40 protein-coding genes are annotated in these 51,510 nt (G+C 64.3%); 24 read left to right on the top strand and 16 right to left on the bottom strand.

The window, feature by feature from the left end; genetic code table 11:
- Positions 1-53 precede the first annotated feature (53 nt).
- Positions 54-1,241, bottom strand: coding sequence for a 4-hydroxybenzoate 3-monooxygenase (gene pobA / locus HU738_RS24400; protein ID WP_186604631.1), 1,188 nt, complete (start codon positions 1,239-1,241; stop codon positions 54-56).
- Positions 1,242-1,369: 128 nt separating this feature from the next.
- Between pobA and HU738_RS24395 the strand changes: the two genes are divergently transcribed.
- The 3 genes from HU738_RS24395 to HU738_RS24385 all read left to right on the top strand — a co-directional run bounded on the left by HU738_RS24395 (position 1,370) and on the right by HU738_RS24385 (position 3,623).
- A complete protein-coding gene (locus HU738_RS24395; RefSeq protein WP_186604629.1) occupies positions 1,370-2,248 on the top strand; it encodes a helix-turn-helix domain-containing protein in 879 nt (292 codons plus the stop codon).
- Positions 2,249-2,311: 63 nt separating this feature from the next.
- On the top strand, positions 2,312-2,710 hold the full coding sequence (locus HU738_RS24390; protein ID WP_060513138.1) for a MerR family transcriptional regulator: 399 nt from the start codon (positions 2,312-2,314) through the stop codon (positions 2,708-2,710).
- 13 nt (positions 2,711-2,723) lie between these two features.
- The gene (locus HU738_RS24385) at positions 2,724-3,623 is read left to right on the top strand and encodes a hydroxymethylglutaryl-CoA lyase (protein ID WP_186604627.1); all 900 of its coding nucleotides are present in this window, start codon (positions 2,724-2,726) and stop codon (positions 3,621-3,623) included.
- A gap of 532 nt (positions 3,624-4,155) precedes the next feature.
- Here the strand turns inward: HU738_RS24385 and HU738_RS24380 are convergent.
- Complete coding sequence (locus HU738_RS24380; protein WP_176509936.1) at positions 4,156-4,671, bottom strand: MgtC/SapB family protein; 516 nt, start codon at positions 4,669-4,671, stop codon at positions 4,156-4,158.
- A 193-nt stretch (positions 4,672-4,864) separates the two neighbouring features.
- On the opposite strand from HU738_RS24380, the gene HU738_RS24375 reads away from it, so the two are divergent.
- From HU738_RS24375 to HU738_RS24355, 5 genes are all read left to right on the top strand, one after another.
- Positions 4,865-5,104, top strand: coding sequence for a DUF3203 family protein (locus HU738_RS24375; protein WP_054887438.1), 240 nt, complete (start codon positions 4,865-4,867; stop codon positions 5,102-5,104).
- Between the two features lie 122 nt (positions 5,105-5,226).
- Positions 5,227-6,597 (top strand): cytochrome c oxidase accessory protein CcoG, encoded by a 1,371-nt coding sequence (ccoG, locus tag HU738_RS24370; RefSeq protein WP_186604626.1) that lies wholly within the window; start codon positions 5,227-5,229, stop codon positions 6,595-6,597.
- A 39-nt stretch (positions 6,598-6,636) separates the two neighbouring features.
- Positions 6,637-8,046: a GntR family transcriptional regulator MpaR gene (mapR, locus tag HU738_RS24365; protein ID WP_186604624.1), complete on the top strand. Its 1,410-nt coding sequence runs from the start codon at positions 6,637-6,639 to the stop codon at positions 8,044-8,046.
- Positions 8,047-8,106: 60 nt separating this feature from the next.
- Positions 8,107-9,723 carry a PAS domain-containing hybrid sensor histidine kinase/response regulator family protein gene (locus HU738_RS24360; RefSeq protein WP_186604635.1) on the top strand — a complete coding sequence of 539 codons (1,617 nt, stop codon included), beginning with the start codon at positions 8,107-8,109 and terminating at the stop codon, positions 9,721-9,723.
- A 63-nt stretch (positions 9,724-9,786) separates the two neighbouring features.
- A complete protein-coding gene (locus HU738_RS24355; RefSeq protein WP_186604622.1) occupies positions 9,787-11,853 on the top strand; it encodes a hybrid sensor histidine kinase/response regulator in 2,067 nt (688 codons plus the stop codon).
- 11 nt (positions 11,854-11,864) lie between these two features.
- Here HU738_RS24355 and HU738_RS24350 read toward each other — a convergent pair whose 3' ends face one another.
- Positions 11,865-12,611 carry an SDR family oxidoreductase gene (locus HU738_RS24350; protein ID WP_176509931.1) on the bottom strand — a complete coding sequence of 249 codons (747 nt, stop codon included), beginning with the start codon at positions 12,609-12,611 and terminating at the stop codon, positions 11,865-11,867.
- 166 nt (positions 12,612-12,777) lie between these two features.
- Between HU738_RS24350 and HU738_RS24345 the strand changes: the two genes are divergently transcribed.
- Genes HU738_RS24345 through HU738_RS24320 form a run of 6 tightly spaced genes read left to right on the top strand, consistent with a single transcriptional unit; the run spans position 12,778 to position 21,235 of the window.
- Positions 12,778-15,333 carry a type VI secretion system Vgr family protein gene (locus HU738_RS24345; protein ID WP_186604620.1) on the top strand — a complete coding sequence of 852 codons (2,556 nt, stop codon included), beginning with the start codon at positions 12,778-12,780 and terminating at the stop codon, positions 15,331-15,333.
- On the top strand, positions 15,330-17,330 hold the full coding sequence (locus HU738_RS24340; RefSeq protein WP_186604618.1) for a T6SS effector phospholipase Tle3 domain-containing protein: 2,001 nt from the start codon (positions 15,330-15,332) through the stop codon (positions 17,328-17,330). Before HU738_RS24345 ends, HU738_RS24340 begins: the two co-directional genes overlap by 4 nt.
- Before the next feature lie 11 nt (positions 17,331-17,341).
- Entirely contained in the window at positions 17,342-19,024 is a 1,683-nt protein-coding gene (locus tag HU738_RS24335; RefSeq protein WP_186604616.1) for a type VI lipase adapter Tla3 domain-containing protein, read from the top strand.
- A gap of 2 nt (positions 19,025-19,026) precedes the next feature.
- A complete protein-coding gene (locus HU738_RS24330) occupies positions 19,027-19,296 on the top strand; it encodes a PAAR domain-containing protein (protein WP_186604614.1) in 270 nt (89 codons plus the stop codon).
- Positions 19,297-19,346: 50 nt separating this feature from the next.
- Positions 19,347-20,969, top strand: a complete 1,623-nt coding sequence (locus HU738_RS24325) for a type VI lipase adapter Tla3 domain-containing protein (protein WP_437182040.1) — start codon at positions 19,347-19,349, stop codon at positions 20,967-20,969.
- Entirely contained in the window at positions 20,966-21,235 is a 270-nt protein-coding gene (locus tag HU738_RS24320; RefSeq protein WP_186604611.1) for a PAAR domain-containing protein, read from the top strand. Before HU738_RS24325 ends, HU738_RS24320 begins: the two co-directional genes overlap by 4 nt.
- Before the next feature lie 417 nt (positions 21,236-21,652).
- On the opposite strand, the gene HU738_RS24315 is transcribed toward HU738_RS24320, so the two are convergent.
- From HU738_RS24315 to HU738_RS24295, 5 genes are all read right to left on the bottom strand, one after another.
- Entirely contained in the window at positions 21,653-23,188 is a 1,536-nt protein-coding gene (locus HU738_RS24315; RefSeq protein ID WP_186604609.1) for a DHA2 family efflux MFS transporter permease subunit, read from the bottom strand.
- Positions 23,185-24,378: an HlyD family secretion protein gene (locus tag HU738_RS24310; RefSeq protein WP_186604607.1), complete on the bottom strand. Its 1,194-nt coding sequence runs from the start codon at positions 24,376-24,378 to the stop codon at positions 23,185-23,187. The genes HU738_RS24315 and HU738_RS24310 overlap by 4 nt, the downstream gene beginning before the upstream one ends.
- Positions 24,379-24,408: 30 nt before the next feature.
- Complete coding sequence (locus HU738_RS24305; protein ID WP_085679303.1) at positions 24,409-24,882, bottom strand: MarR family winged helix-turn-helix transcriptional regulator; 474 nt, start codon at positions 24,880-24,882, stop codon at positions 24,409-24,411.
- 113 nt (positions 24,883-24,995) lie between these two features.
- Positions 24,996-25,625, bottom strand: coding sequence for a response regulator transcription factor (locus tag HU738_RS24300; RefSeq protein WP_186604605.1), 630 nt, complete (start codon positions 25,623-25,625; stop codon positions 24,996-24,998).
- A gap of 12 nt (positions 25,626-25,637) precedes the next feature.
- A complete protein-coding gene (locus tag HU738_RS24295) occupies positions 25,638-27,044 on the bottom strand; it encodes a sensor histidine kinase (RefSeq protein WP_186604603.1) in 1,407 nt (468 codons plus the stop codon).
- 194 nt (positions 27,045-27,238) lie between these two features.
- Between HU738_RS24295 and HU738_RS24290 the strand changes: the two genes are divergently transcribed.
- The 3 genes from HU738_RS24290 (at position 27,239) to HU738_RS24280 (ending at position 31,818) form a co-directional block, all read left to right on the top strand.
- Positions 27,239-28,861 carry an acyl-CoA synthetase gene (locus HU738_RS24290; protein ID WP_186604601.1) on the top strand — a complete coding sequence of 541 codons (1,623 nt, stop codon included), beginning with the start codon at positions 27,239-27,241 and terminating at the stop codon, positions 28,859-28,861.
- Positions 28,862-28,879: 18 nt separating this feature from the next.
- The gene (locus tag HU738_RS24285; RefSeq protein WP_186604599.1) at positions 28,880-30,649 is read left to right on the top strand and encodes an acyl-CoA dehydrogenase C-terminal domain-containing protein; all 1,770 of its coding nucleotides are present in this window, start codon (positions 28,880-28,882) and stop codon (positions 30,647-30,649) included.
- 161 nt (positions 30,650-30,810) lie between these two features.
- Positions 30,811-31,818, top strand: coding sequence for a FecR family protein (locus HU738_RS24280; RefSeq protein ID WP_186604597.1), 1,008 nt, complete (start codon positions 30,811-30,813; stop codon positions 31,816-31,818).
- A gap of 4 nt (positions 31,819-31,822) precedes the next feature.
- Here the strand turns inward: HU738_RS24280 and HU738_RS24275 are convergent, their stop codons facing one another.
- Complete coding sequence (locus HU738_RS24275; RefSeq protein ID WP_176510142.1) at positions 31,823-33,142, bottom strand: Na+/H+ antiporter family protein; 1,320 nt, start codon at positions 33,140-33,142, stop codon at positions 31,823-31,825.
- 235 nt (positions 33,143-33,377) lie between these two features.
- Between HU738_RS24275 and HU738_RS24270 the strand changes: the two genes are divergently transcribed.
- Positions 33,378-35,522, top strand: coding sequence for a methyl-accepting chemotaxis protein (locus tag HU738_RS24270; RefSeq protein WP_186604595.1), 2,145 nt, complete (start codon positions 33,378-33,380; stop codon positions 35,520-35,522).
- A gap of 54 nt (positions 35,523-35,576) precedes the next feature.
- Here the strand turns inward: HU738_RS24270 and HU738_RS24265 are convergent, their stop codons facing one another.
- Positions 35,577-37,505 (bottom strand): S8 family serine peptidase, encoded by a 1,929-nt coding sequence (locus HU738_RS24265; protein ID WP_186604593.1) that lies wholly within the window; start codon positions 37,503-37,505, stop codon positions 35,577-35,579.
- Between the two features lie 155 nt (positions 37,506-37,660).
- Between HU738_RS24265 and HU738_RS24260 the strand changes: the two genes are divergently transcribed.
- From HU738_RS24260 to sfnR, 5 genes are all read left to right on the top strand, one after another.
- The gene (locus HU738_RS24260) at positions 37,661-38,677 is read left to right on the top strand and encodes an ABC transporter substrate-binding protein (RefSeq protein ID WP_186604591.1); all 1,017 of its coding nucleotides are present in this window, start codon (positions 37,661-37,663) and stop codon (positions 38,675-38,677) included.
- The gene (locus tag HU738_RS24255) at positions 38,674-39,522 is read left to right on the top strand and encodes an ABC transporter permease (protein WP_186604589.1); all 849 of its coding nucleotides are present in this window, start codon (positions 38,674-38,676) and stop codon (positions 39,520-39,522) included. The genes HU738_RS24260 and HU738_RS24255 overlap by 4 nt, the downstream gene beginning before the upstream one ends.
- Positions 39,523-39,808: 286 nt before the next feature.
- Positions 39,809-40,369 (top strand): FMN reductase, encoded by a 561-nt coding sequence (gene msuE / locus HU738_RS24250; RefSeq protein ID WP_054887001.1) that lies wholly within the window; start codon positions 39,809-39,811, stop codon positions 40,367-40,369.
- Positions 40,370-40,378: 9 nt separating this feature from the next.
- Entirely contained in the window at positions 40,379-41,563 is a 1,185-nt protein-coding gene (locus HU738_RS24245; RefSeq protein ID WP_186604587.1) for an acyl-CoA dehydrogenase family protein, read from the top strand.
- A gap of 9 nt (positions 41,564-41,572) precedes the next feature.
- Positions 41,573-42,673: a sigma54-dependent transcriptional activator SfnR gene (sfnR, locus tag HU738_RS24240; RefSeq protein ID WP_176509921.1), complete on the top strand. Its 1,101-nt coding sequence runs from the start codon at positions 41,573-41,575 to the stop codon at positions 42,671-42,673.
- Between the two features lie 70 nt (positions 42,674-42,743).
- On the opposite strand, the gene HU738_RS24235 is transcribed toward sfnR, so the two are convergent.
- Genes HU738_RS24235 through HU738_RS24210 form a run of 6 tightly spaced genes read right to left on the bottom strand, consistent with a single transcriptional unit; the run spans position 42,744 to position 50,532 of the window.
- Positions 42,744-44,126 (bottom strand): MFS transporter, encoded by a 1,383-nt coding sequence (locus HU738_RS24235; RefSeq protein ID WP_186604585.1) that lies wholly within the window; start codon positions 44,124-44,126, stop codon positions 42,744-42,746.
- Positions 44,123-45,334, bottom strand: coding sequence for an acyl-CoA dehydrogenase family protein (locus tag HU738_RS24230; protein ID WP_186604583.1), 1,212 nt, complete (start codon positions 45,332-45,334; stop codon positions 44,123-44,125). Before HU738_RS24230 ends, HU738_RS24235 begins: the two co-directional genes overlap by 4 nt.
- An 11-nt stretch (positions 45,335-45,345) precedes the next feature.
- On the bottom strand, positions 45,346-47,058 hold the full coding sequence (locus HU738_RS24225; protein ID WP_186604580.1) for a dipeptide ABC transporter ATP-binding protein: 1,713 nt from the start codon (positions 47,056-47,058) through the stop codon (positions 45,346-45,348).
- Positions 47,055-47,918 carry an ABC transporter permease gene (locus HU738_RS24220; RefSeq protein WP_186604578.1) on the bottom strand — a complete coding sequence of 288 codons (864 nt, stop codon included), beginning with the start codon at positions 47,916-47,918 and terminating at the stop codon, positions 47,055-47,057. Before HU738_RS24220 ends, HU738_RS24225 begins: the two co-directional genes overlap by 4 nt.
- The gene (locus tag HU738_RS24215) at positions 47,915-48,901 is read right to left on the bottom strand and encodes an ABC transporter permease (RefSeq protein ID WP_186604576.1); all 987 of its coding nucleotides are present in this window, start codon (positions 48,899-48,901) and stop codon (positions 47,915-47,917) included. The genes HU738_RS24220 and HU738_RS24215 overlap by 4 nt, the downstream gene beginning before the upstream one ends.
- A complete protein-coding gene (locus HU738_RS24210; RefSeq protein WP_186604574.1) occupies positions 48,898-50,532 on the bottom strand; it encodes an ABC transporter substrate-binding protein in 1,635 nt (544 codons plus the stop codon). The genes HU738_RS24215 and HU738_RS24210 overlap by 4 nt, the downstream gene beginning before the upstream one ends.
- Positions 50,533-50,905: 373 nt before the next feature.
- On the opposite strand from HU738_RS24210, the gene HU738_RS24205 reads away from it, so the two are divergent.
- Positions 50,906-51,361, top strand: a complete 456-nt coding sequence (locus HU738_RS24205) for an REP-associated tyrosine transposase (RefSeq protein ID WP_186604572.1) — start codon at positions 50,906-50,908, stop codon at positions 51,359-51,361.
- Positions 51,362-51,510: the final 149 nt, after the last annotated feature.

Here is a 51,510-nt window from a genome sequence, read left to right as displayed (position 1 = left end):
GCGGCGCTCGGTCTGACGGGCGACAAACCTCTTTCGCCCTACCCTCAAAGCCGCTAGGCCACCTCTTCGTACGGCAACCCCACATAGTTCTCGGCGATGTTCACCAGCCCGGCTGGCGATGTGAGGAAATACTCGCGGTCGGCCTCCTGCATCTTCTGGTCCCAGGCATCCTTGTGCTCGCCAAAGTCATGCAGCAACTGGGTCATGAACCAGCTGAAACGCTCGCCCTTCCAGACCCGGCGCAGGGCCAGCGGCGAGTATTGCTGCAACAGGTCGATACGCCCTTCGCGGTACACCTTGACCAGGATCCGGTACAGGTAATTGACGTCCGACGCCGCCAGGTTCAAGCCCTTGGCGCCAGTCGGCGGGACGATGTGCGCGGCATCGCCGACCAGGAACAGATGGCCGTACTGCATCGGTTCGACCACCAGGCTACGCAGTGGCGCAATACTCTTTTCCAGCGCAGGCCCGGTGACCAGCTGCTGTGCAACATCCTCGGGCAGGCGCGCCTTGAGCTCGTTCCAGAAGCGCTCGTCAGACCAGTCTTCCACCCGCTCGTCCAGCGGCACCTGCAGGTAGTAGCGGCTGCGCGTCTGCGAGCGCTGGCTGCACAGCGAAAAACCTCGTGGGTGGTGGGCGTAGATCAGTTCATGGTTGACCGGTGGAGTATCGGACAGCATACCCAACCAGCCGAACGGATAGACCCGCTCGTACTCCTTGAGTACGCCTGCGGGGATGCTCTTGCGCGAGACGCCGTGAAAACCATCGCAACCGGCGATGTAGTCGCACTCCAGGCGGTGGGCCTTGCCATCCTTTTCAAAGGTCACGTAGGGCCGTTCGCCCTTGAGTTCGTGCAGCTGCACGTTGCTGGCCGAATAGATGATCGGCGCGCCGCTGGCGTCGCGAGCCTGCATCAGGTCGCGGGTGACTTCGGTCTGGCCATAGACCATCACCGTCTTGCCGCCGGTCAGGCCCTTGAGGTCCAGGCGCTGGCGACGGCCCGCGACCAGCAACTCGACGCCCTCGTGCACGAGGCCTTCACGGTCCATGCGGTCAGCCACGCCGGCTTCGCGCAGCAGGTCGACGGTGCCTTGTTCAAGCACCCCCGCGCGAATGCGGCCGAGGACGTATTCAGGGGGCTGGCGTTCGAGGATGACGGTGTGGATACCCGCCTTGTGCAGCAACTGGCCGAGCAGCAGGCCGGACGGACCGGCGCCGATGATTGCAACCTGAGTGTTCATTGTTTTTATCTCGTGAGAGGGGGTGCCCTTGCATTTTTAATGGCAATAACTGCCAAATAGCTGTGATATCCGATGCAAAAAATGCACTTTTGATAAAACCGTTCGATTAACGGACAGGTGTTCAACCCATGAGATCCACCCTTCCTGGCGTGCCGCTGTTTCAGCTATATGGCGAAAACCAGCATTGGCCCGGTACCGACCTGCTGCACTGCGAGTCGATTCCGGCTCGCAGCCGCTTGCATCACTGGGAAATCAAGCCGCACCAGCACGCCGAGCTGTTCCAGTTGTTGTACGTGCAGCGCGGCGAGGCGCAGGTGGAAATCGAGGGCGTGCGCAGCACCATCCTCGAAGCGGCGATCCAGGTGGTACCGCCGCTGACCGTGCATGGCTTTCGCTTCAGCGCCGATATCCAGGGCCATGTGCTGACCTTCGGCACCGCGCTGGTGGCCGACCTCGAACAGCGCCTGGGCGCACCGCTGGGGGTACTGGCGCAAGCGGCGTGCTACCCGTTGGGCAAGGACCGCATCCAGCTGCGCCGCCTGATCGAAACCCTGCAGCAGGAATACCAAGGCAACGCGCCCGCACGGGCGACCATGCTCGACGCGCTGGTGACCGCGCTGATGGTGTGGATCAGCCGCCGCCAGCAACTGGGCCAGGCCCCACGCAACCGGGACGAGCGTGACCGGCAGTTGTTGGGGCAGTACCTGCGCCTGGTAGAAGCGCATTACCGCGAACACCTGTCGGTCGAGGAATTCGCCGCACGCTTGAACATCTCCAGCCTGCAGCTCAACCAACTGTGCCGGGCGCTGAGCGGGCAGACCGCGTTGCAGGTCATCCATCAACGCCTGTTGCTCGAGGCACGGCGCAACCTCATCTATACACGCATGAGCATCGGCCAGCTGTCAGACAGCCTGGGTTTCAGCGACCCGACCTACTTCGCCCGCTTCTTCAAGCGCCTGAGCGGGCAAACGCCCAATGGTTACCGGCGTGCGGTACAGCCCGACTGATCTGCTTGACGTATACGTCAACCTGCCTTCAGGATACTGCCATACCCCACGCCGAGCCCAAGCATGAGCAGCCAGACCTACAGCATCTCCGACCTCTCCCGCGAACTGGACATCACCACCCGCGCCATCCGCTTCTACGAGGAACAGGGCCTGCTGAGCCCCGAGCGGCGTGGTCTGGAACGCATCTATTCGGCCCGTGACAAGGTCAGCCTGAAGCTTATCCTGCGTGGCAAGCGCATCGGTTTCTCGCTGGCCGAATGCCGCGAGCTGATCGAGCTGTACGACCCCAGCAGCGGCAACCTCAAGCAGCTCCACAGCATGCTGGCGAAGATCGCCGAGCGTCGCGCCCAGCTCGAACAGCAGATGCTCGACATCCACCAGATGCAGCTGGAACTGGACACCGCCCAGGAGCGCTGCGAACAGGCCCTGGCCGCCACCCTGAACAACAACGACAAACGCTGACAGGAACCCCACCATGCCCATGCCCGCAACAGTCCGCCTGGTCGAAGTCGGCCCGCGCGACGGCCTGCAGAACGAAGCCCAGCCCATCAGCGTCGCCGACAAGGTGCGCCTGGTCGACGACCTGACCGACGCCGGGCTGAGCTATATCGAGGTCGGCAGCTTCGTTTCGCCCAGATGGGTGCCGCAGATGGCCGGTTCCGCCGAAGTGTTCGCCGGCATTCACCCGCGTGCAGGTGTTACCTATGCCGCACTTGCCCCAAACCTGCGCGGCTTCGAAGACGCCCTGGCTGCCGGGGTGAAGGAAGTGGCGGTGTTCGCCGCTGCCTCCGAAGCCTTCTCCCAGCGCAACATCAACTGCTCGATCAGCGAAAGCCTGCAGCGCTTCGAACCGATCATGGAGGCCGCGCGCAGCCACGGCGTGCGGGTACGCGGTTACGTGTCCTGTGTGCTGGGCTGCCCTTATGAAGGCAAGGTCAGTCCCGAGCAAGTGGCCCCGGTCGCCAGAGCGCTGCACGACATGGGCTGCTACGAGGTATCGCTGGGTGACACCATCGGCACCGGCACGGCCGGTGACACCCGTCGGCTGTTCGAGGTGGTGTCGGCCGTGGTGCCCCGCGCGCAACTGGCTGGCCACTTCCATGACACCTATGGCCAGGCCCTGGCCAACGTGTACGCCAGCCTGCTCGAAGGCATCAGCGTGTTCGACAGCTCGGTGGCCGGGCTGGGGGGCTGCCCTTATGCCAAGGGCGCCACCGGCAACATCGCCACCGAGGATGTGGTGTACCTGCTGCAGGGGCTGGGCATCGAGACCGGTATCGACCTCGACCGGTTGATCGCCGCCGGGCAGCGCATCAGCGCGGTGCTGGGCAGGGCAAATGGTTCGCGGGTGGCCCGTGCGCGCAGCGCAGCATGAGTTTCATGCAGGTGTCACATGAGTGTGGGTGAGTGTTACCTCCCCCACAGGTTTCAGCAAAAAATCGGGTAACAGGGAAACAAATCGATGGATTGTCAGGCCGCGCGATTTCGCCACACCTGGTCAACTCATTGATTTTTAAGGCTTTTCAAAAGTTGGCACGGCGCCTGCTATAGGTTTGGTACAACAACAAGAAAAACGCGATAACCAATAAAAACAACATGTAACGGCTCTGACATAACAAGAACAACACGGCAGAGGCGCAGCAAGCAGATTTTTTTGGAGTCGACAGGCTTTTCAGGGGTTCGCCCCGCGGACTGACACAGAACAATAAAACTACCTCAAGGTAGCGGCAGTCAGCTTCGGATCCAGCGGATGAAAGCAGGTCAGCGCTCAAAAAAATACGTTTGCTCTTGACCCCGGATGGGGGTCGCACGCAACACCAAGGCTGGCCTACAAAAACAACAAAAGGCCGGCCTCAATAATAAGAAAAGAGCAAGCAACAACGCTTTGAGGGGAGCTTCGGCTCCCCTCAGTGCTTCCTGCCCTCTTCTTTCTGCTTCTCTTCGTCCTGCCTCTCGACCTTCTCGACCAGCAGCGGCATCGTGCCCAGTACCAACAGCGCCAGCACCGTGCTGATCAGTGCCGTGGCCTCTCGCCCCATGCCTGCGGCAGTACCGATTGCCGCCGTCATCCAGAGCCCTGCAGCGGTAGTCAGGCCTTTCACGTGGCTGGTGTCCTGGCCGTTACCCTTGAGGATGGTGCCCGCACCGAGAAAGCCGATGCCGGCGACGATACCCTGGATCACCCGGCTCAGCGCCTGCTCATCAGCACCCGCCATGCTCGGCGCGAGCACGAACAGCGCCGCGCCCAGGGAGACCAGCATGTGCGTGCGCACCCCGGCGGATTTGCCTTTGTGTTCGCGCTCGAAGCCCAGCACGGCGCCAAGCAGTGCCGCCATCAGTAACCGCACAAGGATCTGAATCACTTCGCGAATGTCGGTGATGTCGGCGAACTCAGCTTGAATGGCTTGCCAGATCAGCTCCATGGATGCCCTACCGGGTTGAAAATATGCTCCGCCTGCCCCGGCCGTTTCGCGGGTAAACCCGCGAAGAGGCCGGCAAAGGCGCCTGATAAAGTTGACCCTTGCACGCCCCGCAAAGTGCCCATCCGGCACGCCGATGCAGCATCCAGCCGCTGCCTGCGGTCACAGCCTGTAACCGCCACCGGAGGACCACACCATGCCCATCGAAGTCGAAGAAAGCACGCAACGCTGCACCCTGATTGGCGACAAGCTGCGCATCGAAGGCAAAGGGCCCGAAATCGAGATCGTCACCGACGAGCAGCTGCGCATGTCCGTGGCCATTCTCGCCGGCGAGCGGTTCCCGATCACCGAAGCCGAAGCCGACGCGCTGACCGTGGCAGGTGCGGTAGATAGCCGCAGGCATCTCAAGGCCAGCACCCCAGGTTCCGTGATCTGAGGCTTCGGACACACTTCGCAGCAATCTGATATGGTTTTTATTGCCTGACCTGAGCCTGTGCTGAAAACAGTGGGGGGGCCATAGTGCTCGTGCCTGATCGAGGCCGTAAGAGCACCGACGCCATGACCCGACGTATCCCTGCCATCGAGATTGCCGCCACGGGCATCCATACCCGCAGTTTCACCGGGCTGTACCGCACGCTGCGCATTGCCTTCGCTGGCGCGCTGTTCGTGCTGTTCTTCGGCACCGCCTGGCTCGACTGGAACGGCCGCCAGGCCGTGTTATGGGACGTGGCCAAGAGCAAGTTCCACATCTTCGGCGCCACCTTCTGGCCGCAGGATTTCATCCTCCTCTCGGCGCTGTTGATCATCTGTGCCTTCGGCCTGTTCGCCATCACGGTCTACGCCGGCCGGGTGTGGTGCGGTTACAGCTGCCCACAAAGCATCTGGACCTGGCTGTTCATGTGGTGCGAAAAGGTCACCGAAGGCGACCGCAACCAGCGCATCAAGCTGGCCGCCGCACCCTGGAGCCTGAACAAACTGGCCCGGCGCACGCTCAAGCACAGCCTGTGGCTGGCCATCGGCGTGCTCACCGGGCTGACCTTCGTCGGTTACTTCACCCCGATCCGCCCCCTGGCCCATGAACTGCTCACCCTGCAACTGGGCGGCGTGGCGCTGTTCTGGGTGCTGTTCTTCACGGCGGCCACCTATATCAATGCCGGCTGGCTGCGCGAAGCGGTGTGCCTGCACATGTGCCCTTATGCACGCTTCCAGAGCGTGATGTTCGACAAGGACACCCTGGCCGTGGCCTACGACCCGCGTCGCGGCGAATCCCGTGGGCCACGCAGGAAAGGCAGTGATCCGCGCGCCCAGGGCCTGGGTGATTGCATCGATTGCACCCTGTGCGTGCAGGTATGCCCCACGGGCATCGACATCCGCGATGGCCTGCAGATGGCCTGCATCGGTTGCGCCGCCTGTATCGATGCCTGCGACAAGGTGATGGACAAGATGGGTTACCCCCGCGGCCTGATCGGTTACAAGTCCGAACATAGCCTGCAAGGCGGCACCCCCCATTGGCTGCGCCCGCGTTTGTTGGGCTACGCCGCCGCCTTGCTGCTGATGATCGGCGCCCTGGTTGCGGCGCTGCAGATGCGCCCCATGGTGTCGCTGGACGTGATCAAGGACCGCGGCCTGTTCCGCGAAAACGCCCAGGGCCAGATCGAGAACATCTACCTGCTCAAGATCATCAACAAGACCGCGCAGCCGCAGCGCTACCACCTGCGCCTGCTCGATGCCGAGGGCTTCGAACTGCATGGCGCTACCGAATTCAGTATCCCGGCCGGGGAAATGAGCGAGATGCCAGTGTCGGTGGCCCTGCTGGCCGAGCGGCCGGCCAGCAGTTCGCAGGCACTGGCTTTCGAAATCCGCGACAGCGACCAGCCCGCCGTGCGCAGCGTGGCTCACAGCCGCTTCGTGGCACCACTGAACCGCTGATCCCTTACACTGACACTTCACCTTGCCTGCCGAGCCCCCATGAAACGCTACGAACGCTTCGCCGACGACATTGCCGAACTGATCCGCTCCGGGGTGCTCGGCCCAGGCCAGCGCGTACCTTCGGTACGCTACGCCAGCCAGACCCACGGCGTCAGCCCGTCCACCGTGTTCCAGGCCTACTACCTGCTCGAGCGCCGTGGGCTGATCCGCGCACGGCCGCGCTCGGGCTACTTCGTCAACGCCCACGCCCCGCGCCAGTTCAGTGAACCCCAGGCGCTGGAGCCTATCAGCGAATCGACCGAGGTCGATGTCAGCGGCCTGGTGTTCTCAATCCTCGACTCGATCAAGGACCCCGGCACCGTACCGTTCGGCTCGGCCTTCCCCAGCCCCGAGCTGTTCCCGCTGCAGCGCCTGTCACGCTCGCTGGCCAGTGCCAGCCGGGCCATGGACCCACGCATGGTGGTCACCGACCTGTCGCCGGGCAACCCGCAACTGCGCCGCCAGATTGCCTTGCGCTACATGGTCGGTGGGCTGATGCTGCCGATGGAAGAACTGCTGATCACCAATGGCGCGCTCGAAGCCTTGAACCTGTGCCTGCAGGCGGTCACCGAGCCCGGCGACCTGGTGGCGATCGAGGCGCCGGCCTTCTATGCCTGCCTGCAAGTGCTGGAGCGGCTCAAGCTCAAGGCCGTGGAGATCCCGGTGCACCCGCGCGAAGGCATGGACCTGGCGGTGCTGGCCCAGACCCTCGACAAGCACCCGGTCAAAGCGGTGTGGTGCATGACCAATTTCCAGAACCCGGTCGGTGCCAGCATGCCCGAAGCGAAGAAGCAGGCGCTGGTCGAGTTGCTGAGCCGCCACCAGGTGCCGCTGATCGAGGATGATGTCTACGCCGAGCTGTATTATGCGCAGCAAGCTCCCAAACCGGCCAAGGCCTTCGACACCCAAGGCCTGGTGATGCATTGCGGCTCGTTCAGCAAAAGCCTGGCGCCGGGTTATCGCATCGGCTGGGTCGCGGCCGGGCGCTTCGCACAGAAGATCGAGCGGCTGAAGCTGATGACCTCATTGTGCGCCTCGATGCCGGCCCAGGCGGCCATCGCCGATTACCTGCAACACGGCGGCTACGACCGTCACCTGCGCAAGTTGCGCTACGCCCTGGAGGGTCAGCAGGCCAACATGCTGGCGGCCATCGCCCGTCATTTCCCCGCGCAGACCCGCGTCAGCCAGCCCGCCGGCGGCTATTTCCTATGGCTGGAGCTGCCCGAGCAGATGGATGCCCTGAAACTGTTCCACATGGCCCTGGCCCAAGGCATCAGCATCGCACCGGGGCCGATCTTTTCGCCAACCCGGCGCTTTGGCAACTGCATTCGCCTGAACTACGGTTCCCCCTGGAACGAGGCCGCCGAACGGGCCATGGAAACCCTGGGGCGCATCATCCGCTCGTTCTGAAGGAAGGCCTGAAAAACTGCAGCTATAGTTGGGCGACCCACACGCTGGATCGCCACGATGATGCCTGACGACTCGACGCCTTCCACACTGCAACTGCAGGCACGTATCGACCAGGCCCAGGCCAACAGCAGGCTGCTGGGCGAGCTGGTCGACCACAGTCAGGCCAACGTGTTCGCGGCTGATCGCAACTTCCGTCTGCTGGCGATCAACCGCACCGCGCAGGAGACGTTCAAGCGCCTGCGCGGCTTCGTACCAAAGGTGGGCGACTACATCCCGCAGTTCATTGCCAACCAGCCCGACATCGTCAAGTGGCTGGAGCCGGTATGGCCGCGCGTGCTGGCCGGCGAGGCGTTCACCGACATCATCGCCCTGGGTCCGCCCGACGCCCCGCGCCACTACGAAATCAGCTACAACACCCTGCGCGACGCCCAGCAGCAGATCCAGGGTGGCTACCTGTTCGCCTACGACATCAGCGCGCGCGTCGCTGAACAGGAGCGCGTGCGCAAGATCGAGGAAGCCCTGCGCCAATCGCAGAAAATGGAAGCCGTGGGCCAGCTGACTGGCGGCATTGCCCATGACTTTAACAACCTCCTCGGTGGCATCCTGGGTGCCCTGGAAATGGCCGAGCAACGCCAGGCTGAACAACGCTACCAGGACTCCACCCGGCTGCTGGGCCTCGCCCGGCAAAACGCTCAACGGGCAGCCTCGCTGGTTCAGCGTCTGCTGGCGTTCTCGCGCCAACAGACACTGATGCCGCAGGCGGTAGATGTGCAGCAGCTGGTGGCAGGCATGCATGAGCTGATCGCCAGCTCGCTCGATGCGCGCATCACCTTCATTGACCAGCCCCTGAGCAACCAGTGGCTGGTGCGCATCGACCCGCACCAGCTGGAGAACGCATTGCTCAATCTGTGCATCAATGCCCGTGATGCCATGCCTCAGGGGGGCACGCTGCGCATTGCCAGCGAAAACACCTGGCTCGATGAGCTGCAGGCACGCGCATTGGACCTGCCCAGCGGCGCCTACCTGCATCTGAGTGTCTGCGACACCGGCATGGGCATGTCCGCCGAGGTCCTGCAAAGAGCGTTCGAGCCTTTCTTCACCACCAAACCCCTGGGCCACGGTTCCGGCCTTGGCTTGTCGATCGTGTATGGTTTCGTGCGCCAGTCCGGCGGCCAGTTGCGCATTGTCAGCGAACCGGAGCAAGGCGCCTGCATCCACCTCTACCTGCCCCGGGCCGGCGGCGACGATGCCGGGCAACCCAGCGCGCAGCCACAGGCGCCGGAGCAGCAGGTTCACACAGCGCCCCGTGTAGTACTGCTGGTAGAGGACCAGGACATTCTGCGCCTGCTGATCAGCGAAATGCTCGAAGAACAGGGGCATGACGTACACGCCTGCAGCGACGGCCGCCGCGCACTGGAAACCCTGGAAAAAGGCTTGCGCCCTGACCTGCTGATCACCGATATCGGCTTGCCGGGCGGCATCGATGGCTACCAGGTCGCGGCGGCCTGCCAGCAACTGCCTGGCGCCGTCGACGTCCTGTACATCACCGGCTATGCCAGCAATCGGGTCGATGTCAGCCCGGGCAAGCATTGCGCGGTCATGTACAAACCGTTCGCGCTGGCCACCCTCAACCAGCAAGTCGAGCAGTTGCTGAAAAACCGGGGGTTGCCCCCTTAGGCCGCTATGCGGCGGCCTTGCGGGCAGGTAAAGTCTGGCCACTCATTTGTGCCGGACGTCGCCATGCCCCAACGCGAGCTGCTCGCACTGCGTCAGGAAGTCGAAACCCTGCGCCAACGTAACGCACAGCTGGAATCACAGCTGCTGCAGCACCACGAACATCAGGACCCAAGCATCTATCGCTTCCTGTTCGACACCATGGATGAAGGCTTCTGCGTCATCGAATTCTTCGACGGCCCCCATGGCCCACTCAGCGACTATGTGCATGTCCTGGCCAACGCCGCCTACACCAAGCATGCCGGCATCCCCAACGTCGTCGGGCAGAAACTGCGCGAGATGGTGCCCGACGAGGCGGACGACTGGGTCGCCCGCTACGGTGCGGTATTACGCACGGGCGAACCGCTGCAGTTCGAGCAGGAGCTGGTCGCCACCGGCCGTGTGCTGTCGGTGATCACCTTCCGTGTGGAGCCTGCAGAGCGCCGCCAGGTCGCGGTGCTGTTCACCGATGTCACCGAGCGGCGCAAGGCCGAGGTGGCCCTGCAGCGGCTGAATGCCGAACTCGAACAGCGGGTCAGCGCAGCCTTGGCCGAACGCCGCCGGTTTGCCGAACTGGTCGAGGACAGCCTGCTCAACGTGCATGTGGTCGATACCCAGCTGCGCTGGCTGGCAGTCAACCGCCAGGCCAAACATGACTTCCACGCCTTGTATGGCCACACACCCGAAGTCGGCGAACACCTGCCAGCGGTGCTGGCCAGCCACCCGGCGGACCATGACCTGATCATGCCGATGTGGCGCCGGGCGCTGGCGGGGGAGCGGTTCACCGAGATCGGCAGGTTCGGGCCACGCCACTATGAACTGCGCTTCAACGCCCTGCGAGAGCATGACGGCAGCGTGCAAGGCGCTTATCTGTTTGCCTACGACATCACCGACCGGGTTGAGGAGCAGCGGCGCCTGGCCGAGGCCGAGCAGGCGCTGCGCCAGGCGCAGAAAATGGAGGCCGTGGGCCAGCTCAGTGGCGGCATCGCCCATGACTTCAACAACCTGCTGGGCGGCATCATCAACGCCCAGGAGCTGATGCAGCAGCGCCTGGGCCAGCAGCGTTACGCAGAGCTTGAGCCATTGCTGGCGCTGTCCAGCGGCTCGGCGCAAAAAGCCTCGGCCCTGGTCCACCGGTTGCTGGCCTTCTCCCGCCAGCAGACCCTGCAACCGCGGTCGACCGACGTCGCGGCGCTGGTTCTTGGCATGGAAGAACTGGTTCGCCGCACCATCGGCCCATCCATCAGCTTGCACAGCCGCTTCCTGGCACGGCCATGGCCAACCTTCATCGACCCGCCACAGCTGGAAAGCGCCCTGCTCAACCTGTGCATCAACGCACGTGACGCCATGCCGGGCGGCGGTACCATCGACATCCAGGGCGACAATCTCACGCTCGACGACGAGCAGGCCCGGGCACTGGAACTGGCCGCCGGGGACTACGTAAGGCTCAGTGTTGCCGACACCGGCTGCGGCATGACCGCAACCGTAGCGGCGCGCGCAATCGACCCGTTCTTCTCGACCAAACCCATGGGCCATGGGACGGGCCTGGGGCTGTCGATGACCTATGGCTTCGTGCGCCAGTCGGGCGGCCAGCTACGCCTGATTTCCTCGCCTGGCCAGGGCACACGGGTCGACCTGTACCTGCCACGTCACACTGAACAGCCTGTTGCTGCGGCCCGGCCGGCACAGCGCAAGACGCTGACAGGCAGCGATTCGGTTGGGCAACGCATCGTCCTGGTGGAAGACCAGGCGGCGCTGCGGCTGGTGGTCGGCGAAGTGCTGGAAGAACTGGGCTACCAGGTCGAAGCCTTCGCCAATGGCACGGCCGCGCTGGCGCATATGCAGCAGTGCGCGCAACCCGACCTGCTGCTGAGCGATATCGGCCTGCCCGACGGCCCCAATGGCCGCCAGGTGGCGGAGCGTTGCCGGCAACTGTATCCGGACCTCAAGGTGCTGTTCATCACCGGCTACGACGCGAGCGCGGCCCTCAGCGATGGCCAGCTGCTGCAGGGCACCAGCGTGCTGACCAAACCCTTCGAGCTCGAAGCGCTGGCCGAACGGGTCCGCCAGTTGCTGGCGGGTGAGCTGCCCTGACGGGGCAGCGTTCAGCGCCCGCCGCCGAGGTCAATGAAGCTTCCGGTGGAATACGAGGCCTTTTCCGACAGCAACCAGAGGATCGCCTCGGCCACTTCTTCGGCGCGGCCGCCGCGGCCCATGGGCAGGCCGGGTTCGAGCTTGGTCACGCGGTCAGGGTCACCGGACAGCGCATGGAAACCGGTATGGATGTAGCCCGGTCGTACACCGTTGACCCGCACGCCCTCGCCCGCCACTTCCTTGGCCAGGCCGATGGTGAAGGTATCCAGCGCGCCTTTGGAGGCGGCGTAGTCGACGTACTCGTTGGGTGAGCCCAGGCGCGCCGCGATCGAGGACACATTGACGATCGCCCCGCCGGCACCGCCGTGGCGGCGGGCCATGCGCAGCAAGGCGTGCTTGGCACAGAGCATGGGGCCGACGACGTTGGTCTTCATCACCTTCAGCAGGCGGAACTCGGACATGGCCTCGACACGGCTTTGCTGGCCGATGGTGCCCGCGTTGTTGACCAGGGCAGTCACCGGGCCGAGTTCCTGGTCGACGCGGTGGAACAACTGGATCACCTCGTCCTCGACGCTGGCGTCGGCGCGCACGGTGATGGCTTCGGCGCCGAGGGCGCGGACCTGAGCGAGGATGCTTTCGGCAGCCTGGTCGTCGGCGTGGTAGTTGATGCAGATGCGATAGCCCTCACGGGCGGCCTGCAGGGCGGTGGCGGCACCGATGCCACGGCTGGCACCGGTGATGACGATGACGTTGTGCATGGCGGTTGACGGATCGATAAGGGACGAAGGCCCGACAATAGGTGACATAACCTGACAATGGAATGACCGTCACGTCTTGACAAGTTTTGGCCCGCCCTGTGCGGGCCGGTTATGCCAAAAACTGTGATACCTTGCGCGGCTTGTTTCGCCAAGGAATATGACGTCGATGGAATTGACGAGCATTTTTACACCCCAGCACCGCCGTTTGATCACGTTCACCAGCCCGATCCAGGGCGATCAGGCGCTGTTGCTGGAGCACTTCAGCGGCAACGAAGGGTTGTCCACACTGTTCAGCTTCGAGCTGGCGCTGATCAGCCAGGATGCCCGGCTCGAACTCAAGTCGTTGATGGGCCAGCCTGCCCTGCTGCAGATCGAACTGGCCGACGGCAGTGTGCGCCCCATCCATGGCCACATCACCCGCTTCAACTTGCTGGGCAGCGACGGCGGCCTGGCGCGTTACAGCGCGACACTCAGCCCCTGGCTGTGGATGCTGACACGACGGGTCGATTCGCGGATTTTCCAAGAGCAGACCATTGAAACGGTCATTCGCACGGTGTTCGAGCATTACGGCGGGTTGCGCCAATTCGAGTTTCGCCTGCTCAGGCCGCTCAAGTCCCACAGCTACATCACCCAGTACCGCGAAACCGACCTGAATTTCGTGCTGCGTCTACTGGAGCAGGACGGCCTGTTCTTCTACTTCGACCACCGCCAGGATGGGCACAGCCTGATCATCACCGATCGCTCCGAGGGGCTGGAAGCGCTACCCGAACAACCGCGCATCCGCTACCACAGCGCCTTTGTCACCGAGACCAGTGATTCGATCACCCAGTGGCGCAGCCACCGGACCTTGCAACCGGGCAAGATGGCCATCCAGACATTCGACTACAAGCAGCCAAGGCATTCGCTGTCCATCGACATGGACAGCGTCAACGAGCAAGGCGACGCCCCGCCCTACGAGGTCTACGATTTTCTCGGCGCCTACAGCCATGGCCTGCGCGACGAGGGCGAGGCGCTGGTGCGTCGCCACCTGGAGATCATCGAGGCCCAGGCCAAGACCTTCACCGGCAACAGCAATTGCCGGGCCATGCGGCCAGGCTACAGCTTCGAACTCACCCAGCACTTCGACCATGAACACGGCCCGGCAGACGCCCGCCAGTTCCTGCTGGTGTCGGTCGCGCACCAGGGGCGCAACAACTACTTTTCCGATGAGCCCGCCGGTTACGACAACCAGTTTGTCTGCATTCGCCAAAGCATCCCTTACCGTCACCCGATCACCGTGCCACGCCCCACCATCAACGGGCCGCTCACTGCGATCGTGGTCGGGCCGGAGGGCGATGAAGTCTTTACCGACGAGCTGGCGCGGATCCAGGTCAGGTTCCACTGGCAGCGCGGCGACAGCCTGCCGCAGGGCACCACCTGGGTGCGGGTAGCGATGCCCAGCGCGGGCAGTGGCTTCGGCCATCAGTTCTTGCCACGTATCGGCCAGGAGGTGCTGGTGACCTTCCTGGCTGGCGATATCGACCGCCCCGTGGTCACCTCGGTGCTGTACAACGCCGACCACACACCGCCGCGTTTCAGCAAAGCCTCGGGCCTGCCAGGCAACCGGGCGCTCTCCGGCATTCAGACCCAGGAACACAAAGGCCGGGGTTTCAACGAGCTGTTGTTCGATGACACACCGGGCGCCTTGCGTGCCCGTGTCGGTACCACGCACCACGCCACGGCACTCAACCTGGGCAAGCTCACCGAGCCACGTATCGACGGCCAGGCCAAGGCCCGTGGCCATGGTGCCGAATTGCGCACCGACGCCGCGATTGCCCTGCGCGCCGCCCAAGGCCTGTTGCTGACCACCTATGCCCGCCAGGACGCGACCGGTTCGCAGCTGGACCGCGAAGAGCTGCTCACGCTGCTGGCCGACTGTGGCGAGTTGTTCAAAAGCCTTGGGCAAACGGCCGCCGCACGAGGCGGCGCAGCGGTGGACAGCGAGGGCATCGACACCTTGAGCCAGGCGCTGAAACAGTGGCCAGCACCCGACAGCGACAGCGCTGGCGAACCCGTCATGGCCGTTGCGGCAGAAGCGGGTATTGCCAGTGCCACACCACGCTCGCAACTGCACTATGCCGGCGCGAACCACGACACCACCGCCCAGGACCATCTGCAGTTGACCAGCGGAGCCGCCATGCGCCTGCAAGCCGGCAAAGGCATCAGCGCGTTCGCACAGGATGAGGGCATCAGTGCTATCGCCAACCGCGGCAAAGTACTGGTCCAGGCCCAGGAAGACGACATCACCGTCAATGCCCAAAAGAACCTGCACTTGTCGGCCGCTGAAGGCGAGGTAGTCGTCACCGCACCCACCATTCGTTTGGTGGCCGACGATGGCAGTTACATCAAGATCGGTGGCGGTGTCGAAATCGGCAGCCAGGGCAAGGTGATCGTCCATGCCAGCGAGCATGACTGGGTCGGCCCCAAGACCGACAGCGCCCAGGTGCCAGCATTCAACCGCGACCCGGCGGCACAACGCCTGGCCTTCCACTATCCGGGGCACGCCGACGACAGCGTGCGCATGGCCGTAGACCACGCCTATCAGATCACGCTTGAAGACGGCAGTACCGTACAGGGCCTGACCGATGCCAGCGGGCTTACCGAACGCGTCGAGCGCGAAGCGATGCACCGGGCACAAGTGGCTGCCCTGCGCAGCACCAGCAGCAAAGGAGGCAGCCAATGAGTGGCGATCAAATCACCGTGGCTGAAAGCGTCACACGGCTGGTACCCAACTTCAGCACCGAACGCAAAATGGAAGTGCCCGCCGACCTGCCGGGTGTGGTGATCTTCCTGCACGGCGTGAATGACCCGGGGGCTTCCTACGAGTCGGTGGAGACGGGGTTGTGCCAGGGCGTGAACGAGCGTTTGGACCGGCCTGATCTGAAGGCGGGGCGGTACGGGGCTGACTACAGTGCTGCAAGAAAAATCCCGACTGAAGAACTTGGTGAGGATCACAAAGCCACACTCGACGATCCAGACACGTACCTTTATCAGCGAGACGCGGACGACCCTAAAACCCGTAGCCTGATGATCCCGTTTTACTGGGGCTATCGCGCTGAGCCTGGCGAGATCAAGCGCGATAAAAACGACGACCCGACCAAACTGCGCGGCCAATACCAGGACATATTCGATAACCGTCTGGACCGGCACTTCGCCAAAGGCGGCGGGTTCTTCGCCAATGCCACCAACAACCTGCTGGAGATGTACAGCCCCGGCTTTGCCAAGTTTATCCGGCATCTCGCACAACCCATGCTCTCCAACACCCAGTACATGGGTAAAGGGCCACACCGGCGTTACTTTGTGCTCGCAGCAACGCGATTGGCCATGTTGGTCAGCGAGATCCGCCGTGTATCGCCTGATGAAACCGTCACCATCATGGGCCACAGTCAAGGCACCTTGATTACCCTGCTTGCGCAAGCCCTGTTGATCGACAAGGGCCACCGCTGTGCCGACACCGTCATCATGGTGGACACGCCTTACAGTGTGCTGCCCAAGGCCACCCCCAAAGGCCATGACACACTCGCGACCTTGATCAACATCGTCACCGCCGTCACCCAGGCGCCCCACGCCCAGCCGCCGTTGTCCGCACTCAGGGACAGCAAGACCTACGGCGGCCGCACGGGCCCCAGGTGGTCACCCATACAGGGTACACGCAGGGACAAGGTCGGCAACTTCACCGTTTTTCCCGAGCGTGACAATCGCGGCAAGGTTTACCTGTACTTCTGCCCGGACGACACCACGGTCGCCCTGGACGACGTGCATGGCATCGGTACCTATGGGGTGCCCAATACCTTGCCGGACGGCAAACCGGCGATGTCGGCGTTGCAGTCCGTGCGGTTTTACCAGCGCCTGTGGACCAAGCGTCATCGCGACGGTAAGCCGGTACTGGTCGGCGACGCCATACAACAAACGGTGCTGCGTGCCAAAGGGGAACCCCGCTACCCTGGCGGTTGGTCTGCCGGCGCCGTGGCCTCGCAAGCGCCAGTAGCAAAAGGGGAGGAAGTGCTGATCAATGCCGAACCTTTATGCCCACCCTATGCGCCAGATCTGTTTGGCGGCGAGGCAGAACCGGGCACACCCACCCAGGCAGGCAAGGACAGCCCCGATGACGTGAGTATCCGCTCCGCGCTGGGCAATCCGAGTGCCCGCTTCAAATGGTTCAAGGTCCGTACCAGCCCTTATCGCGTGAACTCGGATGAAGAACTTGCCCGGTTGAACGCTGGCAAAGAGCCCGGCGATCAAACTTCAGGCATAAGCCAAGCTGCCGTGCATCGAGGCTCTGAGGTGAAGGAGTACGTCATTTATCGTGAAGAAACGCCTAATGAAATCCAGGAGCGGATGCGCATAGATCCGAAAGAAAGGGAGCCTAACAGCTACCACTCGGCTGTTCTGCGTAGCCCGGAGAATCAACGTTGGGTGACGGCGATGGATATTGCTATTGGCCAGGCGCACAGCCTTGATGACCCGGATATGCGGGAGCTGTTGGTTGCGATTGCGGATTGGAAGATGGATAAAAATTACTTTGAAATAATCAAAGAATTACCGGCTTGGCCGCGACTGAGTAGGGAAGCTCAAGCATTGGTGACTGCCAGTAGTAAGTATTATCAACGGGGCGTGTTCCCGTCTTCTGAGCTGGTCTCGCTAACGCCACCCTCCTTGTTAGCCAATGCACCTGTATAAGGAGGTGATCGATGAAGAACTTATCCCCCTCCCCTAGTTCACGGCCCAACTTGAAACCTTATCAGCTGATCGCCGGGGTGCTCATTTTGCTCTGGCTTAGCTTCATCTGGATTGCCCAACTCAAAGCACAGGAGACCGGCATGGTACTTCGCGACATGAAACCCGTCATGGCCTGGGGCATTGCCGCTATTGTCGGCCCGCTACTGATGATCTTCGGCATTCACTGGTGGGGCAATGCCCTGGCGAGTGAGAAGGCAGAACTTGCCAATTATCGAAGCCAGATGGAGCTCAGAAACGCCGAACAAAAGGCCACCCAAGTCCGCACCTACGCCTTGGAAATTCGGGGGGTGGGACTTGGCATTTACACGGATGGTCAGTCCACAATCTGGCAGCTCATCAAAAAGAAAAACGACAACTTCGCGTCGATCTACCCGCAGGACGCTAAAGACTATAACCCGTCATTAACTTCGAGGAGAAACTCCGCAAACATCAAAGCCCGTATCGCATTCAAAAACTCGGCAGGCGAAGCAGTGGCATACTGGCCAATCCCGGTGTTTGCGCTAGGCCCACCCGATCCCTACGCTAAAGGGTACAGAGCAGAAGGCCTGATCAATGAAGGCCGTAATGCTGCGACCTTGGGCGTTACTCAGTTTCTATGGCAAGACGATGAAAACACTACCCATGCTCAAGGCATGGTCGAGCGACTGTTCAAGTTTTTTGACGATAACCCCAAGGTGCCACAGGCCTTGATCGCGAGTCAGGACGGTGACGTGGCGCGTGACCCTTATCGCAAACCGGGCACACCGGGACTGAAAAATGGCCACGTGGTTCCAACGATCTACGAAAACGCGACTGGCCTGCTGGTCACGCGCTCGGACCGAGTGGACCGCTATATTCGCCCCTTCGTCACTCGTGACGCTGAGGACAATCAGGACAAAAAAACTGATTTTGGGAAATTGTGGGCATTTTACTGGGAGCGGGACCGGGCATTTACTGACTGGTATGAGGCCGCCGAGCACGCCAAAGGCGCTGAAGTCTCGATAGACCCCAGCACCATGTCCACCACTTACTGGCAATCGCAACTACCCACCTTGTGGAAAACCATCAGTAATCGCGGCCCTGGCCACTTCGAACCATCCCCCTGGCTGCCTGTGCGTTGGGCTGAACACCAACTGAAGGAGTTCGACGCAGCGCCAGTACTGGGTTACCTGCACCGTCCGATCAAGGTCCCGATGCAGGACGAACACGGCAAGCGCCTCAAACCCGCGTTGCAGGCGAAGGCCTTGCAGGCGGGTTGGCTCAAGGCCCTCGATACCCTGCCCGCCGGGCAAAAACCGGTCCGCGTGTTCTACGACACCACTGACAACGCTGAAGCGGAAATCGCCCTGACCAACGCCCTGCACAGCCTCAATACCGATGGCCAAGGCCTGGACGTGGGCAATGTCGAAGAGGGCTATGACATCGGTCGCCGGCTGGGCAATACCGGCGTCAGCGGCGCACTGGTTGAAATCAACCTGGCCACCATCGCCAGCTACCTCGACGGTGGTGCCAGTGCCGTGGTGTACGCCGGCAGCGACGGCAGCCTTACCGTGCAGATGATCAGCCCGCCTGATGAGGCCCGCAAGGCGAAGAATCAGCAGAACCGTGGCGCTGACCCCTTCAAGTATGGCCTCCCTAGTATCGGACGATCCTAGGCATGAGTGCTCCCATCTGCCTGGGCGACCCCACCAGCAGCGGAGGCAGCGTGCTGTCATGCCAGCTGGCTGGCACCCATACCATCAAGGGTAAAACGCCAGCGGTGCTGGGCGACAAGGCCAGTTGCCCGCTCCACCTAGGGGTTTTTGCCTTTGTCGAAGGGCACCCAAGCCGACGCATGAACGGTAAGCCGGTGGTACTACAAGGCCATCGGTTGGCCTGCGGGTGTCACGGCGTGGCCAGCCATGCACTGACTGTGAGCGTCGCATAGTCACGAGATTCGGGCCGCCCAGCCTCAAACTCCATCAGCGGATCGCCAGAGTGCTAATTGTGCTCTGGCTCAGCTTCATCTGGATTGTCCAACTCAAAGCACAGGAAACCGGCATGGTACTTCGTGACATGAAACGCGTCATGGCCTGGGGCGTTGCCGCTATTGTCGGCCCGCTACTAATGATCTTTGGCATTCATTGGTGGGGCAATGCCCTGGCAAGTGAGAAGGCAGAGTTTGCCAATTATCGCAACCAGATGGAGCTCAGAAACGCCGAACAACAGGCCACTCAAGTTCGCACCTATGCCTTAGAAATTCGTGGGGTCGGACTTGGAATTTACACAGATGGCCAATCCAAAATCTGGCAGTTCATAAAAAAGAAGAACGACAATTTCGCATCGATTTACTCGCAGGACGCGAAAGACTACGACCCATCATTAGACACAAGGCGAAGCTCCAGAGACATTAAAGTCCGTATTGCATTCAAAAACTCGGCAGGTGAGGCAGTAGCGTACTGGCCAATCCCGGTGTTTGCGCTGGGACCGCCCGCCCCCTACGACAGCGCCGACAGTGCAGCAGGCCTGATCAACTCAGGTCGTAACGCCGCGACCTTGGGCGTTACCCAGTTTTTGTGGCAAGACAATGAAAGCACGACGCATGCTCAAGGCATGATCGAGCGACTGTTCACCTTTTTTGACGATAACCCGAAGGTGCCACAAGCCTTGATCGCCAGCGAAGACGGTGACGTGACGCGAAACGGCTATCGCAAACCCGGCACACCGGGGTTGCAAAATGGCCACGTGGTTCCGACGATCTACGAAAGCATGACTGGCCTGCTGGTCACACGTTCGGACCGAGTGGACCGCTATATTCGCCCCTTCGTCACCCGTGACGCCGAGGACAATCAGGACAAAAAATCTGACTTTGGCAAGTTGTGGGCGTTTTATTGGGACCGGAGCAAGGCCTTTGGAGATTGGTATGTAGCCGCCGAGCATGCCAAAGGCAATAAAGTGCTATTACCACCCGGCACCATGTCCACCGCCTACTGGCAATCGCAACTACCTAACTTGTGGAAAACCATCGATAACCGCGGCCCAGGCCACTTCGAACCCTCCCCCTGGCTGCCTGTGCGTTGGGCCGAACACCAACTGAAGGAGTTCGACGCAGCGCCAGTACTGGGCTACCTGCACCGTCCGATCAAGGTTTCGATGCAGGACCAACACGGCAAGCGCCTCAAACCCGCGTTGCAAGCCAAGGCCTTGCAGGCAGGTTGGCTCAAGGCCCTCGATACCCTGCCCGCTGGGCAAAAGCCCGTACGCGTGTTCTACGACACCACTAACAATGCTGAAGCGGAAATCGCCCTGACCAACGCCCTGCACAGCCTCAATACCGATGGCCAAGGCCTGGACGTGGGCAATGTCGAAGAGGGCTATGACATCGGTCGCCGGCTGGGCAATACCGGCGTCAGCGGCGCGCTGGTGGAAATCAACCTGGCCACCATTGCCAGCTACCTCGACGGTGGTGCCAGCGCCGTAGTGTACGCAGGCAGCGACGGCAGCCTTACCGTGCAGATGATCAGCCCGCCAGATGAGGCCCGCAAGGCGAAGAACCAGCAGAACCGTGGCGCTGACCCGTTCAAGTATGGACTACCAAGTATCGGACGATCCGAGGGATGAGTGCTCCCATCTGCCTGGGCGACCCCACCAGCAGCGGGGGCAGCGTGCTGTCATGCCAGCTGGCTGGCACCCATACCATCAACGGTAAAACGCCAGCGGTGCTGGGCGACAAGGCCAGTTGCCCGCTCCACCTAGGGTTTTTTGCCTTTGTCGAAGGGCACCCAAGCCGACGCATGAACGGTAAGCCGGTGGTGCTGCAAGGCCATCGGTTGGCCTGCGGGTGTCATGGTGTGGCCAGCCATGCGCTGACTGTGAGCGTCGCGTAGTGCGTCGCCATCGCAAATGAATGCGCTCGACTGATTCAAAGCCATCGGGCTCGTGCTTTTGGCTTTGGCTTTTGGAAGTGGGCTTTCACATCAGCTCTACACGTGGGGATGTTCGCCTTGGGGCTATCGGCGCCTGTAAGAGGTGTCCGCCACAACACCTTTAGTGCCTATAAGATCGAGCGCCGCCCGCGCGGCGCATCGCGGATAAATCCGCTCCTACAGTTGTTGCCACGTACCGAACCTGTAACGCCATGGTTGCCAGCCTTGGCGCATGTGTAGAGGCTTGCAAACCGGCTGACAACCCTGGCCTCACAGGCATGGCCACGTTGCAACAACTGTAGGAGCGGATTTATCCGCGATGCGCCGCGCGTGCGGCGCTCGATCTCAGACGCGCCAAAGCACTCCTGGCGAACGCCCTCAATGCCCCGCCGAAGCCGGCCCCGCCTTCGCCGTAAACGGCGGCTTGGCCAACCACACCAGCAGGATCAACCCGGCAAACACCCACGTCATCAAGGTGAAGTAATCCACCGTCGACATCATGTACGCCTGCGCGTTGACGATCTGTTCCAGCTGCGCATAGTGCTGCGCACTCGCCCCGCCCATCTGCTCCAGCGTATGCCGCGTCGCCGGGTCGAACGGGCTGATGTGCTCGCTCAGGTACGCATGATGCTGGTCCGCCCGACGAATCCAGATCCACGTCGTCAACGACGCCGCAAAGCTCCCGCCCAACGTGCGCAGGAAGGTCGCCAGCCCCGAACCATCCGCTATCTGATGCGGCGGCAAATCCGATAGCAAAATGCTCAAGGTCGGCATGAAGAACAACGCCACGCCAATCCCCATGAACAACTGCACCAGGGCGATGTGCTGGAAGTCCACCTCACTGGTGAACCCGGCACGCATGAAGCAACTGGTACCGATCGCCAGGAACGCTAGCCCCGCCAGCACCCGCAGGTCGAAGCGGTGCGCGTACTTGCCCACGAACGGCGACATGATCACCGGCAGCAAACCGATCGGCGCCACCGCCAGCCCCGCCCAGGTGGCGGTATAGCCCATCTGCGTCTGCAACCACTGCGGCAGGATCAGGTTGATGCCGAAGAACCCCGCATAACCACCGACCAGCACAATGGTGCCGACCCGGAAATTGCGGTGCACGAACAGCCGCAGGTTGACCACCGGGTGGCGGTCGGTGAGTTCCCAGATGATGAAGATCGCCAGGAACACCACCGAAATCAGCGTGCCGACGATGATGAACGACGACTCGAACCAATCCAGGTCATTGCCTTTGTCCAGCACCACCTGCAACGCACCGACGCCGACGATCAGCGTCAGCAGGCCGATATAGTCCATCGGCTGGCGGCTGGTGACCACTGGCCGCGTGCGCATCTGCTGGCGCACCACGGCAGCGGCGAACAGGCCGATCGGCACGTTGATGAAGAAGATCCACGGCCAGCTGTAACTGTCGGTGATCCAGCCGCCCAATATCGGCCCGGCAATCGGCGCCACCACCGTGACCATCGCCAGTAACGCCAGGGCCATGCCCCGTTTCGCCGGCGGGTATACAGCAATCAGCAACGTCTGGGTCATCGGGTACAACGGCCCGGCCACCACACCCTGCAATACACGAAAACCCACCAGCTCCGGCATCGACTGGGCGACACCGCAGAGGAACGAGGCCAGCACGAACAGCAGCGTGGCCCAGATGAACAGCTTCACCTCGCCAAAACGCCGGCTCAGCCAGCCGGTCAGCGGCAAGGCAATGGCGTTGCTCACCGCGAACGAGGTGATCACCCAGGTACCCTGCTCGTAGCTCACCCCCAGGTTGCCGGAGATGGTCGGCAGTGCCACGTTGGCGATGGTGGTGTCGAGCACCTGCATGAAGGTCGCCAGCGACAGGCCGATGGTGGTCAGCAGCAGGCTCGGCGGCGTGAACTGCGCCGGGGCGTTGTTGCTCATCGCTGCGCCGTCTTGCCGGTGGCGCTGTTCTCGTGGATCAGCCGGGCGATCAGGTTGTCGGCCTCGACCAGCTGGCGGTCATACACCTGGGTGGTGTAGCTGGCCTGCTGCGGTGGCCGCTGGGCCAGGGTCGGGCCGCTCTGGTCGTGCAGGTCGACCTCGACCACGGTGGACAGGCCGATGCGCAGCGGGTGGTCCTTGAGCTGGTCAGGGCTGAGGTGGATGCGCACCGGCACGCGCTGGACGATCTTGATCCAGTTGCCCGTGGCGTTCTGCGCTGGCAGCAGGGCGAAGGCGCTGCCGGTACCCGCGCCGAGGCTGTCGACCGTGCCGCTGTACTTGACCTCGCTGCCGTACAGGTCGGCGCTGATTTCCACCGGCTGGCCGATGCGCATGTCGCGCAGTTGGGTTTCCTTGAAGTTGGCGTCGATCCACACCTCGTTCAGCGGGATCACCGCCATGGTCGCGGTGCCGGGCTGCAGGCGCTGGCCGAGCTGCACGGTACGCTTGGCGACATAGCCGGTCACCGGCGCCACCAAAGTGGTACGCGCGTGGTCGAGATAGGCCTGGCGCAGATCGGCCGCGGCCGCCGTCACCTCAGGGTGCGAGGACACCACGGTGTCATCGACCAGGGCGGTGCTGGTGTTGAGCTGCTGGCGTGCGCTGTTGACGGCGGCCTGGGCCACGGTCAGGTCGTCCCGGGCATGGGAAATCTCTTCCGCGGCAATTGCGCCGCTGTCGGCCAGCACCTTGCGTCGGTTGTAGTTCTGCTGCGCCTTCTGCAGTTCGGCCTGGCGGGTTTGCAGCTGAGCCTTGAGCGAGTCGACGTTGCTGTACAGCCCGCGCACCTGGCGCACCGTGCGAGCCAGCTTGGCCTCGGCGGACTGCAGGGCCACCTCGCTGTCGGACGGGTCGAACTGCAACAGCACCTGGCCGGCATGCACCAGGTCGCCGTCATCGGCGCCGATGCTGGTGACAGTGCCGGTCACCAGCGGGGTGATCTCCACCACATTGCCGTTGACGTAGGCGTCATCGGTGCTTTCGTGCCAGCGCCCGATCAGGCTGTACCAGGCCCAGGTGCCGGCGCCGGCGAGCAGTACCAGCAACAGCAGGCCAAGCAGCCAGGCCTTGCGCTTGCCCGACGCTGGCGCGTCGGCGGGGGGAGTTGCGGTGTCTGTGGGAGTGGCCATGACAATACCTTGGAATATGCGAAACAGGGATCAACGATCGCCGAAGCGGCGGATCGTCAGCGGGTCGCCGGCACCCAGCAGAACCTTGGCCAGCAAACCTTCGAGGGTCTTCAGCTCGTCTGGCTGCAATACGCCGACCAGTTCGTTCATCGCCGCCGCGCCGATCTCCGGCAGGCGGTCGGCCAGGCGCTGGCCGTCGGCGGTCAGCGCCAGGCGCACCTGGCGGCGGTCATCGGCGCAGCGGTTACGCAGGATCAGGCCCTTCTGCTCGAGGCGGTCGAGCATGCGGGTCATCGAACCGCTGTCCAGGCCCAGGTAGCGGCACAGTTCGGCCGGGGTATCCACCTCGTACTGGGTGACGATGATCAGCACCTTGAACTGTGCGGCGGTGACGCCCTCCGATTCGAGGTGCCAGTCGAGAATGCGGTCCTTGAGGATCGCCGCACGGCCCAGCAGCATGCCGATGGCGCAGGTCTGGAAGTTTTCCGGGGTGAAATGGGACATCGGGGGTCTGCTCGGGCAATTGTTTAAAAATATTACTGCCTAGGCAGTGAATGTCAAAGCTTTGATTAGGGGGCTATGCAAATATTCATGAAACGGCCGTTGCCGGCGACGTTTCACCGCGCGCGCAAACCCAGCGCCTCCACGGCCCCGCAAGCGATCGCCATGCCCACCAGCTCGGCCAGGCTGCCTGCCTGCAAGCGCTTCATCACCCGCCCCCGGTACAGGTCCACGGTCTTCACGCTGATGCCGAGGCGCTCGGCGATCTCGCGGTTGCTCAAGCCTTGGGCCAGCGGCACGAATACGTCGCGCTCGCGGGGTGTCAGGGCATCCACACGTGCCTGCACTGCGGCCAGCGCCAGGTCGTCCTGGCGCGCCTGCCCTGCCCGCTCCAGTGCAGCCTGCACACTGTCGAGCAGCAACTGGTCGCTGTAGGGCTTTTCGATGAAATCGCTTGCCCCGGCCTTGAACGCCCGCACCACGATCGGCACATCGGCATGGCCACTGACGAAGATCACCGGGATCTGCAGCCCGCGCTCGCGCAGTGCCTGCTGCACCGCCATGCCGCCCAGCCCGGGCATGCGCACATCGAGCAGCACGCAAGCCGGCCCATCGTCCACGCAGGCATCGAGAAACCCCTGGCCGCTGGCGAACGGCACGCCCTGCAGGCCCACCGACTCCAGCAACCACACCGTCGAATCACGCATGCCTTGGTCGTCGTCGACCACATACACCTTCGCTTGCACCCTGCTCCCTCCTTATCCCCGGTTCACTGCCAGACGGCAGCACAGCACCAGCCCACCCGCCTCACCCGCACGCGCCCAGAGGCTGCCGCCGAACCCTTCGATCAGGCTGCGGCTCATGCTCAGGCCCAGGCCCAGGCCATCGGCCTTGCTGGTACTGAACGGGGTGAAGATCTCATCCAGGCGCTCGGCGGCCACGCCCGGCCCCTGGTCGGCGACCTCGATCAGCACCCCGTCGCCCTCGCGCACGGCGCCCAGCAGGATACGTGACGGCTGCGTCCCCTGCTGCTCGCGGTTGGCCTCGATGGCATTGCGCAGCAGGTTGAGCAGCACTTGCTCAAGCAAGACCCGGTCGGCGAACACCGCTGGCAATTGCCCGCCGATGCGCAGTTCGACAGCGACCTGGTCACGTGCCGCCTCCCAGGCGCACAGGCGCATGGCTTCCGCCGCAACTTCGGCCACCTCCACCGCCTGCAGGCGCCGCGGCCCCTTGCGCAGGAAGGCGCGCAGGCGGCGAATCACCTCGGCGGCGTGGGTCGCCTGCTCGGTGATGCGCTGCAGGCCCTGGCCAACCCGTTCACGCGCCTGCGGGTCGCGCTCCAGGCCTTGCAGGTAACGCTGGCTGGCATTGGCATAGTTGACCACCGCCGCCAGCGGCTGATTCATCTCGTGGGCGATCCCCGACGCCAGTTCGCCCAGGGTGGCAAGCCGGGCACTGTGGGCCAGGTTCTCCTGGGCCTCGATGCGCAAAGTGATGTCACGCGACACGCTGACTACCTCCACCACCGCACCGGTGTAGGTTTCGCGGATCGCGCGGCTGGCGATCTCGAACCAGCGATACGCGCCGCTGGCATGGCGGACGCGGCAGGTCATGGTGTGATAACCGTCCTGGTCCAATGCGGCGGCGGCCTGGCGCAGTACCTGGCGCCGCTCGCGCGGGTGCAGCAGGGCCCGTACCGGCATGCCGCGCAGCTGCTCCGGCCACAGGCCAAGCAGGCGGTAGGCGGCTGGCGAGGCATCGAGGAAACGGCCGTCCGGGCTGTGCCGGGAAATGAGGTCGGTGGTGTTCTCGATGATCAGCCGATACAGGCGCCGCGCGCGGCTCGCCTCACGGGCGCCATGGCGCTCCTCGCTGGCATCGCGGCAGCGCACCAGCACCCGCTGGCCCTGGTCATCGGGGATGAAGGTCCACAGCAGAATGCGATCGCCGACCTGCTTTTCCACATCGGCGATTGCCCGGTGCTGACGCAGGCAGGCACGCACCAGCGCCGCACAGTTGCCCGGCAGCCAGTCGTCGAGCACCGCGCCTGCGCCAATCAGCGCCTGCAAAGCCGGGTTGCTTGCCAGGGCACGGGCATCGGCGGCCAGCAGCACGCTGGGTTGTGGGTCCTTGGCGAGCAAGGGTGAAAGGGTCTGGTCCACTGTCGGCGCTCGTTCTTATAGTAGTTTTACTATATTGCTATAGTCGATATTCCATCTACGATAGCGGTTCGCGTAAAACTGCGACAGGGGCAAGCGGCCATCGGCGCGCTGCCCGCACCCTGATCAGAGCTAACAATCAGCCACCGGGGGGCCACACGCACAGGCTGCGTCTGCCTCCGCTACAGGATTACCGTATGTCGATCTTCGCCCAGGGCCTGATGCCCGCTGCCGTCAACCACGTCGCCCTCACCCCGCTGAGCTTCATCGAACGTACCGCCGCCGTGTATGGCGATTACCCGGCCGTGATCCACGGCGCCATCCGCCGCAACTGGCGCGAGACCTACCAGCGTTGCCGACGCCTGGCCAGCGCCCTGAGCGGGCGTGGTATTGGCCGCGGCGACACGGTGGCGGTGATGCTGCCGAACATTCCGGCCATGCTCGAAGCGCACTTCGGTGTGCCGATGATCGGTGCCGTGCTCAATACGCTCAACGTGCGCCTGGACGCCGAGGCCATCGCCTTCATGCTGCAGCATGGCGAAGCCAAGGTGCTGATCACCGACCGCGAGTTCCACGGCGTGATCGCCGCCGCCCTCGCCATGCTCGAACACCCGCCGCTGGTGGTCGATGTGGATGACCCCGAGTACGGCGAAGGCCGTGCGGTCAGCGACCTCGACTATGAAGCGCTGCTGGCCGAAGGCGACCCGGACTTTGCCTGGGAATGGCCCGAGGACGAATGGCAGGCGATTTCGCTGAACTACACCTCGGGCACCACCGGCAACCCCAAGGGTGTGGTCTATCACCACCGCGGCGCCTACCTGAACGCCATCGGCAACCAGATGACCTGGACCATGGGCCACCGCCCGGTGTACCTGTGGACCTTGCCGATGTTCCACTGCAACGGCTGGTGCTACCCCTGGACCATCACCGCGCTGGCCGGCACCCACGTGTTCCTGCGCCGGGTCGACCCGCAGAAGATCCTCACCCTGATCCGCGAACACCGGGTCAGCCACCTGTGCGGCGCCCCGATCGTGCTCAACGCCCTGGTCAACATGCCGGAGGCCGCCAAGGCCGCCATCGACCACCCGGTGCAGGCCATGGTCGCCGGCGCCGCACCACCGGCCAAGGTCATCGGCGCGGTCGAGCAGATGGGCATCCGCGTCACCCACACCTACGGCCTGACCGAGGTCTACGGGCCGGTCACCGTCTGCGCCTGGCATGACGATTGGGACGGACTGCCGCTGGAGGAACGGGCGCAGATCAAGTCGCGCCAGGGCGTGCGCTACCCCACCCTCGACGGCCTGATGGTCGCCGACCCGCAGACCCTGCAGCCGGTACCGCAGGACGGCAACACCCTGGGCGAGATCTTCATGCGTGGCAACACGGTAATGAAGGGCTACCTGAAAAACCCCGAGGCCACCGCCGAGGCCTTCCGCGGCGGCTGGTTCCACACCGGCGACCTGGCCGTGTGGCACGCCGACGGCTATGTCGAGATCAAGGACCGGCTCAAGGACATCATCATTTCCGGCGGCGAGAACATCTCGACCATCGAAGTCGAAGACACCTTGTACAAGCACCACGCCGTGCTGGAAGCCGCCGTGGTCGCCCGCGCCGACGACAAGTGGGGCGAAACGCCCTGCGCCTTCGTCGCCCTCAAGCCCGGCCATGAGCAGACCCGTGAAAGCGACATCATCAGCTGGTGCCGTGAGCACCTGGCCGGGTTCAAGGTACCGAAGACCGTGGTCTTCGGCGAGCTGCCCAAGACCTCCACCGGCAAGATCCAGAAATACGTCCTGCGCGACCGCGCCAAGGCCCTGTGAACCGTTATCGAGCCTGACATGACCGACTACACCGCTCCGCTGCGCGACATGCGCTTCATCCTCCATGACGTGTTCCAGGGCCCGGCCCTGTGGGCACGCCTGCCCGCCTTGGCCGAGCGCGTCGACGGCGAAACCGCCGACGCCATTCTCGAAGAGGCCGCCAAGGTCACTGGCCAGCTGATCGCCCCGCTCAGCCGTAACGGCGACGAGCAAGGTGTGCACTTCGACGCCGGCAATGTCACCACCCCGGAGGGCTTTCGCGAGGCCTGGCGTACTTACCGCGAAGGCGGCTGGGTCGGCCTGGGTGGCAACCCCGAATACGGCGGCATGGGCATGCCGAAAATGCTCGGCGTACTGTTTGAAGAAATGCTCTACGCCGCCGACTGCAGCTTCAGCCTGTATTCGGCGCTGAGCGCCGGCAGCTGCCTGGCCATCGACGCCCATGCCAGCGAAGCGCTCAAGGCCACCTACCTGCCGCCGCTGTACGAAGGCCGCTGGGCCGGCACCATGTGCCTGACCGAGCCCCACGCCGGCACCGACCTGGGGCTGATACGCAGCCGCGCCGAACCCCAGGCTGACGGCAGCTATCGCATCAGCGGCAGCAAGATCTTCATCACCGGTGGCGAACAGGACCTCACCGAGAACATCGTCCACCTGGTGCTGGCCAAGCTGCCGGACGCCCCGGCCGGGGCCAAGGGCATCTCGCTGTTCCTGGTGCCCAAGTATCGGGTCGAGGCCGACGGCAGCCTCGGCCCGCGCAACGCCGCACACTGTGGCTCGATCGAGCACAAGATGGGCATCAAGGCCTCGGCCACCTGCGTGATGAACTTCGACGGCGCCAGCGGCTATCTGGTCGGTGAGCCGAACAAGGGCCTGGCGGCGATGTTCACCATGATGAACTACGAGCGCCTGTCGATAGGCATCCAGGGCATCGGCTGCGCTGAAGCGTCGTACCAGAGCGCCGCACGCTACGCCAACGAGCGCCTGCAAAGCCGCGCCGCCACCGGCCCGAAGGCGTCTGAGAAGGCCGCCGACCCGATCATCGAGCATGGCGATGTGCGGCGCATGCTGCTGACCATGCGCGCCCTCACCGAAGGCGGCCGCGCCTTTGCCGCCTATGTCGGCCAGCAGCTGGACCTGGCACGCTACGCCGAGGATGGCGGTGAACGCGAGCATGCCCAGCGCCTGGTCGCGCTGCTGACACCGGTGGCCAAGGCGTTCTTCACCGACAACGGCCTGGAAAGCTGCGTGCTTGGCCAGCAGGTGTATGGCGGCCATGGTTACATCCGCGAGTGGGGCCAGGAGCAACGGGTGCGCGACGTGCGCATCGCGCAAATCTACGAAGGCACCAACGGCATCCAGGCCCTCGACCTGCTCGGGCGCAAGGTGTTGGCCGATGGCGGCCAGGCCCTGGCCTGCTTCGCCGCCGAAGTGCGGACCTTCAGTGCCGGGGCACCGCTGCACCGCGAAGCCTTGCAGGCCAGCCTGGCGCGCCTGGAAGCCACCAGCGAATGGCTGCGAGCTCGGGCACGCGAGGAGGCCAACCTGGTCAACGCCGTGGCCGTGGAATACCTGCACCTGTTCGGCCTGACCGCGTACGCCTACATGTGGGCGCGCATGGCGGCGGTGGCCCAGGCCAGGCACGCCGAAGACCCGGCCTTCCATGGCGCCAAGCTGGCCTGTGCGGCGTTCTTCTTCCAGCGCCTGCTGCCGCGCAGTCTGGCCCTGGATGCCAGCATCCGCGCCGGTAGCGCCAGCCTGTACGCAATGGCAGCCGAGCAGTTCTGAGCCGGCAAGGGAGCGCTTCGTGCTTGCCGCGAAGCGTTCTCAAACGCTGGAAATCCTTTGCGAAACCGACGAAAGACCCACATAACTGATAGTCATTCGCCATTACCTCGGTTCTCGGGAACCCCTTTGCAGGGGTAGAATGCGCAAAACCCGGAGCCATGATGAACCAAGACCGCCTCAATCCCAGCCCAGACGATGCCATCACCGATGCCGCCGCGCACTGGTGCATGCGCCTGCACGCCGACGATTGCACACTGGTCGAGCGTGAGGCCTTCGCCCGCTGGCTGGCGGCCAACCCGCGTCATGCCGAGGAATACCAGGCGATGCTGGAAATCTGGCAAACCGCCGACCTGTTGCCGCGCACCGCCACGGTCGTCGACTTCAACCCGCCTGCCCGGCACGTGCCCCGGGCACGTAACTGGCGGCCACTGGCGTCGGCAGCGGCGCTGGCCCTGCTGGCATTGCCGCTGGCCGGCTGGGTGGGTTGGGAGCAAGGCTGGGTGCCCAACCACTACCAGCACTTCGAAGCGGGCAACGAGATGAAGTCCGTGCAGTTGAGCGACGGCAGCGTGGTCGAGCTCAATCTCCACACCGAACTGACCTACCTCAACTACAAGGACCAGCGTCAGGTCACCCTCACGCGTGGCGAAGCCTTCTTCAAGGTGCAGCACGACAGCAGCCACCCGTTCATCGTCCGCGCCGGTGGCGGCCAGACCCGCGTCACCGGTACCCAGTTCAACGTCTGGAAGTACCAGGACCAGGTCAAGGTCACGCTGGTGCAGGGTTCGGTGCTGGTCAGCAGCGCGGGCAGTGCTGGCGGCTACCGCCTTGGCCCTGGCATGCAGGCCAGCTACCACACGGGTGATTTCGAGCCGCAACTGGCCGAGAACAGCGACTACGACAACAGCCTGGCCTGGCGCAACGGCAAGCTGGTGCTCGACAACCTGAGCCTGGAGCAGGCCCTGCCGGTGATCAACCGCTACCTCGAGGCCCCGCTGCTGCTGGCCGACCCCGGCACCGGGCGCATCCGCATCAGCGGCATCTACAACACCGGCGAGGTCGAGCGGCTGGTGGACAACCTGCCCAAGGTGTTGCCGGTCTACCTGACCCGCAGCAAGGACGGCAGCACCGTCCTCAACAGCATTTCACCACCACCCGACAAGGGCTGACGCCTTACAGCGTCATCGCCGCCAGCCAGCCGAACGCCAGCAGCGGCAGGTTGTAGTGAAGGAAGGTGGGGACCACCGTGTCCCAGATGTGGTGGTGCTGGCCATCCACATTCAGCCCGGAGGTCGGGCCGAGGGTCGAATCCGACGCAGGCGAGCCGGCATCGCCCAGGGCTCCTGCAGTGCCGACGATGCATACCGTGGCCAAGGGATCGAAGCCCAGCTGCACGCACAGCGGCACAAAGATCGCAGCCAGGATCGGCACCGTCGAGAACGACGAGCCGATGCCCATGGTCACCAGCAACCCCACCAGCAACATCAGCAAGGCGCCAATGCCCTTGCTGTGGTCGATCCACTGCGCGGAGGCTTCGACCAGGCTTTTGACTTCGCCGGTGGCCTTCATCACATCGGCAAACCCGGACGCGGCGATCATGATGAAACCGATCATGGCCATCATCTTCATGCCCTCGGTGAACAGGTCGTCGGTGTCCTTCCAGCGCACGATCCCCGACAGCGAAAAGATCAGGAAGCCCACCATGGCGCCGATGATCATCGAGTCCAGCCACAGTTGCACGACGAATGCCGCAGCGATCGCCAGCCCCGCCACCAGCAGGGTCAGCGGGTTGTACTGCACGCTGACCTGCTCGACCTGCTCGATGCGCGCCAGGTCGTAGTCGCGCTTCTTGCGGTAGCTGATGAACACCGCCAGCAGCAAGCCAGCCAACATGCCAGCGGCCGGGATGGCCATGGCATGGGTGACGTTGACCCCGCTGACATCGACCCCGGCACGGGCGACGTTGGCCAGCAGGATCTCGTTGAGGAAGATGTTGCCAAAGCCCACCGGCAGGAACATGTACGGCGTGATCAGGCCAAAGGTGATGACACAGGCGATCAGCCGACGGTCGATGCGCAGGCGCGTCAGCACGTACAGCAGTGGCGGCACCAGCAGCGGGATGAAGGCGATGTGGATGGGCAGGATGTTCTGCGACGAAACCGCCACCACCAGCATCAGGCCGATCAGCAGCCATTTGACCTTGCCGCCGTTGGCATGGCCCTGCCGGTCGATCATGGTCAGGGCGCGGTCGGCCAGGGCATGGGCCAGGCCCGACTTGGCGATGGCCACGGCGAAGGCACCGAGCAGGGCGTAGGACAGTGCCACCGTAGCGCCGCCACCGAGGCCGCCGTTGAAGGCCTTGAGCGTGCCTTCGATGCCCAGCCCGCCCACCAGGCCACCGGCCAGTGCGCCAATGATCAGGGCGATGACCACATGCACGCGGGACAGGCTGAGTATGAGCATGATGCCGACGGCGGCGATCACTGCGTTCATGGTGTGGGGTTCCTCATAGCGGCAGACAAAAAAGCGCGCACTGTGACGGAGTGGGCGTTGGATGTCAAAAGCGCCATGTTGCGGCGAATTTCGCCGGCATTTTAAATTGAATGTTTGAATAAAGAAAAAAGCGCCAGGGCCGATACAGGGGGAGGCTCCCAGGCGCCCAATACCTCAAGCCAAACACCTCTGAGCCTCACCGCCAAACCCTTACTGCCAGAAAAAGGGACTCCCCATGCCTTTGCGACAACTTTCCATCCAGTGGAAGATCACCCTGCTCGCCGGTCTCTGCCTCGCCAGCATCGTCACCCTGCTCGTCGGCCTTTCCCTGTACCGCATGGACCACAGCTCGGACCTGGTCAAGGCCAGCAGCATGCAGATGCTCAGCGAGGCCGCGCAGTCGCGTATCGAGTCGCAAGGTGAGGTCCAGGCCCTGAACATTCGCCGCCAGTTCATGGACGCTTACCAGTACGGTGCAGGGTTCTCGCGCCAGGTCATGTTCTTGCGTGAACAGGCGGAAAAACGCTTCCTCGATGCGTTCGACCTGCGCGAAGACATGACTCGCCAGGTGCGCGCCGCGCTGCAGGCCAACCCCGACCTGCTCGGCCTGTCGCTGGTGTTCGAGCCCAACGCACTGGACAACAAGGACAGCCTGTTCGCCGGCAAAGCCGAGCTGGGCAGCAACGAAACCGGGCGCTTCGCCCTGTACTGGTCGCAGCCACGCGCCGGCCAGCTGACCGCCATGGCGCTGCCCGAACACGACATGGCCAACACCGAGATCGGCCCCAGCGGCCAACCGGCCAACACCTGGTGGACCTGCCCGCGCAGCACCGGCAAGGTCTGCGTGGTAGAGCCGTACTTCTATGACATCGACGGTCAGCGCGTGCTGATGACCAGCATCGTCTTCCCGCTGGCGGTCAACGGCAAGATCATCGCCACCCTGTCCATCGACATCAACCTCAACAGCCTGCAGGCCTTGAGCCAGGACGCCAGCCGCAGCCTCTACGAGGGCCGCACCACGGTCGGTATCCTCAGCCCGGTCGGCCTGCTGGCCGGCTACAGCGCCGACGCCAGCAAGCTGGCCCAGCGCTTCGACCAGGTCGACCCGCGCCAGGGCGCCGAGCTGGTGCGTAAGCTGGCCACTGGCAAGCTGAACATCGTCCACGACGAGGCACGTCTGAAAGTGCTGGCCGCCTTCGAGCCGGTCCCCGGTGCCCAGCCCTGGGGCGTGCTGCTGGATGTGCCGGAAAATGCCCTGACCGGCCCCGCCGAAGCACTCAAGCAAGAGCTGGACACCCTGAACACCAGCGGCACCCTGCTCGAACTGGGCCTGGGCCTGGCTGCCGCGATCGCCGGCCTGTTGCTGGTCTGGCTGATGGCCCGTGGTGTGACCAAGCCGATCCTCGGCGTGGCGGCGATGCTCAAGGACATCGCCAGCGGTGAAGGCGACCTGACCCGCCGCCTGACCTACGACAAGCGCGACGAACTCGGCGAGCTGGCCGGCTGGTTCAACCGCTTCCTCGACAAGCTGCAACCGACCATCGCCGAGGTGAAACGCTCGGTGCAGGCTGCCCGCGGCACCGCCGACCAGTCGTCGGCCATCGCCACTGAAACCAGCGCCGGCATGGAACAGCAGTACCGCCAGGTCGACCAGGTGGCCACTGCGTCCCATGAAATGAGCGCCACCGCCCAGGACGTCGCTCGCAGCGCCGCCCAGGCCGCGCAGGCTGCCCGCGAGGCCGACCAGGCCACCCGCGAGGGGCTGGCGGTGATCGACCGTACCACCACCAGCATCGATGCCCTGGCCGCCAACATGAGCGAAGCCATGGCCGAAGTCGAAGGCCTGGCGCAAAACAGCGAGAAAATCGGTTCGGTGCTGGAGGTGATCCGTTCGATCGCCGAGCAGACCAACCTGCTGGCACTCAACGCCGCCATCGAGGCGGCCCGCGCCGGTGAAGCTGGCCGCGGCTTTGCCGTGGTCGCCGATGAAGTGCGCAACCTGGCCCAGCGCACCCAGGAGTCGGTGGAAGAAACCCGTCAGGTGATCGAGGCCCTGCAGACCGGCACCCGTGATGTGGTCGGCACCATGGACCAGAGCCACCGCCAGGCTCAAGGCGGGGTCGAGCAGGTTGGCCAGGCGGTCAGCGCACTGCAGCGCATCGGCCAGGCGGTCAGCGTGATCACCGACATGAACCTGCAGATCGCTTCGGCGGCCGAAGAGCAAAGCGCGGTGGCCGAAGAGATCAACAGCAACGTGGCGACCATCCGTGATGTCACCGAGTCGCTGTCGGGCCAGGCCAACGAGTCGGCGCGGGTCAGCCAGTCGCTGAACAGCCTGGCCAATCAGCAGCAGGCACTGATGGACCAGTTCCGCGTCTGACCCCCCGCCCGGCCCCGGGCCGCCGTGCCATACGCACAGCGGCCCGGGCGCGCTTCACAACTCGTCATGCGCGCTCAGGAAACGACCGCTACCGAGTAGCTGGTCAAGCAACAGCAATGCCCCCTGCACATTGGGCCTGGCCCCCATTGGCAATACCTCGCTGCCTGCCTCGCTGGCATCGTCATACCCCGACGCCATGACCAACAGGTGCATCTGGTCGGCGTTCAGGTAGATATGATGCTGCCCGATGGCATAGGACTGGATCAGGCTCAGGGCGCCAGTGACCATGGGCGTTGCCGACGACGTACCACTGTAACTGTCGGTGTAGTCACGATTCTCCCCGGGCTTGTCCTGCAGCTTGCCGCTGGACAGGGTCGTCACACTGTCGCCCCAGGCATTGAGCATGCGGTAGCGGTAGTGATGGTTGGAGTACCGATGCGGCTTGCCATCCCAGGATTGGCAGGCGCCCACCAGGATGGCGCCGGCATCGCCGTGGTCATTGAAGTGACGCCAGTGCGAAAGGTCGACACCCTGCCCGGCGACACTGCCGATTCGCTTGTCCGTTCGATTGCTGCCATTGCACGCTGCAACCAGCACCACCGCCCCTCGCTCGGTCAGGCTGCGGACCGTGTCCCACCAGGCGTGGTCATGCACGCTGGGCAGGAACGTGTAGAGGTCGTTGACGTTGGCGGTCTGGCGATTGATCCCGACGATGTCGCCTGGCTCCACCTGGCGCAGCAGGTCCTTGAGGGTACGCAGATGGCCTGCGCTATCCGCCGCCCGGTTGTGATAGACGAACAATTCGCTCTGATGGCTGATGCCGGTGACCCCGAAGCCATTGTCGGCCGCCAGCAGCAGGCCGACCGAAGCCGTACCATGCCGGGGGTCGTCATTGGGCTGCAGTGCAACGATCTTCAGCGCGGGGTTGTTGCGCAGGTCTTCATGGTCGGGGAACAACCCGCCATCGCTGAAGTGGATTCTCGCCCCTTGGCCCCTGACCTGCCGGCTCCACGCCTGGCGCACATTCAAGCCCTGCCAGCGCCCGCCAGGAGCGTCCAGATAATGCTGGCGCGGCTCATAGTCCGGGGTAGGCAAGGCATGCTCGTAGGCACGGTCGCCAGCTACCACTGCGGCACCGGTCAGCAAGGTCGCCAGTGCGCCGGCGACGAAAAACACCAAAGGGTGCGGCTCAGGTTGCTCGGCCAGGAACTGGAGGGTCTGCACATAGTCCAGCGAGGCCAAGGTCCGCGACAGTGCCAGGAAGGTGTCATTGAGCATGCTGCGCGGCTGCTCGATCAGACTGTACGCCGCAAGCACCTGCAAGCGTTGGTCATCCTGTTCGTGGGCGGCCAGCAGGGGCCGCAGTTCGATCACCTCGCCGAGGTTCGGCCACAGACGCGCCAGCCTCGAGCGCGACTGAGGCTTGAGGTCGGCGAGCAACTGATCGACGCCGCCCGGAGCAAACTTGACCAGCAGCGGCGGCAGTGATGTGCCAATGGTCGAGTGGCCGGCAGGCTCACCCAGCTGGGCGAAGGGCTCATCGAGCGATGGGGCCGCCGCCGGTTCCACCAACGCACGGCGACGACGGCGCAGCGGCACGGCATCCACAATGCTTCGGGTCAGGTCCTGCTCGGTGAGGACCAGCGTCAGTGGCTCAAGGTCGATCACGCCACGCGCGCCCGGCGGCAAGCCGTGCGCCAAGGCCTGGGTATCGAGCAGGATGACCCTGGGGCTGATCCGGTAGGTACCCGGGCGCGCCGTGGTGAACAGCGTCGCCGGGCATCCATGGTCGACCAGCGCGCCGCTGAAGGCCATGGAGACGCTCGACTCACCCGTCAGGTGGACCGGCCCACCCGGTTCGATACGCTCCAGTTCGTAGCGGATGCGCGCCACCTTGTCGAGATCGCCGCCGCTACATCGGACATGAAACTTGCCGTCGAAACGAAGGTTGCGGTAGTACACGAAATCCAGATCGAGGTTCATTGGCCTGCGCTCTTTGAGGGCATGACGGGGTGCCATGCGCCGCTGAATTGTTCCTTCCGCCCCCCTCGCTGCCATGACGAAAGCCTTCCTGGCCGGGCACACGGATCCGTCGTCTACACTTGCTCCACCCAAGGCACGGTAACGACGAGGCCCCGATGAAGAAATTTCCAACGCTGCTGGCGAGCCTGCTGCTCGCCATCGGCCTGGCCAGCACCGACAGTGCCGCATCGGCAGAGCAAGCCAAACCCATCCACTTCGGCGCCATCGGCTGGGAAAGCGGCGCCCTGACCACGGAACTCCTCCGTCACATCGTCGAACACGGTTACGGCTACCCTACCGACACCCTCCCCGGCAGCTCGGTGAGCATGGAAGTGGCACTGGCGCGCAACGACCTGCAGGTGATCGCCGAGGAATGGGCCGGGCGCAGCCCCGCCTGGGTCAAGGCCGAACAGGCCGGCCAGGTGTTCGCCCTGGGCGACACGGTGAAAAATGCGGAGGAAGGCTGGTGGGTACCGGCCTACGTGATCAAGGGTGACCCGGCCCGCAACCTCAAGCCCCTGGCCCCGGACCTGCGCAGCGTCGACGACCTCAAGCGCTACCCGCAGGTATTCCGCGACCCCGAGATGCCAGACAAGGGCCGTTTCCTCAACAGCCCCAGTGGCTGGACTTCCGAGACCGTCAACAGTCAAAAGCTCAAGGCCTATGGCCTGGATGGCCTGTACAACAACTTCCGCAGTGGCTCAGGCGCAGCGCTGGACGCCGAAATCAGCTCGGCCATCCGCCGCGGCCAGCCGGTGCTGTTCTATTACTGGAGCCCCACCGCGCTGATTGGGCGCTACGACCTGGTGCGCCTGCAGGAACCACCGTTCGACGCGAGCGCCTGGGCCACCCTGACCGATGCGAAGAACCCGAACCCGAAAGGCAGCCAGTCGTTGCCGGCGAAGCTGTCGATCGGCGTGTCCAAGGCATTTCGCGACGGCTACCCGGACCTGGTAGCGGCGTTCGAAAAGGTCGACCTGCCCATCGACGTCCTCAACAAGGCCCTGGCCGAGATGAACGAAAAGCGCCAGCCAGCAGCCGATGCCGCCAAGGCGTTCCTGCGCGCCAACCCGCAGGTGTGGAAGGCCTGGCTACCCGCTGAGGTGGCCACCAAGGTCGAGGCGAGCCTGTGAGTGCTGGCTTTCCCGAAGCCCTGCAACTGTCTTTCGCCGACACCATCAACCGCTGGGTCGACTGGCTGGTGCTGCACTATGGCGACCACCTGCGCAGTGTCTCCGACCAATTGCTGCAGCTGCTGGTCGGCCTGGAGAACCTGCTGCGCCTGATGCCCTGGTGGCTGCTGCTGTTGCTGGTCGGCCTGCTCGCCTGGCACGCCAGTCGCAGCCTGCTGCGCAGCGTAGTGCTGGTCGCACTGTTGGCGTTCATCGGCATGCTCGGGCTGTGGGACAAGCTGCTGCAGACCTTGGCATTGGTGCTGGTCAGTACCGGCCTGTGCGTACTGATTGGCGTGCCGCTGGGCATTTTGCTGGCCACCCGTCCATTGGCCCGGCGCCTGCTGTTGCCGGTGCTGGACGTGATGCAGACGCTACCGGCCTTCGTCTACTTGATCCCGGTGCTGATGCTGTTTGGCCTGGGCAAGGTGCCAGCGGTGTTCGCCACCCTGATCTATGCCTTGCCACCGCTGGTGCGGCTGACCGAGCTGGGCCTGAGCCAGATCGACCCTTCCCTGCTGCAGGCCGCCCACGGCCTCGGTGCCGGCCGCTGGCAGCGGCTGCGGCGCATTGCCCTGCCGCTGGCGTTGCCGAGCATCATGGCCGGGCTCAACCAGTCGGTGATGATGGCCTTGTCGATGGTAGTGGTGGCCTCGATGATCGGTGCCCGGGGGCTTGGCGAGGATGTGTTGGCCGGCATCCAGACGCTCAATGTCGGCCAAGGCGTCGAAGCCGGGTTGGCCATCGTCGCGCTGGCAATGGTCATCGACCGGATCAGCCAGGCGTATGGACGCAACGGCAAGTAATCGGCAACCCGCCTCTGCGCGGCTGCCTCATCCTTTAATTGCATAAGAATATGAATTCTTATTCTTTTTTAACCACGGTCAATTTCGCTATAACGGTCCCAACTGTACAGCCGCCAACACCCGGCCAACTGTCTGCAGCGCAACACCCGATCAACACACAACGCCCACAAAGCAACAGCGGTAACGTCTCAGTTTTCGCAACCCGTTGATCTATAAAGCATTAATAACCCGGCACGACGATTGCTCAAGCAAAGTCCCCCGCTCAACCAGAACCGGAGACCTGCCCATGAGCACCCCACTGAACGTCGTCGCCCTGTCTGGCGGTACCACCCGCCCCTCTCGTACCTTGGCCCTGACCGAGGCGATCCTCGCCGAACTCAGCCAGCACCTGCACATCAAGCCACACCTGATCGAACTGGGTGACATCGCCCGGCCGCTGGGTGCCGCCCTGTGGCGCAGCGAACTGCCCGACACCGTCGAGCAACAGCTGCGCCTGGTGGAAAAGGCCGACCTGCTGGTGGTTGCCGCGCCGGTCTACCGCGGCAGCTTCCCCGGCCACTTCAAGCACCTGTTCGACCTGATCGGCCAGGACGCCCTGGTCGACACGCCCGTGCTGCTTGCTGCCACCGGTGGCAGCGAACGTCACGCGTTGGTCCTCGACCACCAGCTGCGCCCGCTGTTCAGCTTCCTGCAGGCCCTGACCCTGCCGATCGGCGTGTATGCCAGCCAGGCCGAGCTCGCCGACTACAAGGTTTCCAGCGAGGCCCTTGGGGCGCGCATCCGCCTGGCCGCCGAGCGCGCCGTGCCGCTGTTCGGGGCCCATCACGCGCTGCGTGAAAGCGCCTGAGGAGCCGCCATGAATGCACCTTTGAATGCGGCCCGTCCAGCACTGGCGGTGGCGCGCGACCTGGCCTTGCAGTTCGCCCAGACCGCAGTGGAGCGCGACGAACGCGGTGGCACGCCCAAGGCCGAACGCGATGCCCTGCGCAGCAGCGGGTTACTGTCGCTGGTCATTCCCCAGTCCTTCGGCGGCCAGGGCGCGAGCTGGCATGACACCTTCGAGGTGGTGCGCGAGTTCGCCCGGGTCGACAGCTCGCTTGCCCATGTGTTCGGCTTTCACCACTTGATGCTGGCCACCGTGCGCCTGTTCTCGCGCCCGGAGCAGTGGCAACCCTGGTTCGAGCAGACCGCACGCAAGCACTGGTTCTGGGGCAACGCCCTCAATCCGCTGGACACCCGCACCGTGGTCAGGCACCTCGACGGCTGGTGCGAGTTCTCCGGCAAGAAGAGCTTCTGCTCCGGCGCCAGCGACTCGGAAATGCTGATCGCCTCGGCGGTGGACGAACGTGCCGGCGGCAAGCTGCTGATTGCCGCGATCCCCAGTGGGCGCACCGGCATCACCCTGCACAACGACTGGAACAACATCGGCCAGCGCCAGACCGACAGCGGCAGCGCCACCTTCGAACGGGTGCGCGTCGAACACGCCGAGCTGCTGCTCGACCCCGGGCCGTTGAGCACGCCGTTCGCCGCCCTGCGTCCACTGATCGCCCAGCTGCATTTTGCCAACCTGTTCCTCGGCATCGCCGAAGGCGCCTTCGACGAGGCGCGCCAGTACAGCCTCAAGGAGAGCCGGCCGTGGTTCCGCTCCACTGCAGCCAGCAGCGCCGAAGACCCGTACGTGCTGCATCACTACGGCGAGTTCTGGGTGGGCCTTGAGAGCGTGCGCCTGCTGATCGGCCGCGCCGCCCGCCAGCTCGATAGCGCCTGGGCCAAGGAGCAGGCGCTGAGCGCCGAGGAACGCGGCGACCTGGCACTGGCCATCGGCACTGCCAAGGTCGCGGCCACGCGCCACGGCCTGGACATCTGCAACCGCCTGTTCGAGGTGACCGGCGCGCGCGCCACCCACGCCTCGCTGCGTTTCGACCGCCACTGGCGCAATCTGAGGACGCAAACCCTGCACGACCCGGTGGACTACCGCATCCACGAGCTCGGCGAGTGGGCCCTCGTCGGCAAGCGCCCCGCCCCATCCTTCTATTCCTAAGGATCGCTCATGCAACTGCTGACCCTCCCCCCGTCACCGACACTGGCTACCTCGATCAGGGCGACCGCACAGGTCTTCGAAGACCCCAGGTCGCAGGCGCTGCTCGCCCACCTGCAACAGGTCGCCCCCAGCGAGGCCAGCGTCCTGATCATTGGCGAAACCGGCACGGGCAAGGAGCTGGTCGCACGTCATATCCACAACCTCAGCGGCCGGCGCAACGGCCCGTTCATCGCGGTGAACTGCGGCGCATTCTCCGAGTCGCTGGTCGAAGCCGAGCTGTTCGGCCATGAAAAAGGCGCCTTTACCGGTGCCCTGGCAGCCAAGGCCGGCTGGTTCGAAGAGGCCAACGGCGGCACGCTGTTCCTCGACGAGATCGGTGACCTGCCGTTGCCGATCCAGGTCAAGCTGCTGCGCGTGTTGCAGGAGCGTGAAGTGGTGCGCCTGGGCTCGCGCAAGAGCATCCCGATCAATGTGCGGGTGCTGGCGGCGACCAACGTGCAACTGGAGAAGGCGATCAACGCCGGGCATTTCCGCGAAGACCTGTACTACCGGCTGAACGTGGTGACCCTGCAATTGCACCCGCTGCGCGACCGCCCGGGGGACATTCTGCCACTGGCCCGGCACTTCATCCGCAGCTACAGCGAGCGGCTGGGTTACGGGCCGGTGGAGCTGAGCCCCAAAGCCCAGGCCAAGCTGGTCGAGTACAGCTGGCCAGGCAATATCCGCGAGCTGGAGAACGTCATCCACCACAGCCTGCTGACCTGCGGCGACGGCGTGGTACAGGCGCAGGACTTGCGGCTGTCCAACCTGCGCCTGGAGCGCCAGGAAGAAGAACCGGTCAACCCTGGCGTGGACGATCTGCTGCTGCAGGCGTTCAGCCGGTTGTATGAAGAACAGCCTGGCGATTTGTACGAGAAGGTCGAGAATGCCCTGCTGCGTTCGGCCTACCACTTCTGCCATTACAACCAGGTGCACACCGCCCAGTTGCTCGGGTTGTCGCGCAACGTCACGCGCACGCGGTTGATTGCCATTGGCGAACTGGTGGTGAACAAGCGTCGGGCACAGCAGCCGCAGGTGCTGGATAACCGGGTGGTGCGCTTGTCGATCTAAGGTCTGCATAGCCTGGACTGGCCGCTTCGCGGGTTTACCCGCCAAGAGGCCAGTGCAGGCAACACAACAATCAACTCGCCAATCGCCGGAACACCAACCCGGACGCCCCACACACTCCAGCACACAGCAGCATCACCGTAGCAATGTCGGCCACCGACGTTTCACTGCGCCCGTCCAGCCCGGCCAACAGCCCCAGCATCACCCCGGCCAGGCTCACCGACATGGCCATGGTCAGTTGCACCGACATCGCCGACAGCGAGCTGGCCGCCGCCGAGCGTTCCCCGGGCACATCCTGATAGCTGGCAGCCCCCAAGGTCGAGAACTGCAGTGAGCGCACCAGTCCCGCCGCGAACAACACCACCGCCATCAACCAGACCGCGGTGTCGCCATCGAAGCTGGCACACAGGGCAATTCCCGCAGCGCTGAGCGCGGCGTTGCAACTGAGCACCTGTCGATAGCCGTAGCGCCGCACCAACGGCACAGCCAGCAGCTTCATCAACAGCGCCCCCACCCCACCGCTGACCACCAGCCATCCGGCGGCAAGCGGGCTCATGCCCAGGCAGTTCTGCAACAGCAGCACGATCAGGAAGGGTTGCGCCGCCGAACCGAGGCGAAACAGCCCGCCACCGGCCTGGGCCACGCCAAAACTGCGCAGGCGCAACAGCGACAGATCGACCAGCGGGCTGGGGTGCCGCCGAGCGTGCAGCAGGTAACCGAAGGCACAGGCAACGCCACCGGCAACCAGCACCAGCGCCCAGGCCCATGGCAATTGCCCCAGCCCGAGCGACTCCAGGCCGAACACCAGCATGGCCAAGGCGCCACCACTGAGCAGCAGGCCGCGCCCATCCAGCGCAGGGACCGGCCGTGCCGGATAGTCCGGCACATGACGCAGGACCAGCCAGCAGCCGACCAGGCAGATCGGCAGGTTGACCAGGAAGATCCAGTGCCACGACAGCAGCGTCACCAGCAACCCGCCGAGCAGTGGCCCGATCAAGGGCCCAACCAAGGCCGGCAAGGCCAGCCAGGACATGGCTTGCAGCAACTGTTCGCGGCTAGACCAGCGCAGGATGATCACCTGCCCCACTGGGGTCATCAACGCCCCCGCCGCCCCCTGCAGCATGCGCCCCAGGCACAGCTGCCAGAGCGTCTCGGCCGGGGCGCAGGCCAGCGAGGCGGCGGTGAACAAGCCCATCGCCAGCAACATCACCTGGCGTGGGCGAAAGCGTTCGGCAGCCCAACCACTGACCGGCACGCACAGGGCCAGGGCGAGCATGTACAGCGAGACCACCAGGTTCATGCGCAGCCCGGGTTCACCGAAGTCGGCGGCCATCTGCGGCAAGGCAGTCATCACCGCCGTGCTGTCGAGCAGTTCCATGAACAGCGCAGCGCCAATGATCACCGGCACCTTGGGGCTTTGCAGATGGCCGGCCAGCAAGGCCGGCTGGGCGGTCAAAACAGCCCCGACACAGGTGGCCGGGTACCTTTGAGCTGCCAGGCACCGACCACCGCGGCCTTCCACTGGCGCGGGTTGTGGTTGGCCACGGTACGTGCGTTGCGCCAGTGCCGGTCAAGGTTGTGCTGGCGGCCGGTGGTGGAGGCCCCCCCGACATCGAACAGGGTTTGCGCCGCCTTGAGCGCCAGCTCGGCGACCAGGTACTGGGTTTGCGCCACCTCGATGGCGGCCTGCTCCACGGCCGCTTCGTCCAGCTGCGCGGCCCAGGCCCTGTCGATCGTCCCTGCGGCCTTGAGTACCAGCGCCTCGGCGCCATAGGCGCGGGCGGCAATATCGCCGACCGACAGTTCCACGTAGGGGTCATCCACCGAACGGCTGGCCGTGCTGTGCTTGATTGGCCGGGCATGCTCGCGGGCGAAGCGCGTGGCGTCATCCAGCGCGTTGCGGGCGATGCCGGCCAGCACGGTGCCGAGAAACAACTGCAGAAACGGCGTGACCACGGTGCGCTTGCCCTCCTCGACGGTGCGCGTGCGAATCTCGCTGGCCTCGACCCGCACATTGCGCAAGTGCGTGGTACCGCTGGCGGTCAGGCGCTGGCCCATGGCATCGAAATCATCGACCAGCTCCAGGCCCTCGCGGTCACGCGGCAGGATGAACGACACCGGTTGTTCGTCTTCATCCAGCGCCACCGCACTGACGTAGTCGGCGAACAATGCGCCGGTGCTGTAGAACTTGCTGCCGTTGGCGCGCCAGTGATCGCCCTCGCGGACCAGGCGTGCCGCAATGGAGCCATTGGCGCCGCCCAGTTCCCAGCCGGCATTGCCGATCACGGCGCCTTGCAGGTAACGGGCAAACCAGCGCTCGCGCTCCTGCTCGGCACCCTCGCCCTGGGCGGCCAGCAGGCCTTCGACAAAGGCAAAGCCCGGCCGCAGGGCCTGGGCGACGTTGGAGTCGACCGAGGCGATCTGCAGCAGCAGTTCGATGACATCGCTGACACTGCCACCGGGGCCGCCGTACCGGGTCGGGATCCGCACGGTGTAGAGCCCGGCTGCCGCGAGCTGGGCGATGGCTTCATGAGGCAGCTGGCGCTCGCGTTCGCGCTCTGCGGCGCCTGCGCCGATGCCGGGCAACAGGGCAAGGATGCGCGCCTTCAGCTGCGCAACATTGGTCGCCGGAGCCTGGGTTGGGAAACGTTGGAAAGTGGTCATGGTTCAGTCCTTTAGATGGCGATTTTCCAGAGTCGGGTTTCGTCGAACAGGTCGAAGGCCTCGTGTTCGAGGTCCAGTGGCGGCACCACCAGATCGGCGCCGCTACCGGGCAGGCGCGGCACTGCGCCGAGCAACCGTTGGGTGTACGCATGGGCCGGGCGCTCGAACAGCACTTCGACCGGCGCCTGCTCCACCACCTGGCCATGGCGCATCACCAACACGTCGTCACTGACATGGCGGATCACCCCCAGGTCGTGGGAAATGAACAGGTAGGCCAGGCCCAGCTCGTCCTGCAGATCCGCCAGCAGGTCGAGCACCTGGGCCTGCACTGAAACATCCAGCGCCGAAACCGGCTCGTCACAGAGGATCACCTTCGGTTCGCTGGCAATGGCTCTGGCAATCGCCACCCGCTGACGCTGGCCACCGGACAGCTGCAGTGGCCGGCGTCGGGCGAGGTCCGCCGGCAAACGCACCTGGTCGAGCAGCACGGCGATCCGCGCCGGCCGGGCCGCCGCTTCGATACCGGCCACCCGCAAGGCGTCATCGAGAATCTGCGCGACGCTCCAGCGCGGGTCGAACGAACCCAGCGGGTCCTGGTAAATCACGCTGATGTCGCGGCGCAATGGCCGGCGCAGCGCTTCGCTCACGCCATCGGCCGGGCGGTTCCACGGCTGGCCGCGATACAGCACCTCGCCCTGGTCGGGCTGCAACAGGCCAAGGGCGATGCGTGCCACGGTGGTCTTGCCCGAGCCGGACTCGCCAACGATGCCCAAGGTGCGCCCGGCGCGCAGGGTGAAGTCGACGCCCTGCACCACTTGGCGCAACAGGCCGTCCGGGCCGAGGTAGCGCTTGCCCAAGCCACGGCCTTCGAGCAGCACGTCGCGGTGCGCATGTGCCCGTGGCTCGCGGCGCACACCTGCACGCTCCGGCGACAACCGGCTCCCACGCGGATGCTCGGCCGGCACCGCCGCCAGCAAGGCTTGGGTGTAGGGATGCCGAGGCTGGCGCAACACCTGCTGCATCGGCCCCTGCTCCACCACTTCGCCATGGCGCAGCACCACCACCTCATCAGCTAGCTGCGCGACCACCGCCAGGTCGTGGCTGATGATCAGTAATGAGGCGCCACGCGCCTTGATCTGCTGGAACACCTCAAGGATCTGCGCCTGCACCGTGGCATCCAGCGCAGTGGTCGGCTCGTCGGCGATCACCAGCGCAGGGTCCAGGGCCAGGGCACTGGCAATCAGCGCACGCTGCCGGAGGCCACCGGACAGCTCTCCGGGGCGCTGCCGGGCGCGCAACTCGACGTCCGGCACGCCAACCCGCTCGAGCAGCTCATGCACACGCGCCGCACGCGATTGGCGGTCGCCATACTGGTGTGTCTGCAGCACCTCAAGGATTTCCTTGCCCACCGGGCGCAGTGGGTCGAGTGACACCAAGGCATCTTGCAGCACGAAGCCGATGTCCTTGCCACGTACCTCACGCCACTGGCGTTCGCTCAGGTCGAGCAGGCCATGCCCGGCAAAGCTCAGTTGCCGGGCGCTGACCTGGGCCTTGGCGCCAGCCAGGCCAACCAGGCTGCGGGCGCTGACGCTCTTGCCCGATCCCGACTCGCCCACCAGCGCCACGCACCGGCCCGGCGCCAAGGTAAAGGACAGGTCGCGCACCACACTGCGGCCCTCGAAAGCCACGTTCAGGCCTTCGACGATCAAGGTCTTGTCGCTCATGGCAGGCGGCCCTCCAGACGTTGTTGGATGTAGCGGCCAGTCACGGTCGTGGCCAAGGTGGTGAGGACGATGAACAGGCCGGGGAAGAAGGTCAGCCACCAGGCGTTGGCGATGAAGTCACGCCCCATGGACAACATGGTGCCCCACTCCGGCGCCGGAGGCCGGGCACCCAAGCCAAGGAAGCTCAGCGCCGAGGCCCAGACGATGGCCTGGCCGACGCCCATGGTCAGCGTCACCACCAGCGGCCGCATGGCGTTGGGCAGCAGTTGACGCAGCACGATGCGCGACGTCGGATGCCCCAACGCCCGCGCCGCCTCGATGTAGCCGGCATTGCGCACCGCCAGCACCTGGCCACGGACCATGCGCGCATATCCCGGCGCACCGCCCAGCCCGGTCGCGACAATCAGCGGGCCGACGCCGCTGCCGAACACCGCCACGAACAGCAGCGCCAGGACCAGGCTGGGGAAGGCGAACAGCACTTCCAGCATCCAGCCCACCGCACGGTCGACACGGGCACCGCCAAGGCCCCCGAGCAAACCGAGGGCAATGGCGATGGCCATGGAGATGGCCGTGGCCGCCACGCCAATCAACAGGCTTTGCCGCGCACCGTGAATGATCCGCGCAAAGATGTCGCGTCCCGACTGGTCGGTGCCCAGCCAGTGTGTCCAGCTGGGTGGCTGAAAAGCCTCACGCGGGACGATGGCCAGTGGGTCGATAGCGGTGAACAGCCCCGGCAGCAGCGCCGCCAGCACCAGTGCGAACAGGAACAGCAGCGCCAGGCTGGCACCCAACGGCGGCAGCTGCAGCTGGCGTTGCCGGCGCAATGGCGCAAGCGCACGGTCAAGGGTCAGGTCTGTCATGCTGCGGCCTCCTGTTGCCGTGGGTCGATCCACTGGTACAGCAGGTCGACCAGAATGTTCGCCAGTACATAGCCAGCCGCTACTACCAGGCTGACGCCAATCACCAAGGGCATGTCCTGGGCCTGCACCGCCTGGTACAGCTGACGGCCGATGCCTTTGCGCGAAAAGATCACCTCGCACACCACCGCACCGCTGATCAGCGCGCCGATGGCCCAGCCCGACAGCGAAACGCCTGGCAGCAAGGCATGGCGCAAGGCGTGACGGAAACGCACGGCCAGGTCGCTGAGGCCCCGTGTGCGGGCCGTGAGCACGAAGGGTTGCTCGAGGGTCAGTTCAAGGGATTCGCGGGTGACTTGGGCAATGAAACCGGCCAACGGAATCGCCAGCGAGAACGCCGGCAGCACCAGGCTGGCAAAGCTGTCGCTGCCTGCGGGCGGGAACCAGCGCAAGCCGAAGGCGAACACCGCCAACAGCACCACGCCGAGCCAGAAGTGCGGCAAGGCTGCGCTGAGGGTTTCGGCCAGCGAGGCGATGCCGCCCACCAGCCTGCCCCGCCCGGCAGTGACCACCGTCAGCAGCAGGACCAGCAGCCAGGCCAGCGCCAACGCCGCGATGGTCAATTCCAGTGTCGCCCCGCCCTGCTCGGCCAGCACGCGGGTGACCGGCAAGTGCTGCGAGTACGACACGCCGAGGTCGCCTTGCAACAATCGCCCCAGGTAAAGCAGGTACTGCACGGCCAGCGGTTGGTCGAGGCCGAACTCCACGCGGGCGGCCTCGATCGCTTCGGGCGTCGGGTTGGCGCTGGGGCCGCCGAGAATCGCCAGCACCGGGTCGCCCGGCATCAGGCGCAGGGCAAAGAACGTCAGGGTGGCCACCGCCCACAGCACCAGCGCACCGCCGCCCAGGCGGATGGCAGCGCGCCGGCCCAGGGCGGCCAGGCGCTCGCGGCGCGGGTCGGTCACTGCATGTGTCGTCGTAGTCATTTGCTCACCCATGCGTCATACAGGTAGGTCACTGCCAAGGAAGGCTCCAGGCGCACGCCGTGGGCGGTCTTGTAGATACCCAGGCGTGTGCTTTGCGGGTAGGTGGTGAGTTGCAGGTACTGCGCGGCGGCCTGTTGCTGCGCCTGCTGATAGCGCTGGCGGCGCAGCACGGGGTCCTGGGTGGCCAGGGCACTGTCGAGCAGGGCGTCATAGCCGGGGTCGGCGTAACCCGAGGAGTTCTGGTGATAGCCGCCGACCCCGGCCGGCTGCACGAACGCGGTGGTGAAGATGATGCGCAGCACATCGGGGGTGTTGGTGTTCCAGTAGCCGACGCGGATGTCGTAGTCCCAGGCCGCCTGGCGAGCCGTGACCTGGGCGTCGCTCATCTGGTCGAGCACCAGCTCCAGGCCAGCTTGTCGGGTGGTAGCCTGGACCTGTTCCCACAAGGTCAGTTCCGAAGGTGGCGTACGGGCGCCGATCAGCACCACGGCGCGCAGGCGCTGGCCGTTCTTCGTGCGGTAGCCCTCGCTGTCGCGTGCGGTCCAGCCGGCTTCATCGAGCAGCTTGGCGGCACGGGCCGGATCGTAGTCCTGGCTGTGTTCGAAGTCGCCGCTGTAGAACGGCGTGGCGATGCTCAGCGGGCCACCAGCGCGGGGGAACTCGCCGAAATACACGCTCTTGAGCGCACCCTCGACATCGGCGCTGCGCACGAAGGCCTCGCGCACGCGGATGTCGTCGAAGGGCGCACGGCGCAGGTTGAAGGTGCCATTGGTGGGGTTGCCCGGTCGCTGGGCAATGATCAAGTCCACGTCCGGGTTGCGCCGAGCCGCTTCGTGCGACTCTGGCGGCAGCGCCTCGATCACGTCGACCTCACCGGCCTGCAGGGATGCGAAGCGCACCGACGGTTCCTGGATGAACTTCCAGACAATGCGCTCCAGGTACGCCGGGCCTTGATGCTGCGCCGTCGGCGGTGCCCAGTTGTAGTCCGGGTTGCGCACCAGCTCCACCTGGTTCTGCCGGTCCCAGCGCACCACCTTGAACGGCCCGCTGCCAACCGGGCTTTCGCAGTTCTGGTCGCGGCTGCGCAGCAGCGCGGTGGGCGACTGGATGCCGAGGAAGCCCTGGGCCAGCACTTCGAGGAAGGCCGCGTAAGGCGTCGCCAGGGTGACCTCGGCGGTGTAGGCGTCGAGCACCTGGGTGCCGCGGTACTGGCGGATATAGCCACCGGCGGTGCTGGACTGGGTCTTGGGGTTGGCCATGTGGTCGAGGTTGGCCTTGACCGCTTCGGCATTGAAGGGGGTGCCGTCGGTGAAATGCACGTCGCGGCGCAGGTGGAAGGTGTAGCGCAGGCCATCCGGGGAGACTTCCCAGCTTGTCGCTAGCCAGGGGCCGATCTGGCCATTGCTGTCCATCGACACCAGTGAGTCGAGGTATTGCTGGGCGACAAACACCTGAGGCATGTCGCCGGCCACATGCGGGTCGAGGCAGGTGGGTTCGCGGTCGGTGGCGTAGACCAGGGTGCCGCCCGGTTGCGGCGTGGTGCTGTGCGCACTGTGCTGCTCGCCTTTTTCGCAGCCGAGCAAGACCAGTGCAGTGCAGAGCGGGATCAGGGGGAGAATGGGAATGTTCAAGGGCGCTCCTGCGGGGGACTGGGCTATGGGAGGCCTGTTGCAGGAGTTGTGCCGGGTTCAAGGGGTTGATTTTGTTGGGGTTTGGTGGGGGCTGGGTGCTGGGGTGAGGGCAAAATGTTTGGGGGGTGTTTGGGGGGCAACAGTGTTCGCCGGTAGAGGGATTGCGCCTGTGAGATCGAGCGCCGCCCGGCGCGGCGCATCGCGGATAAATCCGCTCCCACATTTGTTGCAACGTGCCGAACCTGTTACGCCAGGGCCGCCTGCCTTAACGCATGGCGTGAGTTCGGCGACACATCTGCAAACCTATTGTCCTGGCACCTATTGCTGGCAATTCTAGGCTGAGACGGGAATCGCATGTTCATGGAGGATCATCATGCACCCACCAAAAGGTTGCCTGCTACGGCGCGGCAGGTGCTCAGAACCCGGAAGGCTCTATGTGCTCACAACCGTAACCCAGGATCGCCACCCGCTGTTCCTGAATTTCCAGTACGCTCGCATCGTGATTCGCCACCTGCGCATGGCAGAGCAGGAGAACAACTGCCTTTCAATCGCCTGGGTCGTAATGCCTGACCATGTACATTGGCTGAACGAACTCAAAGAGATAACCCTGAGCACCCTGATGCGCCGCTTCAAAGCAAGGTCGAGCCACAGCTTGCGAAAGGCTGGAACCCCGACAGCCCCTGTCTGGCAAGCCGGCTATCACGACCGCGCGCTGCGCAGGGAGGAAGATGTGGTCAAGGCCGCAAGGTACATAGTTGCCAATCCAAGAAGAGCAGGACTGGTGAACAGAATCGGTGACTATCCGCATTGGGATGCAATCTGGATCTGAACTCAAGGGCCCGGGCGGCGCTCGATTTCTGCAACACCAAAAAACGCAAGACAGATACCCCAGAGCCATCGACCTCGAGGGTGTCAGAAATTTTGTGTTCGGGCATAACATGAGTAAGAGGTGCATGTATGCCAACCAAAAAGAAACCC

This window comes from Pseudomonas vlassakiae (genome assembly GCF_014269035.2).
Taxonomy (GTDB): Bacteria; Pseudomonadota; Gammaproteobacteria; order Pseudomonadales; family Pseudomonadaceae; genus Aquipseudomonas; species Aquipseudomonas vlassakiae.
Note: the sequence above shows the minus strand (reverse complement) of the source record. Positions and strands in the feature narration are given on the sequence as shown.

Coding starts and splice junctions, on each gene's coding strand:
- pobA (WP_186604631.1), bottom strand. CDS start 1,241: ATGAACACTCAGGTTGCAATCATCGGCGCCGGTCCGTCCGGCCTGCTG.
- HU738_RS24395 (WP_186604629.1), top strand. CDS start 1,370: ATGAGATCCACCCTTCCTGGCGTGCCGCTGTTTCAGCTATATGGCGAA.
- HU738_RS24390 (WP_060513138.1), top strand. CDS start 2,312: ATGAGCAGCCAGACCTACAGCATCTCCGACCTCTCCCGCGAACTGGAC.
- HU738_RS24385 (WP_186604627.1), top strand. CDS start 2,724: ATGCCCATGCCCGCAACAGTCCGCCTGGTCGAAGTCGGCCCGCGCGAC.
- HU738_RS24380 (WP_176509936.1), bottom strand. CDS start 4,671: ATGGAGCTGATCTGGCAAGCCATTCAAGCTGAGTTCGCCGACATCACC.
- HU738_RS24375 (WP_054887438.1), top strand. CDS start 4,865: ATGCCCATCGAAGTCGAAGAAAGCACGCAACGCTGCACCCTGATTGGC.
- ccoG (WP_186604626.1), top strand. CDS start 5,227: ATGACCCGACGTATCCCTGCCATCGAGATTGCCGCCACGGGCATCCAT.
- mapR (WP_186604624.1), top strand. CDS start 6,637: ATGAAACGCTACGAACGCTTCGCCGACGACATTGCCGAACTGATCCGC.
- HU738_RS24360 (WP_186604635.1), top strand. CDS start 8,107: ATGCCTGACGACTCGACGCCTTCCACACTGCAACTGCAGGCACGTATC.
- HU738_RS24355 (WP_186604622.1), top strand. CDS start 9,787: ATGCCCCAACGCGAGCTGCTCGCACTGCGTCAGGAAGTCGAAACCCTG.
- HU738_RS24350 (WP_176509931.1), bottom strand. CDS start 12,611: ATGCACAACGTCATCGTCATCACCGGTGCCAGCCGTGGCATCGGTGCC.
- HU738_RS24345 (WP_186604620.1), top strand. CDS start 12,778: ATGGAATTGACGAGCATTTTTACACCCCAGCACCGCCGTTTGATCACG.
- HU738_RS24340 (WP_186604618.1), top strand. CDS start 15,330: ATGAGTGGCGATCAAATCACCGTGGCTGAAAGCGTCACACGGCTGGTA.
- HU738_RS24335 (WP_186604616.1), top strand. CDS start 17,342: ATGAAGAACTTATCCCCCTCCCCTAGTTCACGGCCCAACTTGAAACCT.
- HU738_RS24330 (WP_186604614.1), top strand. CDS start 19,027: ATGAGTGCTCCCATCTGCCTGGGCGACCCCACCAGCAGCGGAGGCAGC.
- HU738_RS24320 (WP_186604611.1), top strand. CDS start 20,966: ATGAGTGCTCCCATCTGCCTGGGCGACCCCACCAGCAGCGGGGGCAGC.
- HU738_RS24315 (WP_186604609.1), bottom strand. CDS start 23,188: ATGAGCAACAACGCCCCGGCGCAGTTCACGCCGCCGAGCCTGCTGCTG.
- HU738_RS24310 (WP_186604607.1), bottom strand. CDS start 24,378: ATGGCCACTCCCACAGACACCGCAACTCCCCCCGCCGACGCGCCAGCG.
- HU738_RS24305 (WP_085679303.1), bottom strand. CDS start 24,882: ATGTCCCATTTCACCCCGGAAAACTTCCAGACCTGCGCCATCGGCATG.
- HU738_RS24290 (WP_186604601.1), top strand. CDS start 27,239: ATGTCGATCTTCGCCCAGGGCCTGATGCCCGCTGCCGTCAACCACGTC.
- HU738_RS24285 (WP_186604599.1), top strand. CDS start 28,880: ATGACCGACTACACCGCTCCGCTGCGCGACATGCGCTTCATCCTCCAT.
- HU738_RS24280 (WP_186604597.1), top strand. CDS start 30,811: ATGAACCAAGACCGCCTCAATCCCAGCCCAGACGATGCCATCACCGAT.
- HU738_RS24275 (WP_176510142.1), bottom strand. CDS start 33,142: ATGAACGCAGTGATCGCCGCCGTCGGCATCATGCTCATACTCAGCCTG.
- HU738_RS24270 (WP_186604595.1), top strand. CDS start 33,378: ATGCCTTTGCGACAACTTTCCATCCAGTGGAAGATCACCCTGCTCGCC.
- HU738_RS24265 (WP_186604593.1), bottom strand. CDS start 37,505: ATGAACCTCGATCTGGATTTCGTGTACTACCGCAACCTTCGTTTCGAC.
- HU738_RS24260 (WP_186604591.1), top strand. CDS start 37,661: ATGAAGAAATTTCCAACGCTGCTGGCGAGCCTGCTGCTCGCCATCGGC.
- msuE (WP_054887001.1), top strand. CDS start 39,809: ATGAGCACCCCACTGAACGTCGTCGCCCTGTCTGGCGGTACCACCCGC.
- HU738_RS24245 (WP_186604587.1), top strand. CDS start 40,379: ATGAATGCACCTTTGAATGCGGCCCGTCCAGCACTGGCGGTGGCGCGC.
- sfnR (WP_176509921.1), top strand. CDS start 41,573: ATGCAACTGCTGACCCTCCCCCCGTCACCGACACTGGCTACCTCGATC.
- HU738_RS24230 (WP_186604583.1), bottom strand. CDS start 45,334: ATGACCACTTTCCAACGTTTCCCAACCCAGGCTCCGGCGACCAATGTT.
- HU738_RS24225 (WP_186604580.1), bottom strand. CDS start 47,058: ATGAGCGACAAGACCTTGATCGTCGAAGGCCTGAACGTGGCTTTCGAG.
- HU738_RS24220 (WP_186604578.1), bottom strand. CDS start 47,918: ATGACAGACCTGACCCTTGACCGTGCGCTTGCGCCATTGCGCCGGCAA.
- HU738_RS24215 (WP_186604576.1), bottom strand. CDS start 48,901: ATGACTACGACGACACATGCAGTGACCGACCCGCGCCGCGAGCGCCTG.
- HU738_RS24205 (WP_186604572.1), top strand. CDS start 50,906: ATGCACCCACCAAAAGGTTGCCTGCTACGGCGCGGCAGGTGCTCAGAA.